Origin of the sequence: Mycobacterium sp. IS-1496 (assembly GCF_001499995.1) — a bacterium.
GTDB lineage: Bacteria > Actinomycetota > Actinomycetes > Mycobacteriales > Mycobacteriaceae > Mycobacterium.
Window position 1 is genome coordinate 169,929 of record NZ_LQIU01000012.1, and the last position, 55,593, is coordinate 225,521.

Consider the following 55,593-nt stretch of genomic DNA (forward strand, 5'->3'; position numbering starts at 1 on the left):
GGCTTCCGGTTCGCGTTGGTGATCAGCCATGAGAACCAGCACGACGAGACCATGCTGCAGGCGCTCAACCTGCGGACCGGGGCGCCGCTGCTCGGACCCGGCGCATCGCTGCCCACCGGGCGGACCGGCCTCGCCGGCACGTCGGTACCGGTGCCGGGCGGGCCGTTCGTGCTGGGCGTCGACGCCGCCGCCGAACCCCATTCGCTCGACAACGAACGCCCCGCACACGTCGTCGACATCCCCGGCTTCCGGATCGGGCGTGTACCGGTCACCAACGGCGAATGGCAGCAGTTCGTCGACGACGGCGGCTACCGGCAGCCGCGGTGGTGGTCGGCGCCCGGATGGGCGCACCGGCAGGACGCCGGGCTGACGGCGCCGCAGTTCTGGAACGAGGACGGCACCCGCACCCGCTTCGGGCACGTCGAGGAGATCCCCGCCGACGAACCGGTTCAGCACGTCACGTTCTTCGAGGCCGAGGCGTACGCGGCGTGGGCCGGGGCGAGGCTGCCCACCGAGATCGAGTGGGAGAAGGCCTGCGCGTGGGATCCCGTCACCGGGCGGCGCCGCCGCTATCCGTGGGGGTCGTCGGCGCCGACCACTCACCTGGCCAACCTGGGCGGAGACGCGTTGCGGCCCGCACCGGTCGGCGCCTACCCGGCCGGGGCCTCCGCCTACGGCGCCGAACAGATGCTCGGCGATGTGTGGGAGTGGACCACCTCCACGCTGCGGCCCTGGCCCGGTTTCACCCCGATGATCTACGACCGGTACTCGCAGCCGTTCTTCGACGGCACCGGCTCCGGCGACTACCGGGTGCTGCGCGGCGGGTCATGGGCGGTGGCGCCGGAGATCCTGCGGCCCAGCTTCCGCAACTGGGACCACCCGATCCGGCGGCAGATCTTCTCCGGGGTCCGGCTGGCCTGGTCGGACGCCGCCTGATGTGCCGCCACCTCGGCTGGCTGGGGGCGCCGCGCGCCGTCAGCGCGCTGATGCTGGACCCGCCCTACGGCCTGCTGGTGCAGTCCTACGCGCCGCGCCGCCAGAAGCACGGCCTGATGAACGCCGACGGGTGGGGTGTCGGCTTCTTCGACCACGGCACCGCCCGGCGGTGGCGCAGCGCGGCCCCACTGTGGGGCGACGCGTCGTTCGCGTCGGTCGCGCCCGCGCTGCGCAGCGAGTGCGTGGTCGGGGCGGTCCGCTCCGCCAGCATCGGCATGCCGATCGAGCCGACCGCCTCGGCGCCGTTCACCGACGGGTCGTGGCTGCTGTCGCACAACGGCCTCGTCGACCGGGCGGTGCTGCCGCTGTCCGCGCACGCCGAATCGACCGTCGACAGTGCGCTGCTGGCCGCGTTGATCTTCGACCGGGGCATGGACCGGCTGGGCGACACCGTCACCGAGGTCGCCGTCCGCGACCCCGGCGCGCGGCTGAACATCTTGGCCGCCAACGGATCCGAGATGGTCGCCACGACGTGGGGGGACACCCTGTCGGTGTTGCGCACCGGCGACGGCGTGGTGCTGGCCAGCGAACCCTACGACGACGACCCGCGCTGGGAGGAGATCCCGGACCGCCACCTGGTCCGCACCGACGGATCCGCCGTGGCGTTGACCGCGCTGAAAGGACCGGCATGACGTTCACCCTCGCCACCTACCTGGCCGCCGACTCCGCAGCACAGGCGCTGCGCCGCGATGTGCGCGACGGACTGACTGCGACCCCGAAGGCCTTGCCGCCCAAGTGGTTCTACGATTCCGTCGGCAGCGATCTGTTCGACCAGATCACCCGGCTGCCCGAGTACTACCCGACCCGCACCGAGGCGCAGATACTGCGGGACCACTCTGCGGAGATCGCCGCCGCCACCGGAGCCGACACCCTCGTCGAACTCGGCAGCGGCACGTCGGAGAAGACCAGGATGCTGCTGTCGGCGCTGCGCGAGCACGGATCGTTGCGCCGGTTCATCCCGTTCGACGTGGACGCGGGCGTTCTGCGTACTGCCGGCGCAGCGCTGGAGACCGAATACGCCGACCTCGAGATCGAAGCCGTCTGTGGTGATTTCGAGGAACACCTCGGCAAGATCCCGCAGGGCGGACGCCGCGTGATCGCCTTCCTCGGCTCGACGATCGGCAACCTCACCGCCGCACCCCGGGCATCGTTCCTGGCCACCCTGGCCGACACCATGGCCCCCGGTGACGCGCTGCTGCTGGGCACCGACCTGGTCAAGGACACCGACCGCCTGGTCCGCGCCTACGACGACAGCGCAGGCGTCACAGCGCGGTTCAACCGCAACGTGCTCGCCGTGGTCAACCGCGAACTCGACGCCGACTTCGACGTCGACGCCTTCGCCCATGTCGCCCGCTGGAACGCCGGCGAGCAGCGCATCGAGATGTGGTTGCGCGCAACCGGTCCCCAGCGCGTGCACGTCGGGGCGCTCGACCTCACCGCCGACTTCGCCGACGGGGAGGAGATGCTCACCGAGGTGTCGTGCAAATTCCGGCCCGACGACGTCGCCGCCGACCTGGCCGCCGCCGGCCTGCGCCGCACCCACTTCTGGACCGACCCGGCGGGGGACTTCGGCCTGTCGCTGGCGGTCAAGTGACCGACACCCTTGCCGAGCGCTGGCGCGCGGCGCGGCCGCAACCGGCCGGCGTGCACCTCGACAGCGGGGCGTGCTCACGGCAGGGTTTCGCCGCCATCGACGCCGCCGCGCAGCATGCCCGCCACGAAGCCGAAGTGGGCGGTTACGTCGCGCTGGAGGCGGCGGCGCCGGTGCTCGACGCGGGCCGCGCCGCCGTCGCGGCACTGACCGGTCTGACGGCCACCGACGTGGTGTTCACCACCGGGGCGAACCACGCCCTCGACCTGCTGCTGAGCAGTTGGACCGGGGACCGCTCGTTGGCGTGTCTGGTCGGGGAGTACGGGCCGAACCTCGCGCTCATGGCGGCCAACGGATTTCGGGTGTCGGCCCTGCCCGTCGACCCCCACGGCCGGTTGCGCGTCGACGCCGCCGCCGAGGTGTTGGCTCGGGAGCGGCCGGGTCTGGTGCACCTGACGCCACTGGGCAGCCACCGCGGCCTCGCGCAACCGCTGGGCCCCCTGGCCGCGGTGTGCCGGGACCTCGGGCTGCCGCTCGTGGTGGACGCCGCGCAGGCCCTGGGCCACCTCGACTGCACCGTCGCGCCCGATGCGATCTACTCGGCGTCCCGCAAATGGCTGGCCGGACCCCGCGGCGTCGGGGTTTTGGCGGTCCGGCCCGACCTCGCCGAGACTCTGCGCCCACGTTTCCCGCCGTCGGAACCCGGCGCACCACTGACCGTGTGGCAACAGTTCGAACACGGCGAGTCCAATGCCGCTGCGCGCGTGGGGTTCTCCGTTGCCGTCGGCGAACATCTCGCCGAGGGCGACCAGCATGTCAGGGCGCGGCTCGCCGAAGTCGGCCGGCTGACCCGGGAGGCGATGGGCGACGTGCCCGGCTGGCGCGTGGTCGAACCGGTCGACGAGCCGACCGCCATCACGACGCTGACGCCGACCGACGGCGCCGACCCGCACAAGGTCCGGGCCTGGCTCATCGCCGAACGGCGCATCGTGACCACTGCCTGCGACGCCCGCCGGGCACCGCGCGAATTGACGGCGCCGGTGCTGCGTCTCTCACCGCACGTCGACGTCACCGGCGACGAACTCGACCTGACGGCAGCGGCACTGGCCGAGGCGGCCCGCCTCTGATCCCTAACCGGGCTTGTGCGCGGTCAACAGGAACGCGGGAAACTTCAACCGGTCCTTCTCGTCGCGCTCGTGAGGCATGTCCACGGGCCCCCCGGGCATCTGCAGCGCATTGGCGTGGATGAATGCCGGCCGGATGTCGTCGACGGTCCAGTACTGCGACACCGCGTCGCGCAGTTCGGCTTCCTCCACCTCGTGCGGCTTGGTCTCCAGGTCCGGCGGGAACGCGCCCTTGGCGAACGCCAGGATGAACAGCGCCGCGCCGGGGGCCGCGGCCCGGTGGATCGAGCGCAGGTAGCCGTCGCGCCCCTCGACGGGCAGCGAGTGGAACAGCGTGCTGTCGAGGATCGTGCTGAAGCGCCCGTCGTAACCGGTGAACGCGGTGATGTCGGCCTGGGCAAAGCTCGCGGCGGCCAGGCCACGGAGTTGGGCGGCCTTGTTCGCCGCCGCGATCGCCGTCGGGCTGATGTCGAGGCCGACGACGGTGTAGCCGTCCTCGGCCAGCGCCAGTGACAACTCGGCGTGTCCGCACCCGGCATCGAGCACGTCGCTGCGGAACCGGCCCGCCCGGTGCAACGCGGCCAGTTCGGGTTGAGGCTCGCCGATGCTCCACGGCGGCGGGCCGCTGAAGACACCCTCGCCCCGGTATGCGCTGTCCCAATCCATCACATCCGACATGGGTCCAAACCTACGCGGGACCGTCCCAGGAGTGCACGGGCTCGTTGCTGTGCATGCGTTGGCAGTACAACCGCAGCATCTCGGCCAGCGCGGCGGGCCGGGCCAGCCCGCGTTCCTGCAGCGCATGCACGGTGGCGATCTGCCAGGCAGCTCCGTTGCGGCCGGTCTTGGCGCGGCCCTCGATCACCCCGAGGTAGCGGTCGCGCACCTCCGTCGCGACACCCCACCGGCGCAGACCCTCGTCGGCCATCGGAAGTAGCTGCCGCAGCACCAGTTCGTCGGGTGTCACCTCACCGAGACCCGGCCAGTACAGCCGAGCGTCCATTCCGTTCTGCGCGGCGTCGCGGAAGTTGTGCTCGGCCGCGGCGAAGCTCAACTTCGTCCACAGCGGCCGGTCCTCCTCGGACATCGTCCGCAGCACGCCGTAGTAGAACGCCGAGTTGGCGAGCATGTCGATCACGGTCGGTCCGGCGGGTAGCACGCGGTTCTCCACCCGCAGATGCGGTTTGCCGTTCACCACGTCGTAGACGGGGCGGTTCCACCGGTAGATCGTGCCGTTGTGCAGCCGCAGTTCCGAGAGTTTCGGGGTGCGGCCGGCGGCCAGTTCGGCGACCGGGTCCTCGTCGGACACCTCGGGCAACAGCGACGGGAAGTAGCGGACGTTCTCCTCGAACAGGTCGAAGATCGAGGTGATCCAGCGTTCACCGAACCAGACCCGCGGCCGGACGCCCTGGGTCTTGAGCTCGTCGGGCCGGGTGTCGGTGGCCTGGGTGAACAGTTCGATGCGCGTCTCGGCCCACAGCTGGTGGCCGAAGAAGTACGGCGAATTCGCGCCCAGCGCCAACTGCGGTCCCGCGATGACCTGGGCGGCGTTCCAGTTACGCGCGAAATCGGCGGGGGAGACCTGCAGGTGCAGCTGCATGCTGGTGCACGCCGACTCCGGGGCGATCGACGCCGCCTGCAGGCTCAGCCGTTCGGGACCGGCGATGTCGATGAGGATGTCCTCGCCGCGCGCGGTGAAGATCGAGTCGTTGAGCGCCTGGTAGCGCGTCGACTGGCTCATCCAGTTGCTCGCGAGGTGCTCGGGCATCAGCGTCGGCAGGATCCCGATCATCACGATGTGGGCGCCGTCGGAGTCGGCCTTGCCCTCGGCCGCATTGAGGCTCGCGCGCACCTCGGCCTCCAGCTCGAGGGCGGCCCGGCCGGGCAGCGGGCGGGGCGGCACGTTGAATTCGATGTTGTAAGCGCCCAATTCGGTCTGGTAGGCCGGATCGGCGATCGACGCGAGCACCTCGGAATTGCTCATCGCCGGCTGGTAGTCGGCGTCGACGAGGTTGCACTCGATCTCCATACCGGTCAGCGGACGCTCGAACTCGAAGCTCGACTGGGCCAGCATCGTCTCGAACACGTCGAGACACAGCTGCACCTTGCGGCGGTATTCGCGACGGTGCGCCCGGCTGAAGTCGGTCTGCTTCACTTCTTCGCCCACCCCGCCGATGCTAGTGACGCCCGGACGGGTATTCGCTCGATCGGTGGGCGCATATCCCCGGGAAACGGGGGTAGCACGGCGTCATGGACATCACGGTGACCTTCATCGGCAATGCCACCACGCTGCTGACCACCGACGGCATCACGCTTCTGACGGACCCGAACTTCCTGCACCGCGGCCAGCATGCGTATCTGGGTTACGGGCTGTTGTCGAAGAGGTTGCACGATCCGGCACTCGACATCGACCGGCTACCGCCGCTCGACGGGGTGCTGCTGTCCCACATGCACGGCGACCATTGGGACCGGGTGGCCCAGAACGGGCTCGACCGGACGTTGCCGGTGATCACCACACCGCATGCGGCCAAACGGTTGCGTAGGCGCGGGTTTCACCACTCCGTCGCGCTGGACACCTGGCAGCGGCACACGATCACCAAGGGCGCCACCACGGTCACCGTCACCGCGCTGCCGGGACGGCACGCGCCGACCCCGATCAACCGAGTGCTGCCGCCGGTGATGGGCTCGATGGTGGAGGTCTCGGGTGCCGACGGCGCGGCCAGGCGGCTCTACATCTCCGGCGACACGCTGCTCATCGAGGAACTCGACGAGATTCCCCGCCGCTTCCCCGACATCGACGCCGGCATCCTGCATCTGGGCGGCACCCGGCTGCCGTTCGGCAGGCACCTCCCGTTCGGGCTCACGGTGACGATGGACGGCAGGCAGGGGGCCGGCGCGGCCGAATTGCTCGACCTGCCGAAGGTCATCCCCGTGCATTTCAACGACTACGGGGTGTTCGCCTCGCCGCTGTCGGACTTCCTCGAGGAGATGAAGCGGCGCGGCCTGGCCGAACGGGTGATCGAGCTGGACCGCGGGGCGTCGGTGACGGTGTAGCCGGTCAGAGTTCGGCCAGCGGGCGTGGCCGCAGCAGCACCGTGGCGACCACGCTGATCACCGCGGTCACGACCAGATAGCCGCACGCCAGCCACGGGGTGTCGCCCGCGGCGGCGATCAGTGCGGTGAGGATCAGCGGTGTCAGACCCGAGGAGTACACCCCGGAGAGCTGGTAGACCGTCGACAGTCCCGTGTAGCGGATCCGGGTGGGGAACAGCGATGCGTACAGCGTGCCCTGGGCGCCGTAGAACCAGGCGTGGATGACGCCGAACACCACCACCATCCCGACCGTGTAGGCGACCATGCTGCCGGTGTTGAACAGCGCGAAGACTGGGAACACCGCGACCGCGTAGGCGGCGATGCCGGTGCCGTAGACCAGCTTGGCGCCGAACCGGTCGACGAGGAGCCCGGACACCGGGAGCAGCACGGCCATCAGCAACGCCGACACGGTCACCACGACCAGCACCGGCACCTTCTCGAAATGCAGGGTCGCCGTCGCATAGGAGATCGCGAACACGCCCCAGGTGTTGAACGCCGCGCCCTCACCCCAGCGCGACAGCATGCCCAGCACCGTGGTCTTGAGCACGGGCGGACGGAAGATCTCCTTGATCGGCACGGCCGACCGCTGGTCGTCGTCGCGGACCTTCTCGAAGGCCGGTGTCTCCTCGGCCTTGAGGCGAACCACCACACCGAAGATCACCAGAACCACGCTGACCAGGAACGCGATGCGCCAGCCGTAGGACAGGAACGCGTCCTCGGGCAGCACCACCTGCAGCAGCGCGAACACCCCGGTGCCCAGCGCCAACCCCAGTGCCAGCCCGATCTGCGGGACGCTGCCGGAGAATCCGCGGCGCTTGGCAGGGCTGTGCTCGACCGCCAACAGCACCGCGCCGGCCCATTCGCCACCCAGTGCGAAGCCCTGCGCGATCCGCAGCAGCAACAACAGGATCGGCGCCAGCACGCCGATCTGCGCGGCGGTCGGCAACACGCCCATCAGCGCGGTCGCGCCGCCCATCAGGAACATCGTCAGCGCCAGCGTGCGTTTGCGGCCGATGCGGTCACCGATGTGCCCGAAGACGAACCCGCCGATCGGGCGCACCACGAACCCGACGGCGAACGTCGCGAACGACAGCATCGTGCCGACGAACGAGCTTTGGTCGGGGAAGAACGCCTGGTTGAACACCAGGCTCGCCGCGGTGGCGTAGAGGAAGAAGTCGTACCACTCGATCGTCGTGCCGACCAGGCTGGACAGCAGGGCGGTGCGCACCCGGCGGTCGTCGGTGTCGGGTCCCGAGGCGATCGGCGGATCGGCGATGGTCATGTTGGGCCATTAGCCCCGAACGGCCGCGGTCGCACCACAGTTGTGCGCGTCGTGATTCTTACTCGCGCCGTCTGCTCGCCACGAGGACCTGCTCGCTGAACAGTCCGCCTCGCAGCTCGACCTCGATGTCGGGGCCGGCGTGGGCGGCGAGGGCGCGCAGCGCCGCCGGGCTGTAGGAGCGCAGCGAGCTGATCACCCCGTCGTGCACGAACGGCACGAACGGGGCGAGCGGCAGCATCGTCAGCAGGCGCACCACATGCAGCGGGGCGGGCGGGCGCGGCAGGTCGACGATCAGCAGCTTGTCGGCCACCCGGGTGCCCTCGGCGATCGCCTTCGCGGCCTGAGGAGGCGAGAGGTGGTGAAAAGACAGCGCGAACACCGCCAGGGCGAAGGCGCCGTCGGGCGCGTCGATGGCGGTGGCGTCCATGACCTGCACCCGCGCCCGCGGATGGCCGCCCAGGTCGCCTGCGGCGATCTTCGCCACCGACGTCTCGTCGAGGTCGGTGACGAGGACCTCCGCGGTGGGGTGCGCGTCGAGCAGGCGGCGCGACAGGCCGCCGTGCCCCGCCCCGAGTTCGAGGACCTTCGGATCGGGGACGTCGGCGATCTCCGCCAACGCGAGCTCGGCGAACCGGTCGTGGGCGCCGAACAGGTCACCGCTCCGGTCGAGGGCCCACACGACGCTGCGCTTGACGCGATCGTCGACGTCTTCGCGGTCGAGGTACTCCCTGCGGTCGGTCTCGAGCAGCCGGTCGAGACACGACGCGCGCGGGCCGCCGCGGGGCATCCGGCCGATGTCGGCGATCTGCGTTGCCATGTGGTCCATGATGGACGACTAACCCCGACACGATGGACACGAAGGAGAAGCGTGGCCCAGTTCGTCGCCGCCATCGACCAGGGCACCACCAGCACCCGGTGCATGATCTTCGACCACGACGGCGCCGAGGTCGGCCGCCACCAGCTCGAACACGAGCAGCTCTTGCCGCAGGCCGGATGGGTCGAGCACAACCCGGTCGAGATCTGGGAACGCACCGCATCGGTACTGATGTCGGCGCTCAACCGCACCAACCTGTCGGCCGAGGACCTGTGCGCGCTCGGCATCACCAACCAGCGGGAGACCGCGCTGGTGTGGAACCGCCGCACCGGCCGGCCGTACTACAACGCGATCGTCTGGCAGGACACCCGCACCGACCGCATCGCCACGGCACTCGACCGCGACGGACGCGGTGATGTGATCCGACGCAAGGCCGGTCTGCCGCCGGCGACGTACTTCTCCGCGGGCAAGGTGCAGTGGATCCTCGACAACGTCGACGGGGTGAGGGAGGCCGCCGAGAAGGGTGACGCGATCTTCGGCACCGCCGACAGCTGGGTGGTGTGGAACCTGACCGGCGGGCCGCGCGGCGGCGTGCACGTCACCGACGTCACCAACGCCAGCCGCACCATGCTGATGGATCTGGAGACGCTGGACTGGGACGATGAACTGTTGTCGTTCTTCGGGATTCCGCGCCAGATGCTGCCCGAGATCAAACCGTCGTCGTGCCTGGACTGCCACGGCGTCACCCGCGAGGACGGGCCGCTCGGCGGTGAGGTGCCGATCACCGGCATCCTCGGGGACCAGCAGGCGGCGATGGTCGGACAGGTGTGCCTGTCGGCGGGGGAGGCCAAGAACACCTACGGCACAGGCAATTTCCTGCTGCTCAACACGGGTGAGAAGATCGTCCGCTCCGGCAACGGCCTGCTCACCACGGTGTGCTACCAGTTCGGAGACGCGAAACCCGTTTACGCACTGGAGGGTTCGATCGCGGTGACCGGATCGGCCGTGCAGTGGCTGCGCGATCAGCTCGGCATCATCAGCGGCGCCGCGCAGAGCGAGGCGTTGGCGCGTCAGGTCGACGACAACGGCGGGGTGTACTTCGTGCCCGCGTTCTCCGGACTGTTCGCGCCGTACTGGCGCTCGGATGCCCGCGGCGCCATCGTCGGCCTGTCCCGGTTCAACACCAATGCCCACGTCGCGCGCGCGACGCTGGAGGCGATCTGTTACCAGAGCCGAGACGTGGTCGACGCGATGGAGGCCGACTCCGGTGTGCACCTCGAGGTGCTCAAGGTCGACGGCGGCATCACAGCCAACAATCTGTGCATGCAGATCCAGGCCGACGTGCTCGGCGTCGACGTCGTCAGACCGGTGGTGGCCGAAACCACCGCTCTCGGAGCCGGTTACGCGGCCGGGTTGGCGGTGGGCTTCTGGGACGGCGCCGACGATCTGCGGCGCAACTGGCAGGAGGACAAGCGCTGGACGCCGCAGTGGAGCGACGACCAGCGCGCCGAGGGGTACGCCGGTTGGCAGAAGGCCGTGGAGCGCACCCTCGACTGGGTGGACGTGGAGTGATTTCGGCGCGCTGACATACGGTCAGCGCACGGGAGCGCGCCGGAATCCCGGCTATTCCTCGCCGAGTACGCCGTAGATCTCGCGGCGGGCGTTGTTGACGATCTCGACGATGCGCGCCTGCTGCTCCTCGCCGGCGGCATAGGCCGACTGCGCGATGGCGCCCATGAGTTGGGCGACGGCGTGCTGCAGGGTGGCGTGGCCGGGTCCGGCGTCGTCGGTGATCTGTTCCCACGGCGGGGTCTCGACCTTCTCGGCGGCCGAGCGGCCTTCGTCGGTGAGCTCGAACAGCTTCTTGCTGCCCTCTGTCTCGGTCCCGACGATGAGCCCTTCGTCGACGAGCAGTTGCAGGGTGGGATACACCGAGCCGGGGCTGGGTTTCCACAGGCCGTTGCTGCGTTCGGCGATCTCCTGGATCATCTCGTAGCCGTGCATGGGCCGTTCGGTCAGCAGGGTGAGGATGGCGGCGCGGACGACGCCGCGCCGTCCGCGCCCGCGGCCGCCCCCGCGCCGCCCGCGGCCGGCCGCTGCGAAGCCGAAGCCGCCGCGCGGGTCGAACCCGAACTCGAAGCCGGGTCCGCGGCCAGGATGGCGCCCGAATGCGGGGCCGAAGCCCGGTCCGAAGCCGGCGTCGTGCTCGCTGACGCAGTCGGCGCGTCGCTGCTCGCGTAGGTGGTCGCGGAACTCGCGACGCGCCTGCCTGCGCTGGTCGTGCATGGCCCGTCGGTCGCCGGGACCGATGCCGAATCCGAATCCGGGGGTGAATGGGTTGCTCATGTTTGTGAATCCTTTGATGTCGAGGAAGCACGAAGCGCGCATCCGATACGTTAACGATATATCGGAAACTATCGCGATGCAACGTTCAGTTGTCGCGCTCGTCGATCCAGCCGGCGACCTCGCGCGCCCATCTCGCCTCCATCGCCCGTAGGCGGAGCCCGTACTCGAGTGCGGCGCGGCCGTAGAACGCAGCCGCGTCGTGGTTCCAGTGCACCGAATCACGCATCGCCTCAAGGCGTTCGAGCTCTGCCTGCGCGTAGTCGGCGACGGCGATGAAGTGCTTGCGAGCGGCCTCGGCCGGCAACTCGCCGAGGAGGAACACCCGTAACAGATCCGGGCGGCGCAGCGGCGGGTCGTCGGACGGATCGGTGATCCAGCGCCTCAGTTCGGCGCGCCCGGCCGCGGTGACGCGGTACTCCTTGCGGCCGCGCGGACCGATGTCGGTGACCTCGATCAGGCCGGCGTCGGCGAGTCGGTTCAGTTCGCTGTAGAGCTGGCTCTGGGTGGCGGGCCACACGTTGGCCATCGACTCCTCGAAGCGCCTGAGCAGGTCATACCCGCTCCCGGGGTGCTGTGCGAGGAGGCCGAGGGCGGCGAATCGGAGGCTCACCCCGAAAGCGTAAGGGCCTGACATTCCAAAAATGGAATGTCAGGCCCGTCGAATCGAGACGCATGCGTTCCCGACATTCCACTATTGACATGTCGCCTCAGGAGTGTCAGTGTCGTGGCAGGCTTTCCCTGCAGCCCGAGGAGTCCAGATGACCGAGACCTATTCAGCGAAAGAGGGCGTCGGCGCAGACAACCTGCCCTCGGACGGCGAGTTCTTCCACAAGGGCAACTACGCGCCCGTCGCCGACGAGCTCACCGCCTTCGACCTGCCCGTCGAGGGGCGGATCCCGTCCGATCTGCAGGGCTGGTACCTGCGAAACGGCCCGAATCCGCGGCAGCCCGCCGCCCACTGGTTCACCGGCGACGGAATGATCCACGGCGTCCGCATCGAGAACGGCCGCGCCGCCTGGTACCGCAATCGGTGGGTGCGCACCGAGAGCTTCGAGAACCACTTCGGGGTCTACAACGCCGACGGCACCCGCAACCTGCACTCCAGCGTCGCCAACACCCACGTCGTCAACCACGCCGGGAAGACCCTGGCGCTCGTCGAATCGTCGCTGCCCTACGAGATCACCAACGACCTGCGGACCGTCGGCGCCTACGACTTCGGGGGCAGGCTGGTCGACTCCATGACCGCGCACCCGAAGATCTGCCCGATCACCGGCGAGTTGCACTTCTTCGGCTACGGCAACCTCTTCGAGCCGTACGTGACCTACCACCGCGCCGACGCCGACGGCGAACTGACCGTCAACCGGCCGCTGGACGTCAAGGCGTTGACGATGATGCACGACTTCGCCATGACCAGCGGGCACGTGATCTTCATGGACCTGCCGATCGTGTTCAACATGGACATCGCGCTCGAGGGCAAGGGCGACATGCCCTACCGCTGGGACGACGACTACGGCGCCCGCCTCGGCGTACTGCGCCGCGACGATCCCTTCGGCGAGGTTCGGTGGTTCGACATCGACCCGTGCTACGTGTTCCATGTCGCCAACGCCTACGAGGACGGGAACACGCTGGTGCTGCAGGCCGTGCGGTACCCCGAACTCTGGCGCGGCACAGGCGGATTCGAAGCCAACGGCGTGCTGTGGAGCTGGACCATCGACCTGGTGACCGGCATGGTGCGCGAACGCCAGCTCGACGAGCGGGCAGTCGAGTTCCCCCGTATCGACGACCGGCTGGCGGGTCTGCCCGCGCGGTACGCGGTGTCGGTGGGCGATCAGCGGTTGGTGCGCTACGACCTGGCGACCGGCGCGGCGGTGGACCACGTCTTCGGCACCGCGGACGCGCCGGGCGGACCGGGGGAGGCGGTGTTCGTGCCCGCCGCGTCGGGGCCCGCCGACGAACAGAACGGGTGGTACCTGGCGTACGTCTACGACCCGCAGCGTGACGGCAGCGACCTGGTGATCCTCGACGCCGCCGACTTCAGCGCCCCGCCGGTGGCCAGAGTGCAACTGCCGCAACGTGTCCCGTACGGATTCCACGGCAACTGGATCGAGGGCTGACGCCCCGCGCTCAACTCGGCGGGGTGAAGCCCGGATCTCGCGGCGGTGCGGCGGCCGCGTACGACGGAGCGGGCGCCGACGGGTACGCCGACGGCACGGGCATCAGACGGGCGAGCGCCCGCCGGTGCCGTTCGGCCAGCACGGCCGCCAGCACGTACTGCGGCGGCGTCCCCGGCGGCGGTGGTGGGGAGATCCGTGAGACGACCTCGCCGGCGATGCGGTAGGCCATCTCGTCCCGCAGCCCGGGCTCCAGTTGGTGTGCCCGCGAGAGGAATTGGCGGGCGCGCTCGGCCTGCTCCCCAGCGAGGCCGGACAGCTCCAGCGTGGCGGCCCACCACGCCAGCGCGGGCGGCATGACCGGAGGTGGACTCATCCGCGGCGCCCGCTCGCTGATCACGACCGTGCCGGCGAAGATGTCACCGATGCGCTTGCCCTTGGGCGACAGCAGGCTGCACACGGCGGCGGGCCCGCCGGCCAGCATCCACAGTTCGATGAACCCGGCCAGTGCCCGGAACAGGGCCTGCCGGAACCGTTCCGGGCCGCCGTCCTCCGACACCACGCGCAACCCGAGCGCCATCTTCCCCAGCGTCCGCCCGCGCGTCGCGGTCTCGAACAACAGCGGGTAGCCGACGAGGGTGAGCACGGTGAAGATGATCAGCACCGCCGCCGACAGCGCGGTGTCGAAGTCGCTCAGGGTGATCGCCCACAGCACCAGGCCCAGCACGTACCCGACGAAGACGACCAGGATGTCGATCATCGCGGACAGCGCCCGGATCGGCAGCTGGGCGATCTGCACGTCGAGCACCACCGCGTCGCCGGTCACCACCGGTGCGGGCTGGGAGACCATACGGCCACGCTACTAGGCTGGCCGGCGTGGATGTCGACGCGTTCGTGCAGGCCCACCGTCCCACCTGGGACCGGCTCGACGAGCTCGTCAAGCGGCGCCGACGGCTGACCGGTGCCGAGGTCGACGAACTGGTCGACCTGTACCAGCGGGTGTCGACACACCTGTCGATGGTCCGCTCGGCGTCCACCGATTCCGTCCTGGTAGGCCGGTTGTCCGCGCTGGTGGCCCGGGCGCGCGCGGCGGTGACCGGTGCGCACGCCCCGCTGTGGCGGGAGTTAGCGCGGTTCTGGACCGTCTCGTTTCCGGTCGTCGCCTACCGGTCGTGGCGGTGGTGGCTCGGCTCGGCCGCCGCCTTCTTCGTCGTTGCCGCGCTGATCGGGTTCTGGGTGGCGGGCAGCCCCGAGGTGCAGTCGGCGGTCGGCACCCCCAGCGACATCGACCAGCTGGTCAACAACGACTTCGCCTCTTACTACAGCGAGAACCCGGCGGGCTCGTTCGCGCTGCGGGTCTGGGTGAACAACGCGTGGGTGGCCGCGCAGTGCATCGGCTTCGCGATCCTGCTCGGCCTGCCGATCCCGTACATCCTGTTCCAGAACGCCGCCAACCTCGGCCTCACCGGCGGGTTGATGTTCGACGCGGGCAAGGGCGACATCTTCTTTGGCCTGCTGACCCCGCACGGCCTGCTCGAGTTGACCGCCGTGTTCCTCGCGGCCGCGGCCGGCATGCGGCTGGGCTGGATGGTCATCGCCCCCGGGCACCGGCCGCGAGGACAGGTGCTCGCCGAACAGGGCCGGGCGGTGGTCGCGGTCGCCGCCGGGCTGGTGGTGGTGCTGCTGCTCTCCGGCCTGATCGAAGCGCTGGTCACCCCGTCGCCGCTGCCCACGTTCGCGCGGATCGCGATCGGCGTCGCGGCCGAGGTCGCATTTCTGGCCTACGTCGTGCATTTCGGTAGGAAGGCGGTTCGGGCGGGTGAATCCGGCGACATCGAGAACGCGCCGGACGTGGTGCCCACCGGCTGATCACATCCGGCCGGTGGCCTTCATCTGGAGATAACGGTCGGCCAGTGCCGGTGCGAGTTCCTCCGGTGGGGCGTCGACGACCTCCACTCCCGCCTGTCGCAGCGTGCCCGCGATGCGGTTGCGGTCGTTGCGCGACCGTTCGGCGGCCGCCGCGTCGTACACGGCGGCGGCGTCGTCACGGCCCGCGGCCAGCAGGTCCACCCGCGGATCGGCGACCGCCGCGATCAGCACGTGGTGGCGCGCGGCGAGTCGGGGCAGCACCTCCATCAGACCTTCTTCCAGTGCCGATGCGTTGAGGTCGGTGAGCAGCACCACCAGCGCGCGGCGGCGGACGCGGCGCTGGATCGCCGACGCCATCGCGGCAGGGTCGGATTCGACGAGCGCGGGTTGCAGCGGTGCCATCGCGGACACCAACTGGGCGAGCAACTCGGTGCGCGAGGCGTTGAACACCCCGGCGCGGGTGACCCGGTCGTGGGCCAGGAAGTCGACGTGGTCGCCGGCGCGTGCGGCGAGCGCCGCCAGCAGCAGTGCGGCGTCCATCGACCAGTCGAGCCGCGGCCAGCCGCCGGGGTCGGAGGCGGTCGGGTCGACCCCGACGCGCCCGGCCGAGGTGCGGCCCGTGTCGAGGACGATGACGATGCGCTGGTCGCGTTCCGGGCGCCACGTCCGCACGACGACGTCGGCGCGCCGGGCCGTCGCCCGCCAATCGATCGACCGGACGTCGTCGCCCACGACGTATTCGCGCAGCGAGTCGAACTCGGTGCCCTGTCCGCGGATCAACGCGGGCGTCGACCCGTCGAGTTCACGCAACCGCGCCAGCCGCGACGGTAGGTGCTTGCGGGACAGGAACGGTGGCAGCATCCGGATCTCGCCGGCCACCCGGTGCGACGCCTGCCTGCCGGCCAGCCCGAGGGGACCGATCGAGCGGACGGTGACGAGCGCGGACCGTAGATCGCCACGACGGGTCGGGCGCAGTGCGGTGCGCACCGTCATCCGTTGGCCCGCAGGAAGATTCACCTCGTGAGCGCGCGGGGCGCCGTGCGCACTCGGCGGCCAGGCGTCGCGCAACCGTCCGCGTAACCGCCGCCCGCCCGGGTTGTGCACGTCGAGCACCGACTCGACCGACTGGCCGAGCCGGGCGGCGGTGTCCCCGGACCGGGTCACCTCCAACCGGCGAGGACTCGCGGCCAGCGCGATGTCCACGACGAGCGCGAGCAGGAGCACACCCGCCAGCGCCGCGAACGCCATCGCCGGGGCGGGCGCCACGGCGATCGGCAGCACGCACAGCAGTGCGACCAGCGCCGCACGCCCGGTGAGGACCACTACCGCGGGACCGGCACGGCCGCGAGGATGCCGTCGAGCACAGCGTCCGGGCTGGCGCCTTCCAGTTCGGCCTCCGGGCGCAGCGCGATGCGGTGGCGCAGCGTGGGCCGGGCCATCGCCTTGACGTCGTCGGGGGTGACGTAGTTGCGTCCGGACAGCCACGCCCAGGACCGGGCCGTGGCCAGAAGTGCGGTGGCCCCGCGAGGGGAGACGCCCAACTGCAGCGACGGGGACTGCCGGGTGGCGCCGGCGATGACGACGATGTAGCCGAGCACCTCGTCGGCGACCAGCACCTGACGGACCGCCGCCCGGCCGGCGGCCAGGTCCGCGGGGCCCGCGACCGCGCGCACCGCCGACAGGTCGCGGGGATCGAATCCGCGGGCGTGGCGGTCGAGTATCGCGATCTCCTGGTCGCGGGGCGGCAGCGGCACGGTGAGCTTGAGCAGGAAGCGGTCCAGCTGGGCCTCGGGCAGCTGGTAGGTGCCCTCGTATTCGATCGGGTTCTGGGTGGCGGCCACGATGAACGGGTCGGGCAGCGGGCGCGCCTCACCCTCGACGCTGACCTGCCGCTCCTCCATCGCCTCGAGCAGCGCCGCCTGGGTCTTCGGCGGAGTGCGGTTGATCTCGTCGGCCAGCAGCAGGTTGGTGAACACCGGCCCCGCACGGAACTCGAATTCGGCGGTGCGTGCGTCGTAGACCAGAGACCCCGTCACGTCGCCCGGCATCAGGTCCGGGGTGAACTGCACGCGCTTGAACTCCAGCTGCAGGGTGGCGGCCAGTGTGCGGACGAGCAGTGTCTTCGCCACGCCCGGAACACCTTCGAGCAGCACGTGGCCGCGGCACAGCAGCGCGATGACCAGCCCGCTGACCACGGCGTCCTGGCCGACGACGGCCTTGCCGATCTCCTCCCGCAGGGTCAGCAGCGCCTGGCGCGCCGAATCGGCTGCCGTGCCGCCGGTCTGGGTGGTCTGCGCTGATGGCTGAGTCACGAGTGGGCGACCTGCCTTTCGATGTCGTCGAGGTGATGGGCGATGGTGACCAGATCGGCGTCGGTGTCCGGGGCCGGGCCGTACAGTGCGCGCGCGACACCCTGCGGGTCGGCGCCGGTCCGCTGGGCGACGGCCTGGACGACCGCCGGTGGCTGGGCGTGGGCGGGCAGGCCGAGCCGAGGCAGCAGACGGGCGCGGGTCGCGGTGCGCAGCGCGTCGGCGGCGCGGTCGCGGGCGCGCCGGGACCGGTACAGCCTGCCGCGGCCCTCGACGGTCTCGGACGCCCGGATGACGACCGGAAGTTGTTCGGCGACAAGCGGTCCCAGTCGTCTTCCCTGCCAGATCGCGAGCAGGACCACCGCCAGCGACAACTGCAGGACGATCCAGCTGACCTGGTCGGGGATGAGGTCGGACAGGCCCGCGGTTCCGGCGCCGCCCTCCCGCTCCTGTGGGGCGAACCAGATGACCCGTGACGCGCCGCCCACCAGGTTCATCGCGAGCGCGGCGTTGCCCTGTTCGAGCAGCCCGGCGTTCGTCATGAAACCGGACGTGCCCACCACGGTGGTCGTGCGATCCGCGTCGGTGTAGCGCACCAGCGCACCGTCATAGCACCGGGTCAGCGCCGGGCCCTGCTCGGTCGCCCGGTAGGTCTCGGCCAGTCCGAGTTGCGCGTCGCCCGCGCGATTCGCCTCGCGCAGATCGCAATCCGGCGCGGGGGCGAATGAACTGACCCCGTCCGAGCGCACCTCCGGCGCGAGTGCTTCGCGTGCCCGGGACACGGGTTGGACCAGCAGGCGGTCACCCGGCAGGTCGGCCAGCCGCCGCAACTGCTCGTCGTCGGTCAGGCGGTGCGTCTCGGCGAACACGATCAGCGTGCCGGCGCGGGCCGCCTTCTCGACGTCGGCGACGCTGCGGGCCTCCACCACCTCGACGCCGCGGTCACGCAGCAGCGTGACCAGAGCCCGGACCCCGTCGGGGGAGGTCGACTGCGGATCCATCGGCGCGCCGGGACGCGACGCGGTCAGCAAGGTGCCGACCGTCGCCACCGCGACGATGACGACGAGGGCGAGGACCACCCAGCGTGAGGCGCGCAGGCGCTGTCCGACAGTCGGCCCGACCGCCGTGGCAGGACGCGTCATCGCACCTCCGCCCAACCCGTTTCGGCCCGCCGCGCGTCGACGGTGTGGCCGGCCTGCGCACCGGACGAGCGGATGTGGTCGTCGAGGGCGGCCACCGAGCGGTACGCGGTCTCCGTTCCGGGCCGGTCACCGTAGGTGACGTCGTTGAATGCCGTTGCGGCGTCCCGCAATTCGCCCGACAGCCGGGGCAGCGCAAGGCCGGCTTCGGTGGCCAGCTCCGTGGCGGTGCGGCCGGGAACCGGTGGGAGCACGCCGGATTCCTCGAGTTGCCGGGCGATCGCCCGCAACCGGTGGCGGATCGCCAGCGACCACTGGCCGGCCGCGGCATGCTGTTCGGCGGTCACGCGGTGTTCGGCGGCACTCAGTTCGTGGCCCCCGTAGAGGGAGGGGCCGCCCCGGTCGGTGCGCATGGTCCTGCGGGCGACGCGCACGGCCACCACCACCGCGACGGCAAACAGCAGGAGGAGCACGGTGATGGTCAGCCATCCGCCGGGCACACCGGCCCCGCCCTGGGCGATGCGGTACACGAGGTCGTTGAGCAGTTCGGACAGCCGATCGGTCAGCGACGCCCTGGGATAGATCGGCTTGTCGAGCTCGCGCTGGGCGGCCTCGTGCGCGGCGTCGCGATCGATGTCTACGGTCGGCACGTCACGGGCGGCGGGTCAGCCACAGGTGGTCGGTGGAGTAGGCCGGAACATACGGGCCCGCCGCCGCACCGGTGTGCAGCACCAGATCGAAGGCCTCGGACCGGATCCTGCGGTCGGTGTAGAGCAGGACGACGACTCCCGCGCTGAAGGGGGCGGTGAGGATCTGGCCGATCGCCGCGCCGACCGCGACGAGGATCAGGCCCACCACCACGCCACCGTCGGACCCGGATCCCGCGAGCAGTTGTCCACCGAAGCTGAACGGCACCCCGACGGCGCCCGCGATGACGGCCGCCGCGAGCGCGGCCAGGACCCAGATGCCCAGCACCCGCCAGAAGTCCCTCTTCACCAGCGCGAACGAGCGTCGCGCCGCATCGACGATCCCGAGACGTTCCAGGACGATCAGCGCGGGGGTGAACACCAGCGAGGTGGCGACGTAGACGATCAGCAGGAACGCGGCGATGACCAGCGGAGCGCCGACCAGGAAGGCGGCGACACCGCCGCCGATGGTCTCGGCCGCGATGACCACCACCACGACGACCACGATCAGCAGCACGACCGCCAGGGCCTCGAGGGCGGTGAAGCCGAGCAGCGCGAGCAGTCTGCCCTTCATCCGCTGCCACGCTTCGCCGATGGTGATGTCGGCCCCGAACACCGCGCGTCCGACGATGACCGTCAGCATGCCGCTGAGCACGACCGATGCCAGGGCGGTGGTGATCGACCCGGCCAGCGAGGACCCCGACAGCACGGCGACGTCGCCCGCGGTGGGCTCGCCGCCGAGGGTGGGGTCGAGGTCACCGGTGGCGATCAGCGGGCCCAGGATCTGCAGGGCGAGTGAGATGAGCTGGGCGGCGACGACCACGATCGCGGTCAGCCCGAGTGTGGCCTTCGGATTGCGCCGGATGTAGTTGACCGCCCCGTTGAAGATGTCGGACAACCCGAGCGGACGTAACGGGATGACACCGGGTTTGAGCACCCCGGGCTGTGCGTACCCGTGCGGGGGCGGGTATCCCGGCGGTGGTGGGTAACCCTGTTGGTAGCCCGGCGGCGGATAGCCCTGTTGATGACCCGGTGCCGGGTAGCCCGGTTGGTAGCCGGGTGGGGGATGGCCCTGTTGGTGACCCGGCGGCGGATACCCCTGCTGGTAGCCGGGGGGCGGGTAGCCCTGCGGTGCATACGGCGGTGCATACGGCGGTGGAACGTGACCGGGTGGACCCTGTGCTGGCGGCGGCGGGTCGACCTGGCCGGGCCCGCCGGCGTCGTTGCTCATGGCCACCATCCTGTCGATCACCACGCCAATTGACAACGTGGCACGCGTCTTTGCGGCTACGACGGGTCGGGCCGCCGGGGGTACCGGCGTAGTTTCGTTGGCATGGCGGAACTCAAAGCTCGGCTACGCGCGGACCTCACGACCGCGATGAAGACACAGGACAAACTCCGCACGGCCACGCTGCGGATGCTGCTCGCCGCGATCCAGACCGAGGAGGTCTCCGGTAGGGAGGCGCGGGAGCTGACCGACGACGACGTGATCAAGGTGCTCGCGCGGGAGTCGCGCAAGCGCGGTGAGGCGGCCGAGGTCTACACCCAGAACGGGCGCGGTGAACTGGCTGCCAACGAACACGCCGAGGCCCGCATCATCGACGAGTACCTGCCGACCCCGCTGACGGAGGCCGAACTGGCCGACGTCGTCGACACCGCGATGGCGCAGGTCGCCGAACAACTCGGTGAGCGCCCCACGATGAAGCAGATGGGGCAGGTCATGAAGGCCGCGTCGGCGATCGCCGCGGGAAAGGCCGACGGATCCCGCTTGTCCGCGGCCGTCAAGGCGCGTCTGTAGTGCGCGCGTAAAGCGCAGTCGCGCAGGGTGTTCCGTGGCCGTCGTTTGCACCCCCACGCCACGGGCTATTCGGACGCCATGACGCGCTTTGGCTACACCCTGATGACCGAGCAGAGCGGACCCAAGGATCTCGTCCGCTACGCCGCCGCCGCGGAGAGCGCCGGATTCGACTTCGAAGTCTCCAGCGACCACTACTCACCGTGGCTCGCGGCCCAGGGCCATGCGCCGAACGCCTGGACCGTCCTGGGCGCCGTCGCGCACGTCACCGAACGCGTCGAACTGTTCACCTACGTGACCTGCCCGACGATGCGCTACCACCCCGCGATCGTCGCGCAGCAGGCCGCGACGCTGCAGATCCTCGCCGACGGCCGCTTCACCCTCGGCCTCGGCACCGGCGAGAACCTCAACGAACACGTCGTCGGCAAGGGCTGGCCCACGGTCGCCCGGCGCCAGGACATGCTGCGCGAGGCCATCCAGATCATCCGCGAACTGTTCACCGGCGAGGTGGTCGACTGGCGCGGGGAGTACTTCGAGATCGACTCGGCCCGCCTGTGGGACCTGCCCGAGACGCCGGTCGGCATCGCCGCGGCCGTCTCCGGCGAGCGTTCGGTCGAGGCGTTCGCCCAACTCGCCGACCACCTCATCGCCGTCGAGCCGAACAAAGACCTCGTCGACGCGTGGCATGACGCGCGGCGCGCGACGGGTCTGCCCGGACACGTGCGGGTGGTCGGTCAGATCCCGATCTGCTGGGACCCGGACCGGGAGGCGGCGGTCGCGCGGGCACACGAGCAGTTCCGGTGGTTCGCCGGCGGCTGGGCCGTCAACGCCGATCTACCGACCACGGCGGGGTTCGCCGGTGCGACGCAGTTCGTGCGCCCGGAGGACACCGCGGAGTCGATCCCGTGCGGCCCGGACCTCGATGCGATCGTCGAATCCGTCAGCGCGTACTGGAAGGCCGGGTTCACCGACATCGCCCTGGTGCAGGTGGGCGACGAGGGCCAGGACCGGTTCCTGGCCGAGGCCGCCGGCCCGCTGCTGGAGAAGTTGCGCTCCGCGGCGGCGTGACGCGTCAGCTGTAGGCGAGCTCGGACGAGCTGTCGAGCCGCAACTCGTCGCCGGCCCGGCGTTCCACGAGCAGTGGGATGAAATCGCGGATGAGGCTGTCGGCGAAGTCGGCGTAGGCGTCCTCGACGGCGATCGAGACGCGGCCCTCGGGCATCTCCGCGAACTTCGCGACGAGCCTGTCCTTGACTTCATCGATCAGTTCGCGCTCACTCTTCTTCGACACGGATCGATTGTCGAGTGAGCGGAACCTGCGGGCAACGTTCGATACGTCACAACACTTGACACTTGTCAATCGACTGTATGGCCGGGTTGAGCCCCGCGCCGGACGGGTAGTCCCGCCGTGACGAGAGGAGGGCGCCCGTGCCCCGTGGAGAAGGCATCTACGACGAGGAACACGCCGACGAGCCCAAGGGTGGCCGACCCGGCCCGACCGATCAGGGTGGTGAGGGCGGGATGGCCTCACGTGAGGTGGCCCCGGAGATCACCACGTCCGAGAACACCGAGGAGTCACCGGAGTAGCGGTCACTCGGCGTCGCGGCCTTCCCGGCTGCGGCGGTAGGCCGCGCGGCGGAAGTCGGTCAGCCACCCCGGTGCCAGCGACACCCCGGGTGCGGTGTTGAGGGTCGGGTCGAACGACAGGTCCTTGTCCGGCGGGATCACCTCGGACAGCGCCAACCGGGCCAGCGGGCCGAATTCGCCTGTGCCCGCGGCTTGATCGATGCTGAACTCGAGATCGCCGCGAGCGAGGCGGTCGGTGATGGTGTCGAGTGACAGCCCCGGCCGGTCGAGTTTGGTCGACAGGTGCGCCCGGACCCACCACACGCCGCCTTCGTACCGCAACGGCATCAGGCTCGAGTAGGTGGTGTTGTCCCAGGAAGCGGTGGGCAGCAACAGGAAACGGTTGAGCGCTGTGGTCGCCAGCAGGATGTCCCACGGACGGGAATCCTTCGTCATCCGCCAGGCCAGCCCGGCGATGTCCGGGACCGAACCCGGCAGGCCGACCGCCTTGGAGACCCGGCCGATCACGTCGCCCGATTCGATCGGCAGCCCCTGACCGGGCGGGGCGACCCGCTCGATGCGGCCACGGGCGAGCACCCCGGCGGGGTGGAACAACCTGCGCTGGCGCACCGCGGCGCCGACTTCAACGGGTAGCGCGAGGAGATCTGAGACGTTCACGCCTGTTCGGGTGCCCGCCCTAACAGCAGCGCAAACGGGGTGTGCTGGTTTAACAAGCGCGATACAGGGCATTAATCACCCCAGCTAATGACCCCTTGACGTCGAGAGGCCGATGTGACGACTGCATACACCGACGAGCGCGACACCGTGGTCGCCGCGGACGGCGTGTACGCCCCGCAGGAAGATTCGCAACTGCTGATCGACATCATGGAGAAGACCGGTCTCGCCGTCGGTCGTCGTGCCGTCGATTTGTGCACGGGCAGTGGAGTGGTCGCGGTCAACGCCGCCCTCCAGGGCGCCTCGTCGGTCACCGCCTTCGACATCTGCCCGCGCGCGGTGCGCTGCGCGCGCGGCAATGCGCTCAGCGCCGGGGTCGACGTGGACGTCCATCTCGGGTCCTGGGCGCGCGCAGTGGAGTTCACGCCGTTCGACCTCGTCACGTGCAACCCGCCGTACGTTCCGCACGCCCCCGAGGCCGACCGGGAGCCCGTGCCGTCGAGCGTCGGACCCGCCCGCGCGTGGGACGCCGGCTACGACGGCCGCATGGTCCTCGATCCGCTCTGCGAGGCGGTGCCCGATCTGCTGGCTCCCGGCGGCAGCCTGCTGCTCGTGCAATCCGAGTTCGCCGATCCGCGCAGCACGCTGGCCGCGCTGTCGAGTGCCGGGCTGGATGCGGAAGTGATTGCCTGGCAGTGGATTCCGTTCGGTCCCGTGCTGACTGCACGGGCGGAATGGCTCGAGGAGACCGGGCGTCTGGATCCGGGCCGACGCGAAGAAGAGCTGCTGGTCATCCGGGCGGACAAGCCATGACCGGACCGCGCACCGTGCGGGTGGTGCAGGGCGGCCCCATCATGGTGGAGGGGCCGGTGCGCATCGAGATGCCCGACGGCAGCGTGGTGGAATCCGACCGGTTCATGGTCGCGATCTGCGCCTGCAAACGCAGTAAGAACTATCCGTTGTGCGATACCAGCCACCGTCGGCGCCGCCGTGGCGACGCCGACGCCGCTGCGTCGTCAGCCCAGCGGCCGGCGTAGCGACGTCTCGCCGGCGGTCCAGCACGCCATCAGGTGATCGGCCAGCCGGTCCTCGACGAAGGCGTGCGCCCGGATGCCGAACACGACGTCGGTGTCGAGGTGCGGTTCCCGGGCCACCAGGTCGCCCACGACATCGGTGCGCACGACCTGCTCGTGGACGGCGTCGGCCTCGACGTGTTCACGGTAGAACGCGGCGCAGGTGTCCGGTGCGCCCATCCGCTCGAGCGCCTCGACCAGCCGGCGCGACCCGGGTGACGAGGTGATCTCGGTCGAGGCGAAGTGGCCGACCGCGGCTCCGCGCAGCGCGCGGTGCAGGCCGAACATCGACATCAGGTTGACCGCGGCCAGCGCTTCGGCCGGTACCTCGTTGATGTAGCCGAGGTAGGTGGCGTCCAGGTCCGCGGCGACCATCAGATCGGCGAAGAGTTGCTGGTGCAGCTGCGGCCCGCGGCCGCCGCCGAACTCGTCGAACTCGACGGCGACGAACGACGCCTTGGCCTGTCCGGTCAGCCGGGGGATCGCGAAGGCGTGGGGATCGCCCTCCTTGAGGTGGTAGAGCGAGCGGTGCACGAAGTACTCCCGCATCTGCTCCCAGGTGCCCTTGTCGCGCAGGTAGTACGACGGGCCCTCACCGTCGACGGGTTCGACGGCGAGTGCGGTCATCTCGGCGGCGGCCGTCTGGTCCTCGTCGATCTCCCCGACGTCGCGGCGCACCGCGCTCAGGAACGACTGTTCCATCTGCCCGCGCAGGTGCAGCAGCCCGGCGTTCCACTCCCAGTGCGGGTCGACGCCCGCGAAACCCCGGTAGTGCAGCTCGTAGCAGACGTAGAGCGCCAGTTGAAGATCGATGCCGTAGGGGTCTGAGTCGCCCAGCGACGCCTCGATGCGGGACAGGTGGTTGCGGGGGGCCCGCTCGGCGAGGGTGTTCACCACGGCCAGCGAGAGCGGGCCACGGGCGTCGGGCAACGTCGGTTCAACCATGATCGGCGCAAAGGTCACGCCTGGGAACTACCCGCTACTTGGTCTCTCCAATCGTTCCGGGCCGGGGCAATCGGTCCGTCAGAACCGCCAGAGCGCTTCCTGGGTGGTGCTCGCGATCAGCACGCCGTCGTCGTCGTACAGCGAACCGACGGCCAGGCCGCGGGCATCGCTGTTGTTCACCCCGCTGACCTCGTAGCGGTGCCAGCGGTGCGGATCGTACGGTCGGTGGAACCACACCGAGTGATCCAGCGAGGCCGCCATCCCGGCGCCGGGTTCGTCGGGGGCGCCTGCCGGGCGGGCGGCGGGCACCGGTCCGAGGTCGGACATGTAGGTCAGCAGGCAGGCGCGGATCAGCGGGTCGTCCTCGATGGGATCGAGTGAACGGATCCAGAACGGCGGGATGGCGAAGGGCGAGGTGTCGCCCGGGTCGGCGCGGACCTCGAAACGGTCCACGGCCTCCAGATCGGGGACCTTGGGCCGGGCATCGTCGAAGGGCAGGGACGCCTGCCGCGGCGGATGCCAGTCGGCGCTGTCCTCGGGGCGATGGAAGGACGCGATCATCTCGAGGATGACCTTGCCCTCCTGGATCGCGGTGACGCGGCGGGTGTCGAACGAGCGGCCGTCGCGGGTGCGCTCGACCTGCAGTTCGACGTCGATTCCGTACTTGCCGCCGCGGACGAAGTAGCAGTGCAGCGACTGCGCCCGTTTGTCGGGGTCGACCGTGACCCCGGCGGCGCCCAGTGCCTGCGCGGCGATCAGACCGCCGAACAGCCGGTGCGCCGGACCGCTGGTGACCAGCGGTGCGAGGAAGGTGTCGCCGTCGCGGTCGAACTCGAGCAGGCGCGCGATCCAACTCACGTCATGCGGCCAGGGGGTGTCTCGGAGGGCGGTCATCATGGGCAGCTTATCGACCAACTGGTTGGGCGCATCGTCAGGGGCCGGGGCGTCGGGCGCGAGCGACCTGCGCCGCGCCGTTGCCGGTGATCAGCCAGAGGGTGGTGAGTTGGGCGACGAACTCGTCGCGGGTGAGGCCGGTCCGGCCGTCGACGAACGCGAGGATGGCGTCGGCGGTGCCGCCGACGATGAACGCGGGCGCCACCCTGGCCAGGGGATCGGACTCCAACTCGACGCCGTGCACGCTGCGCCCGTTGTCGATCAGGACCTCGGTCAGGTGATGCATGACCGCGGCCCGGTGGGCGTGCAGTTCCGCCGATGCAGGGACCCCACCCAACAGGATCCGGGCCCGGCGAGGGTCGTCGACCAGCGCGTGCACGGCGGCGGTGACGGCGGCGAACGCCCGTGCCTCCAACGACTCCTCGGCGGCGGCGTCGGCCGCCTGCACCGTTGCGGCACGGACGTTCTCGGCGACGTCGTCGACGACGGCCGCCGACAGCGCGTCGAGATCGGCGAAGTTCTCGTAGAAGTACCGCTTGTTCAACCCGGCTGCGGTGCACAGTTTGCCGACCGTCGCGCTGCGCCACTGGTTGTGCGCCATCGCCTCCATCGCGGCGTCGACGAGGCGGGCTCTGCGCCGGCTGCGGCGGACGTCTGCCGAGTGCCCGCCGTAGGCGCGCCCGGGCACCGCTGGATCGTCGCGATCGGCCGTTGACACCATCATCTGATTCTGGCACGGTTCGGTACCAGATACACCCGAGGAGGGCATCGGCGGATGACGGCACTGACCACGCAGCTCACATCACCGACCAACACCCGCCGTCTGCATGCCGCCGGGGCGGCCGTCACCTCGCGTTTCCCGAGCCGGGAGGAACCTCTGGCCCCGCCACCGCGGGGTTCGAACCTCAAGCCGGTCATGGGCAACTACGGTTTCCCCTTCCTCGGTCACACGCTCAGCGCGCTGGCCGAACCGCTCGAGTTCGCCCGTCGGCGGTACGACATGTACGGGCCGGTCTCGTGGGCGGGCGGGGTCGGGTTCCGTGTCGTCTCGCTCATGGGCCCGGACGCTCTGGAGACCGCGTGGATCAACCGGGACAAGGTCTTCTCCAGCACCCGCGGGTGGGCGCCCGTCATCGGCCCGTTCTTCCATCGCGGCATCATGCTGCTGGACTTCGACGAGCACCGCGATCACCGCCGGATCATGCAGCAGGCGTTCACCCGCACCGCGCTCGACGGCTACCTCGAACTGATGCGACCCGGCATCGACCGGACACTGCGCAGTTGGGCCGCCACGGACAGCTTTCCGTTCTATCCGTCCATCAAGCACCTGCTGCTGGAGCAGGCCGCGGAGGTGTTCGTCGGCACCCACCTCGGGCCGGAATCCGATCAGCTGTCGGCCGATTTCCATGACACGGTGCGCGGTGGGCAGGCCCTGCTGCGGGCTGATGTGCCGGGCGGTGTCTGGGCCAGGGGCCTACGCGCGCGGCGGCGGCTCGAACGTTACTTCGGTGAGCAGATCGCCGACCGGCAGCGGGGCGACGGCACCGACCTGTTCTCGATGTTGTGCCGCAGCGAGGACGACGACGGCGCGCGGTTCACCCCCGCCGACATCGTCAACCACATGATCTTCCTGCTCATGGCCGCCCACGACACCACCGCGATCGCGTTGTCCATGCTCGTGTACGAGTTGGGCCGAAACACCCAGTGGCAGAAGGTGCTTCGCGACGAGGCGGTCGGCAGACCCAACGACGCGCCCGCCCTGCTGGACCTGGACGGCTATCCACTGCTCGACGCCGCGTTCAAGGAGATCCTGCGGATGTACGCGCCGGCGGGCACCCTGTTCCGGCAGACGACGCGCGACACCGAGATCCTCGGACACTTCGTCCCCGCCAAGGCGCAGGTGGCGATCAACGTCCACGCCTCGATGAGGCTGGCCGACTGGTGGCCCGACCCGGACACCTTCGACCCGGGTCGCTTCATCGACAAGCCCGAACCCCGGGCCGCGGTGAGCCGCTACGCATTCGCGCCGTTCGGCGGCGGGGCGCACAAGTGCATCGGCCAGCAGTTCGCCGACATGACGGTCAAGACCACCATGCACCAGATGCTCAGACGCTTCGAGTGGAGCGTCGCCGACGGCTACCGGATCCCGCTGACGTGGGGGACCGGTCCGACGCCGGCCGACGACCTGCCGATCGCCCTGCGCACCCGCGCATAGAAGGCATGGAAGAGGCCCTGACCGGACGAACCGGATCAGGGCCTCTGTACTCACACGAGTCGGGGTGGCGGGATTCGAACCCACGACCTCTTCGTCCCGAACGAAGCGCGCTACCAAGCTGCGCCACACCCCGCGTGAAGCGTTGAAAGGGTATCGCACCGGTGCCTCGGAAAGCCAAACGGCCTCGCGACACGAGTTCCGCACGAGCCGGAATGCCCGGGGTTGTCGGTGGCGTTGTCCACAATGACGGCAGAGCGCCGCACAACTGGTGAAACGAGGCAGATATGACCGGGTTAGGAGCTTCCCTCTACCTGGGGTTCTTCGCTCTGGCGGCGATCTGGCTCTTCCTGACCGCCGACGGGCCGCTCTCGGGCGGGTCCGACGATCAGCGCCAGACGCAGGACCGCTCGAAGTCGACCAGCGCCTCGGCCGATTCGGACGGGTCGATGCCCTGGCTGCTCAGCCACTCGTCGCAGAAGTAGGTGTCGGCGTAGCGGTCGCCGCTGTCGGCGATCAACGTCACCACCGAACCGCTCCGCCCCTGCGCCTTCATCTCCGCGAGCAGTCCGAACGCCCCCCACAGATTCGTCCCGGTCGACGGGCCGACCCGACGGCCGAGCACCCGGCTCGCGTGTCTGGCTGCGGCCACCGAGGCCCCGTCGGGTACGGCGACCATGCGGTCCACCACCTCGGGCAGGAACGACGGTTCGACCCGCGGACGGCCGATCCCCTCGATCCTCGACGACGCGCCGGTGACGACGGTCGGATCCTGCTGTGCGTAGGCGGGGAAGAACGCCGAGTTCTCCGGATCGACCACGCACAGCTTCGTCGCGTATCGGCGGTAACGGATGTAGCGACCGATGGTCGCGCTCGTCCCGCCCGTGCCCGCGCCCACCACGATCCACTCCGGGATCGGGTGCTGCTCGGCGGCCATCTGGTGATAGATCGACTCGGCGATGTTGTTGTTGCCGCGCCAGTCGGTGGCCCGCTCCGCGTTGGTGAACTGGTCGAGGTAATGCCCGCCGGTCTCCTCGGCGAGTCGTTCGGCCTCGGCGTACACCTGCGACGATTCCTCGACGAAATGGCAACGGCCGCCCTGTGATTCGATCAGGGCGACCTTGCTGGCGCTGGTCGACGACGTCATCACCGCGATGAACGGCAGGCCGAGCAGCGCCGCGAAGTACGCCTCCGACACCGCGGTCGAGCCGCTGGACGCCTCGATGACCGTCGTGCCCTCGCAGATCCACCCGTTGCACAGCCCGTAGAGGAACAGCGAGCGCGCCAACCGGTGTTTGAGGCTGCCGGTGATGTGCGTGGACTCGTCCTTGAGATACAGCGCGACACCGCAGCCCTCACCCCAGGCCGACGGGAGCGGGTACCGCAGCAGGTGGGTGTCGGCGCTGCGCCGGGCATCGGCCTCGATCAACCGGACGGCGTTGTCGACCCACGCGCGGGGCTGACTGTGAACGGCGATCGAGGACCGCCCCGTCACCGCCCCGTCACCGCGCCGAAACGGTCGACGGCGACTGGCCGGCCCGCACGTCGGCGTCCCGGCCGCCGGTCGGCGCGGCGACCAGCGTCAGCAGCGTGGCCTCCGGCCGGCAGCAGAACCGCACGGGTGCGAACGGCGACGTGCCGATTCCCGCCGACACGTGCAGCGCCATGTCGGCGCCCCACTTCGACGCGCCCTTGGCCCGCGACCGGTCGAGCTCACAATTGGTCACCAGTGCGCCGTAGAACGGCAGGCACAGCTGTCCGCCATGGGTGTGACCGGCCATCACCAACTGGTAGCCGTCGGCGGCGAACCGGTCGAGCACCCGCGGCTCCGGCGAGTGGGTGAGGCCCAGCGACAGGTTGGCGGTCGGTGTCGCCGCGCCGGCGATCGTGTCGTACCGGTCGCGTTTGAGGTGCGGGTCGTCGACACCGGCCAGCGCGATGCGCAGCCCCGCGACGTCGAGTTCGCGCCGCGTGTGGGTCATGTCCATCCAGCCGCGCTCGGTGAACGCCGCACGCAGGTCCTGCCACGGCAGCGGCTGTCCGTGCACCCGATGTCCGGGGTTGGTGACGTAGTTCAACGGGTTCTTGAGCCGCGGCGCGAAGTAGTCGTTGCTGCCGAAGACGAACACACCGGGCACCGACAACAGCTCTGAGAGCGCCTGCACGACCGCGGGCACCGCCCGGGGATGCGCCAGGTTGTCGCCGGTGTTCACGACGAGATCGGGTTCCAGGCGGGCCAGATCCCGCAGCCACGCCTGCTTACGCCGCTGGCCGGGCCGCATGTGGAGATCGCTGAGGTGCAGCACGCGCAGCGGTGTCGAGCCGGGCGTGAGCACCGGCATCGTCACCTCGCGCAGCGCGAAGGCGTTGCGCTCGATGAGCGACGCGTAACCGATCCCCGCGACCAGGGTTCCGGCGGTCACCGCAGCGGTGTTCTTCAGGAGCGTGATCGACGTCGACGCCGTCGGTCGTGGCGAAGCAGCAGCCATGGCAGCAGCCTACTGCCAGATGGCCGCGCTCACCGCCTTCCACCCGGTCACCGTGGGAAAAGGCACAGCCGACCGCGGGTCAGCCGGCGATCACGGCGGCGGCGGGGGTGGCGGAGGTCCGAGCACCGGCACGGTGATCGGGGGCAGGCCGGGGATCTCCACGACCGTCTGCCCGATCGGCGGCGGCGGTCCACCCGGCAGGCTGGGCAGGTCGGGAACGCTGTACGTCGGAGGCGGCGGCGCGGGCGCGATGCCGTTGCTCACCTGGATGGTGATGATCGACCCCGGGATGGTCTGGCCGCTCGGGTTGGTGCCGACGACGGTGCCGGACCGGGAGCCGCTGTTCACCGAGGCGGTGCCGTCGGCGACCTGGAAGCCCGCGTCGCGGAGGCGTTGGCGGGCGGCGTCCACGGTCAGACCCGACACACTCGGCACGTTCGAGCCGGGACCGCCGTCGACCCAGCGCGGGTCGGTGGGCGGCAGACGCACCTCGCCGAAGTTGGTGGCGATCGGCTTCATCGCCGTGAACCAGGTGCGGGCCGGCTCGTTGCCGCCGAACAGGTCGCCCGAGCCGCACTGACGCAGCGGGAACGAGCACAGCTCACCGGGGCTCGGCGAATCGTCGTAGACGTAGTTGGCCGCGGCCAGCTGGTTGGTGAAGCCGAGGAACGCCGACGAGCGGTTCGACTCCGTCGTCCCCGTCTTACCCGACATGGGCAGGTCCCAGCCCACCGAACCGGCCGCACCCGCCGCGGTGCCCGCCCCGGTGTCGTCCTTGCTCATCGCGTTGGCCAGCGTGTTGGCCAGCCCCTCCGGCACCGCCTGCTCGCAGGTCTCGGTGGTCACCGAAACCTCCTCGCCCTTGCGGTCGAGGACCTGGGCAATGGGATTCGGGGGGCACCACATTCCGCCCGAAGCGAGGGTGGCCGCGACGTTCGACAGTTCCAGCCCGTTGACCTCGAACGGGCCGAGGGTGAACGAGCCGATGTTCTGGCGCTTGATGAAGTCGGCCAGGCTCTCGTTGCTCTCCGGGTCGTAGTCGCGGGCGGTGCCGGGCAGCGCGTAGGACCGCAGCCCCAGCCGGACCGCCATGTCGACCGCGCGGGGCACGCCCACCTGGGAGATGAGCTTCGCGAAGGCGGTGTTCGGGGAGGTGGCCAGGGCGTCGGTGACACTCATCGAACCGCGGTAGCCGGCGCCGGCGTTGCGGACGCACCAGGTGGCCGCCGGGCAGCCCGGGGTGTCGCTGCTGCCGAGCCCCTTGGCCTGGAACGAGCCGGGCACCTGCAGCTGGGTGTTGATGCCCATGCCCATCTCCATCGCCGCGGCGGTGGTGAAGACCTTGAACACCGATCCGGCGCCGTTGCCGACCAGCGAGAACGGCTGCGGATGCATGGTCTCGTTCGCGTCGACGTTGAGCCCGTAGGTGCGGTTCGACGCCATCGCCAGCACCGGATGGGTTTCCTTGCCGGGCCGGATCACGCTCATCACGCTCGCGACCCCCGGGGTGTCCGGGCTGGCGAACTGGTTGACGGCCGACTTCACGGTGGCCTGCACATCGGGGTCGAGCGTCGTCTTGATCAGGTAGCCACCCTTGGCGACCTGCTCCTTGCTGATGCCCGCCCGGGCCAGGTAGTCCAGCGCGTAGTCGCAGAAGAACGCCCGGTCGCCGGCGGCGATGCAGCCCCGCGGCAGTTCGTTGGGGACCGGAAGGACGCCCAACGGCTCGTTCTTCGCGGCGCGCAGCGCCTCCGCCTCGTTCGGCAGGTTCTCGATCATCGTGTCGAGCACCAGGTTGCGGCGGGCCAGGGCGCCGTCCGGGTTGGTGTAGGGGTTCAGCGAGCTCGTCGACTGGACCAGGCCGGCCAGCAGTGCCGACTGTTGCCAGTTCAGTTCCGAGGCGTTGACGCCGAAGTACGTCTGGGCAGCGTCCTGGATGCCGAACGCGCCGTTGCCGAACGAGACCAGGTTGAGGTAGCGGGTCAGGATCTCGGGTTTGGTGAACGTCTTGTCCAGCGTGAGCGCCATCCGGATCTCACGCAGCTTGCGCGCCGGGGTGGTCTCGATCGCGGCCCGCTTCTCCGAGTCGGTCTGCGCCACGACCAGCAACTGATAGTTCTTGACGTACTGCTGCTCCAGCGTCGACCCGCCGCGGGTGTCGGTGTCACCGCGCAGGTAGCCGGCCAGACCGGTGAGCGTGCCCTGCCAGTCCACGCCGTTGTGTTCGGCAAACCGCTTGTCCTCGATGGAGACGATCGCCAGTTTCATCGTGTTGGCGATCTGCTCGCTGGGCACCTCGAAACGTCGCTGGGAGTACAGCCACGCGATCGTGTTGCCCTTGGCGTCGACCATCGTCGACACCTGCGGGATCTCACCCTCGACGAGTGCGGCCGAACCGTTGGCGACGACGTCGGACGCACGGTTGGACATCAGACCGATGCCGCCGACCACGGGGAACATCAGGGCGGCAGCCAGCACGCTGGCCAGCAAGCAGCACCAGGCGAGCTTGACGACCGTGACTGCTGTTGGCGGACGTTCCGGCATGTGTACAGAGTAACGACGCCGTCCGGCGGGATCGCCGGAGCAGCGAGATTGTCGCCCTTCGCGGGCGTCGTCACGTCGTGCCGGGATTCACCGATCTTTAAGAAGTCGATCAGACGGCACGGTCGTCCCAAAAAAGTCGGACACAAAGTGTTGCGTAAATGTGCCCTGACCACCTAGCTTGGACACACAGTGCGATCCAGGACACACTAGCTGGCGCAATGTGGCGTAGATCGCATCAGCGGTTTACTCCGGAGGATCACCGTCGGGTGCGACGGCAGGAACGAAGGGATCGCCGGTGTCAAGTATTCGGCCCGCGGTGCGCAAGACCACGACAACCGTCCCCTCCTCGCCCCCCGCACACGGTGCAGAGGCCGAAGCGCGGATCGCCTGGGTCTCTCAGGCCCGCTGTCGCCAAGCCGACCCGGACGAACTGTTCGTCCGCGGCGCCGCGCAGCGCAAGGCCGCGGTGATCTGTCGTCACTGCCCGGTCATCCTCGAGTGTGGCGCCGACGCCCTCGACAACCGGGTGGAGTTCGGCGTGTGGGGTGGGATGACCGAACGTCAGCGTCGTGCGTTGCTCAAGCAGCATCCCGAGGTGGTTTCCTGGGCTGAGTTCTTCTCCGCGCAGCGCAAACACCGCAGCGCGGTCTGAGCTCCTTCTTCTTCCGATCGCCGGTCAGGCGGCGCCGGCCGCCCCGGTGATCTGATCGGCGATCGCCCGCAGCGCGTCGAGGTCCGAGACGTCGAACGGCAGCGAAGGAACGCCGACGATCGCCACGTGCGGGTTGGCGCCGGTGAACCGGGACAGCAGTCGCACCTCACGCTTGGCCGTCTGCGTGCGGTCCGCGTGGATGCGCAGGGCCGCGGCCGTCAGTGACTCCGGGTCCTTGGCCGCCAGCTCCTCGGCCACCTCACTCGCCTTGTCCGCATGCAGCGAGCACAGGGTCGGGTGGGTGCGGTTGAGGATCAATCCCGCCAACGGCATCCGCTCGGTGGACAGCCGGTCGACGAAGAACGCCGCCTCACGCAGCGCGTCCGGTTCGGCCGCCGACACCACCACGAACTGCGTACCGCGCCGCTTGAGCAGATCGTAGGTCCGATCCGCCTTCTCGCGGAAGCCGCCGAACGTCGCGTCCAGTGACTGCACGAAACCCGCTGCGTCCGAGAGCATTTGAGACCCCAGGATGGTGGACATGGCCTTCATGGCTAGGCCCATCGCCCCAGTCACCAGCTTGCCGATGCCGCGGCCGGGCGCCAGCAGCATGCGCCACAACCGGCTGTCCATGAAACTGCCGAGGCGTTTGGGAGCGTCGAGGAAGTCCAGGGCATTGCGCGACGGTGGGGTGTCCACCACGATCAGGTCCCACTTATCTTGCGCGAGAAGCTGTCCCAGCTTCTCCATCGCCATGTACTCCTGCGTGCCTGCCAGCGACGTGGCCACTGTTTGGTAGAACTGGTTGTCCAGGATGGCGTCGGCCCGGTCGGGGCCCGAGTACTGGACCACCATCTCGTCGAACGTGCGACGCATGTCGAGCATCATCGCGTGCAGTTCGCCGGGGACCTCGGGCGCCAACGGCACGCGCTGCGGGGTGTTCCCCAGGGTCTTGATACCCAGGGCCTGCGCGAGCCGTTTGGCCGGATCGATGGTCAGCACCACCACCGTGCGTCCGTATTCGGCGGCGCGCAGGGCCATCGCCGCCGCGGTGGTCGTCTTGCCGACACCGCCGGCCCCGCAGCAGACCACCACCCGGTTGGAGGTGTCCTCGAGGATCGAGGCCATGTCGAGGGCGGGCGGTGTGGTGCTCATCTGACTCCTTGTTGGGCAAGCACTTCGGCGAGTTCGTAGAGGCTGCCGAGGTCGACACCGTCAGGCAGGGCGGGCAGTTCCAGGCGCGGCACGTCCAGGCGCTCGAGTTGTTCGGCGGTCTCCGCCCGCGCCGTGATGCGGGTGGCGTGCTGAATCGTCTCGGTCAGCAGGCCGGCGAAATCGTTGTCGGACAACTGGATACCGGCCGCCGCCAGATCGGCTCGCACGGCGTCGGCGTCGATGTCGCCCTCGGCGGCCTTGGCCAGATCGTCCGGTGACAGGTAGGCCGGGATGTTGCGGTTGACGATGACGCTGCCGATCGGCAGGCCGAGTTCACGCAGTTCGTCGATGGCTTCCAGCGTCTCCTGCATGGGCAGTGCCTCGAGCAGGGTCACCAGGTGGATGGCGGTGATGTCGGAGTGCAGCACCTTCACCACGCTCTCGGCCTGCGAGTGCACGGGGCCGCCCTTGGCGAGGTCCGACACGGCCTTGGTGACGTCGAGGAACCGGGCGATCCGGCCGGTGGGCGGGGAGTCCACGACGACCGCGTCGTAGACGGGTTGCTTGCCCTTCTCGGCGCGGGTGACGATCTCGCGGATCTTGCCGGTGAGCAGGACGTCACGCAGGCCCGGTGCGATCGTCGTCGCGAACTCCACCGCGCCGATGCGGCGCATCGCCCGCCCGGCCAGCCCGAGGTTGTAGAACATGTCGAGGTACTCGAGGAACGCGGCCTCGGTGTCGACGGCCAGCGCGTTGACCTGCCCGCCGCCGTCGGCGGTCGCGATCTTCACCTCTTTGTAGGGCAGCGGTGGCACGTCGAAGAGTTGGGCGATGCCCTGTCGGCCTTCGACCTCGACCAGCAGAACCCTGCGGCCGCCCGCGGCGAGCGCCAGGGCCAGCGCCGCCGCGATCGTCGACTTGCCGGTACCGCCCTTGCCGGTGACGAAGTGCAGTTTCGCCTTGGTCAGGCGCGACGGCCAGCCGACGGCTCTACCGCCATTGGTAGTTGTTGCCACCTCTGCATGCTAGCCGTGGGTTTCCGGCGGCCCGATAAGCTCGGGCCATGAGCGAACCGACCCAGTGGGAATACGCCACCGTGCCGTTGCTGACGCACGCCACCAAGCAGATCCTCGACCAGTGGGGTGCCGACGGCTGGGAGCTGGTCGCGGTGCTGCCCGGTCCGACCGGAGAGCAGCACGTCGCGTACCTGAAGCGGCCGAAGTGAGCACCTGGTCGGAGCGGCTCGCGGAGTTGGGCATCGACCTGCCCGAGGTCGTGGCGCCGCTCGCGGCCTACGTGCCCGCCGTTCGGACCGGCAACCTGGTCTACACCTCCGGTCAGCTGCCGATCGTCGCCGGTGAGCTGACCGGGACCGGCAAGGTCGGCGCCGACGTCACCCCCGAGGACGCGAAGGCCCTGGCGCGGGTGTGCGGTCTCAACGCGCTGGCCGCCGTGCACGGGCTCGTGGGCATCGACGCGGTCACCCGGGTGGTCAAGGTGGTCGGGTTCGTGGCATCGGCGCCCGGCTTCGACGGTCAGCCCGGCGTCATCAACGGCGCCTCCGAACTGTTCGGCGACATCTTCGGCGACGCCGGCGCCCACGCCCGCTCTGCGGTGGGCGTCTCGGAGCTGCCGCGCAACACGCCGGTGGAAGTGGAAATCGTCGTCGAGGTCGCGTGATCCCGTGAGCGCACCCCAGCATCCGGCCTACGGGCTGCTGCGGCCGGTCACCGAGACCGCCTCGGTGCTGCTGTGCAACAACCCAGGGCTGATGACGCTCGACGGGACCAACACCTGGGTGCTGCGCGGACCGGGCAGCGACGAACTGGTGATCGTCGACCCCGGACCCGATGACGACGAGCACATTGCCAAGGTCGCCGGACTCGGCCGCATCGCACTGGTGCTGATCAGCCACAAACACGAGGACCACACCGGCGGAATCGACAAGATCGTCGAACGCACCGGCGCGGTCGTCCGATCGGTGGGCAGCGGATTCCTGCGGGGTCTGGGCGGCCCGCTCACCGACGGCGAGGTCATCAACGCCGCGGGTCTGCGCATCGCCGTGATGGCCACGCCCGGCCACACCGTCGACTCCCTGTCGTTCGTCCTCGACGACGCGGTGCTGACCGCCGACACCGTACTGGGCCGCGGCACCACCGTCATCGACACCGAGGACGGCAGCCTGCGGGACTACCTCGACTCCCTGCACCGGCTGCAGGGCCTCGGTGGCCGGACGGTGCTACCCGGTCACGGCCCGGACCTGCCCGACCTCGAGGCCGTCACGGCGATGTACCTCGCGCACCGCGAGGACCGCCTGAACCAGGTGCGGGGGGCGTTGCGGGAGCTCGGGGAGGACGCGTCGGCTCGCCAGGTCGTCGAGCACGTCTACACCGACGTCGACGAGAAGCTGTGGGACGCGGCCGAGAAATCCGTGCAGGCGCAGTTGGACTACCTGCGCACTTAGCGATTTCGGCGCGCTCACATACGCCGGGCGTACGCGAGCGCGCCGAAATCGCCGAAAATCTAGCGGGCGCGGCGGGCCAGGCGCTCGGAGTCGCTGATCAGCACGCTCTTGCCCTCGAGGCGGATCCAGCCGCGGTGGGCGAAGTCGGCGAGCGCCTTGTTGACGGTCTCGCGGGAGGCGCCGACGAGCTGGGCGATCTCCTCCTGCGTCAGGTCGTGGGTGACACGCAGCGCGCCGCCCTCCTGGGTGCCGAACCGCTGCGCGAGCTGCAGCAGCTGCTTGGCCACGCGTCCCGGCACGTCGGTGAAGATCAGGTCCGCGAGGTTGTTGTTGGTCCGGCGCAGGCGGCGGGCCAACACCCGCAGGAGCTGCTCGGCGATCTCGGGGCGGTCGGCGATCCACGCGCGCAGCGCTTCCCGGTCCATCGAGACGGCGCGCACCTCGGTGATCGTGGTGGCGCTCGACGTCCGTGGCCCGGGGTCGAAGATCGAGAGCTCACCGAACATGTCGCTCGGGCCCATGATCGTCAGGAGGTTCTCGCGGCCGTCGGGGGAGCGGCGGCCGATCTTCACCTTGCCGTTGATGATGATGTAGAGCCGGTCACCGGGCTCGCCCTCGGCGAACACGGTGTGCCCGCGCGGGAAGTCCACGGGCTGCAACTGCTTGGTGAGCGCGGAAACGGCGCTGGGTTCGACTCCCTGGAAGATTCCGGCCCTGGCCAGGATCTCGTCCACGTTGCCCCTCTTAAACTGTTGGGTTGGATGACATACGAAGCCGACCTCTTACTGGTTAGCGTGCCCAGTGTAGAGGTATTCCGTTTCGCAACGTGCCAACGCTACACACGATTGGCATGGCGGGTCGGCTGAAACTGCGGATTCGGCCGGTGCGGGATCAACACCCGTGGCGGCACGTCCGCGGCCGTCGTCCGCGTCGGAAGTATCTCGGCCGGTTGCAGGCGATTCTGGTGACGGCGGTGCATCCCGTCCAGCGCCGGGCCCATCCCGTCGCGGGCGAGCCGGCCGACGTCGTCGGAATCGGCCTGCTGGAGGAAGTCGTCGACGTCCGCTGCCGACACCGTGTTGCGGGCGAGACCGGACTCCAGGCGTTCGAGCCCGAAGGTCGCCACCATCAGCAACCAGGGGATGAAGGACACGAACAACCAGGACACAACGCAGAAGTAAACCGGGCGAAGGTCTCAGCGTGGTCACGAATCGTCACCGGTATCGAGCACCTTCACCACGGTCGGTGTCGGAGCTCTCGCCTAGTCTGGTTGCCGTGACCGCAGGTGCGTCCTCCGCCGGGAAATCGGCCCTGTCCCCGGTAGATCCGAAGCCGGCGCGCCGTGCTGCCGCCAAGAAGTGGGACAACGAGACGCGGCTGGGTCTGGTGCGCCGGGCACGGCGGATGAATCGCGCTCTGGCCGAAGCGTTCCCACATGTCTACTGCGAGCTCGACTTCACCGATCCGCTCGAACTCGCGGTGGCCACCATCCTGTCCGCGCAGAGCACCGACAAGCGGGTCAACCTGACCACCCCCGCGCTGTTCAAGAAGTACCGCACCGCGCTCGACTACGCCCAGGCCGACCGCACCGAACTCGAGGAGCTCATCCGGCCCACCGGTTTCTACCGGAACAAGGCCAACTCGCTGATCCGGCTCGGCCAGGAACTCGTCGAACGCTTCGACGGCCGGGTGCCCGGCAACATCGACGACCTCGTGACGCTGCCCGGGGTGGGCCGCAAGACGGCCAACGTCATCCTCGGCAACGCCTTCGACGTCCCCGGCATCACCGTCGACACCCACTTCGGCCGGCTGGTGCGCCGGTGGCGGTGGACCGCCGAGGAGGATCCGGTGAAGGTCGAGCACGCGATCGGCGAACTCATCGAGCGCAGCGAGTGGACCCTGCTGAGCCACCGGGTCATCTTCCACGGCCGCCGGGTCTGCCACGCCCGCAAACCGGCCTGCGGGGTGTGCGTGCTGGCGAAGGACTGCCCGTCGTTCGGCGCCGGACCGACCGACCGCGAAGCCGCGGCCGCCCTGGTCAAGGGTCCGGAGACCGAGCACCTACTCGCCCTCGCGGGCCTCTAGCCCACCCCCCCGCACACCCCATGAGCACCTCGACCCGCTGGACTGTCGCCGTGCTCGCCGTGGCGCTCGCCCTGGTGGTCGCGCTGTCGATGCAGCTGGGAGACGGTCCCGCGCCCACCCGTCGCGACGGGCCCGCACCCGCCCGCGACCACCGCGAGGCGGACACCCCCGAGGCGCTGGCCGGGCCCCGCGCCGAGGCGGATCTGCCGCCGTGTCCGCCGCCGGGCGTCGGCGCCGGGCCGGAGTCGCTGCGCGGGATCAGGCTGGAGTGCGCGGGCGACGGGCAGATGGTCGACGTCGCGCGGGCGCTCGCTGGCCGGACCGTGGTGCTCAATTTGTGGGCCTACTGGTGTGGTCCGTGCGCGGACGAACTGCCCGCCATGGCCGAGTACCAGCGCCGGGTCGGCGACGCGGTGACGGTGGTGACCGTCCACCAGGACGAGAACGAGACAGCGGGGCTGTTGCGGCTGGCCGAGCTGGGGGTGCGGCTGCCGACACTGCAGGACGGGCGCCGCCTGATCGCCGCCGCGGTCAAGGCGCCCAACGTCATGCCTGCGACGGTCGTGCTGCGCCCGGACGGTAGCGTTGCCGGAATTGTGCCGCGGTCGTTCGCCACCGCTGACGAGATCGAGGAAGCGGTGGACCAGACGATGGGAGAGCCGGGGTGAGCGCGACGCGTGACGGGCACCGGTTGATGCCCGACGCCGCGCCCGGCTGGCTCAGACCGCTGGTCGACAACACCGACAGCGTGCCCCGCGCCTACCGGCGCCGGGTGCCCCCGGACGTGCTGGCCGCGATCACCGCGGCGAACGCCACCGCGACGGTCACCCGCGCGAAGCGCGACGCCGCCGTGCTGGTCCTGTTCTCCGGACCCCAGGACGCCGGCGGCGGCCTGCCCCCCGACGCCGATCTCCTCGTCACCGTGCGGGCGTCGACGCTGCGCCACCACGCCGGTCAGGCCGCCTTCCCCGGCGGTGCCACCGACCCCGACGACGAGGGTCCCGTGCACACCGCGCTGCGCGAGGCCACCGAGGAGACCGGCCTCGACACCAGCCGCCTGCAACCGCTGGCGACGCTGCAGCGGATGTTCATCCCACCGTCGGGTTTCCACGTGGTGCCCGTGCTGGCCTACTCACCCGACCCGGGTCCGGTGGCCGTCGTCGACGAGAGCGAGACCGCGATCGTGGCGCGGGTGCCGGTGCGCGCGTTCGTCAACCCGGAGAACCGGCTGATGGTCTACCGCGACGCCAACTCGCGCAGGTGGGCCGGGCCGGCATTCCTGCTCAACGAGATGCTGGTGTGGGGTTTCACCGGTCAGGTCATCTCCGCGATCCTCGACGTCGCCGGGTGGGCGGTGCCCTGGAACACCGACGACGTTCGGGAACTCGACGAGGCAATGGCGCTCGTCGGCCACGATGACCGTTACGGTGAGTCTCAACAATGACACCGTCTCAGTGGCTCGACCTCCTCGTCCTCGCCGTTGCCTTCGTCGCCGCCGTCTCGGGCTGGCGTTCGGGCGCGCTGGGGTCCCTCATGTCGTTCATCGGCGTGGTGCTCGGCGCCGTCGCCGGCGTGCTGCTCGCACCGCACGTGGTCACCCACATCAGCGGGCCGCGCACCAAACTGTTCGCGGCGCTGTTCCTGATCCTCGCGCTGGTGGTGATCGGCGAGATCGCCGGTGTGGTCCTCGGGCGGGCCGTGCGTGGCGCGATCCGCAACCGCACGCTGCGCCTGTTCGACTCCGTGATCGGCGTGGGCCTGCAGATCGTGGCGGTGCTGCTCGCGTCATGGCTGCTGGCGACCCCGCTGACGGCGTCCGACCAGCCGAACCTCGCGGCCGCCGTCAAGGGGTCGCGGGTGCTGGCCGAGGTGGACGACGTCGCACCGCCGTGGCTGAAGTCGGTACCCACCAGGCTGTCCGGTCTGCTCGACACCTCGGGCCTGCCCGAGGTCCTCGAACCGTTCGGCCGGACCCCGATCGCGAACGTCGACGCACCGGATGCGGCACTGGCCACCGATGCGGTCGTCGGCGCCACCCGCAACAGCGTGGTGAAGATCCGCGGTGTCGCGCCGGGCTGTCAGAAGGTGCTCGAGGGCACCGGCTTCGTGGTCTCGGCGAACCGGGTGATGTCCAACGCGCACGTCGTCGCCGGGTCGGAGAGCGTCACCGTCGAGGTCGACGGTCAGACCTACGACGCCTTCGTGGTGTCCTACGACCCGAACGCCGACATCTCGATCCTCGACGTTCCCGATCTGCCCGCCGCGCCACTGCCGTTCGTCGACGAACTGGCGCCTCCGGGTACGGACGCCATCGTGATGGGCTACCCCGGCGGCGGGGACTTCACCGCCACCCCGGCGCGGGTCCGCGAGACCATCGAGCTCAACGGGCCGGACATCTACCGCAAGACCACCGTCACCCGCGAGGTCTACACCATCAGAGGCACTGTCCGTCAGGGCAATTCGGGTGGTCCGATGATCAACCGCGGCGGCAAGGTGCTCGGCGTGGTGTTCGGCGCCGCCGTCGACGACGCCGACACCGGGTTCGTGCTGACCTCCGACGAGGTGGGCCACCAGCTGGCCAAGGTGGGCAACACCGCTCGGGTGCCCACCGGCGTCTGCGTGAGCTGATTCAGCGCCGGTAGACCTGGTCGAGGAACCGGCCGAGTTGTCGGTTGACCTCGTCCGGCGCTTCCTCGTGACCGTAATGGCCTGCGCCGTCGAGTGATACGTAACGCCCGTGTGGTGTGAGGCGCTGGGTGCGGTACACCGGATCGTCGAGGACGTAGGGGTCGGAGTCGCCGCGCAGGTGCAGCATCGGGACCACCAGCGGCCGCTTCATCAACCGCATGAATCGACGGCCCTCGCCGCGCAGTTGGCTGCGCACCGCCCAGCGTTGGTACTCCAGTGCCGAATGTGCGGCCGACGGGATCTGGATGGCCTTGCGCAGGTGTCCGACGGTCTCCGAGAAGTCGTCCGACGCTTGCCATTTGACGCTGGATCGGGCCCGGACGAGGTGCTCAACCTCCGCGCCGTCGTTGCGGGTCAGCGCCCGTTCCGGCCACATCGGCGTCTGGTACCGCAGGAGCGACGGCAGCAGCGCCCGGCCCTGATCGCGCCGCCTCGTCACCGACGCGCGCAGTGCCACGGGATGCGGCGAACTGACCACCGCGATCGCGCGGACGACGCGGGGATGCAGCACCGACGTCGCCCAACACACCAGCCCCCCGTCGGCATGGCCGACGAGCGTCGCGGTCTGGTGGCCCAGGGCGCGCACCAGGCCGGCCGTGTCACCGGCCAACGTCCACCCGTCGTAGCCGCGCGGCGGTTTGTCACTGCCGCCGTATCCGCGAAGGTCGACGGCCACGACGCGCGCACCGCCCAGACCTCGCAGTTGGTGGCGCCACGACCACCAGAACGAGGCGAATCCGTGCAGCAGGATGACAAGCGGCCGCTCGGTCATCGGGACGGTGGCCGCGTCCGGCGACTCGGCCTCCACGACGTGGAAGCGGATGCCGTTGGCGTGGACCTCGAGATGACGCCAGGGACCGTCGATCCGGACGACCGAGGGGTCGGGTGGCGGCATTACCAGCCGGACGGGTCGCCGGTCTTCTGACCGTCCGCGGCCGCGACCGCCTTCGGTGTCTTGTCGTGGCCCGGGGTCAGCGCTTCGCGCGTCTCCTTCACCGACTCGATCGTCTTCTGCGGGCCCCGGATCCGGCGTACCTTCAGATATCCGAGCAGCGCCAGCAGCGCGGTCACCACCACCATGACGCCGAAGACGATGAGGAACGACGCCCACCGCCACAGCCACGTGTCGAGCAGTTCGGCGGCGAAGAAGAAGAAGAAGAACGTCGAGTAGAACAGCACGACCAGCGCGGCGATGAAGAAGACGCTGCCGGTCAGCCCCTTCTTGACGTCACGGGTGATCTCGGCCTTGGCCAGTTCGACCTCGGCCCGCACCAGCGTCGACACCTGCGAGGTGGCGTCTTTGACCAGGTCGCCGATCGAGGGATCCGGCTTGGGCGCATGTGGATCCACCAGCGGGATCGATGTGACGGTGGTGGGCACGCCGTTCTTGCGATCGCCTCGGCTCACGGACACTTCCTCCCGCTGTGATGTCAGTCGCGCTTCATGTTGCCATGTGGGGATCGGCTAAACGATTCCGCCCGACGATAGACTGACTTGATCATGAGGCGGGTCGGGCACGTCGATGGGGGAGACACATTGGGTACCGGACACCGCCGACTGGCGCAGATCGTCGCGGGCTTCGCCGTCTGCACGGCCGTCAGCATCGCCGCTGCGCTCGCCACGGCCCCCATCGCGGCCGCCGCCGGCCCCGTCGTCCTCGGCGGTGGCTCGGGCATCATCGTCAACGGTGAGTCCTTCTGCACGCTGACCGCCATCGGCAACGACAACCGCGGCAACCTGATCGGATTCACCTCGGCGCACTGCGGAGGACCCGGTGCGACGGTGTCGGCCGAGGGGGCGCAGGACGCGGGGATCCTCGGCACCATGGTCGCCGGCAACGAGGCGCTCGACTACGCGGTGATCCAGTTCGACCCGCAGAAGGTCACCCCGACCAACAACGTCAACGGTTTTCAGATCAACGGTCTCGGACCCGATCCCGCGTTCGGTCAGGTCGCCTGCAAGCTGGGCCGCACCACCGGCTACTCGTGCGGCGTGACATGGGGCCCGGGTGAGGATCCGGGCACGATCGTCAACCAGGTGTGCGGTCAGCCCGGCGACTCGGGTGCGCCGGTCACGGTCGACAACCGCCTCGTCGGCATGATCCACGGCGCCTACACCGAAGGTCTGCCCACGTGTGTCGTGAAGTACATCCCGCTGCACACCCCGGCGGTGACGATGTCGTTCAACACCCAGCTGGCCGACATCGCCGCCAAGGGCCGGCCGGGTTCGGGATTCGTCCCGGTCGGCGCGGTGGCCTAGCTTTCCCGCGGCCGACTGCGGACTAGACCTCGGCCTTGCTGGCGCGGATCGCCTCGAACACGCCCGGGTCGACCAGTGTCGAGGTGTCGCCGAGTTCGCGGCCCTCGGCGACGTCGCGCAGCAGACGGCGCATGATCTTGCCGCTGCGGGTCTTCGGGAGTTCGGGCACCACGTGGATCTCCCGCGGGCGGGCGATCGGTGAGATCTCCTTGGACACCTCGGCGCGCAGTTCCTCGACCATGTGCTCGTGCGGCTTGTCCGCGGCCGAGGATTCGAGGATCACGAACGCGCAGATCGCCTGTCCGGTGTGGTCGTCGGTGGCGCCGACAACGGCGGCTTCGGCCACGTGCGAGTGCCCCACGAGCGCCGACTCCACCTCCGCGGTCGAGATCCGGTGTCCGGACACGTTCATCACGTCGTCGATGCGGCCCAACACCCAGATGTTGCCGTCCGCGTCGTACCGCGCGCCGTCACCGGCGAAATACCAACCCTGCTCGGCGAATCGGGACCAGTAGGTGTCCTTGAAGCGCTGGGGGTCGTTCCAGATGCCGCGCAGCATCGCCGGCCAGGGCTGGTCGAGGACCAGATATCCGTTCGCCTGCTCACCGTGGTCGCTGCCGGGCGGGAGCTGATTACCGTCGTCGTCGACGATCTTGGCCGAGATGCCGGGCAGCGGCGTCATCGCCGAACCCGGTTTGGCCGCCGTGACACCCGGGAGCGGAGAGATCATGATCGCACCGGTCTCGGTCTGCCACCAGGTGTCCACGATCGGGGTCTTGTTGTCGCCGAACGCGTTTCGATACCACCGCCACGCCTCCGGGTTGATCGGCTCACCGACCGAACCGAGCAGCCGCAGACTCGACAGATCGTGGGCGTCGGGGATCGCGCGGCCGAGCTTCATGAACGTGCGGATCAGCGTCGGCGCGGTGTAGTAGATGGTGACGCCGTACTTCTCGATGACCTCGAAGTGCCGGTGCTCGGTCGGTGACGTCGGGGTGCCCTCGTAGACCACCTGGGTCACGCCGTTCGACAGTGGCCCGTAGACGATGTAGGTGTGGCCGGTGACCCAGCCGATGTCGGCGGTGCACCAGTAGACGTCGCTGTCGGGTTTCACGTCGAACACGTTGTAGTGCGTGTACGACGACTGCACGAGGAAGCCGCCGGTGGTGTGCATGATGCCCTTGGGCTTGCCCGTGGTGCCCGAGGTGTAGAGCAGGAACAGCGGGTGCTCGGAGTCGAAGGCCTCGGGGGTGTGCTCGGCGGACGCGCCGTCGACGGTCTCGTGCCACCACAGGTCGCGCCCGTCGGTCCACGAGATGTCGATCCCGGTGCGCCGCACCACCAGGACGTGTTCGATCGAGGGCTGACCGTCGACGGCCTCGTCGACCGCTTCCTTCAGAGAGGCGGCCTTGCCGCGACGGTACTGGCCGTCGGTGGTGATGACGAGTTTGGCTTCGGCGTCCTCGATACGTGCCTTGAGCGCGGAGGCCGAGAACCCGGCGAACACCACGGAGTGCATGACACCCAACCGTGCGCAGGCCAGCATCGCCACGATCGCCTCGGGCACCATCGGCATGTAGATGGCCACCCGGTCGCCGGCCGCCAGGCCCAGGTCGGTCAGCGCGTTGGCCGCCTTGCACACCTCGTCCTTGAGTTCGGCGTAGGTCAGGGTGCGCGAGTCGCCGACGGGCTCACCCTCCCAGTGGATCGCCACGCGATTGCCGTTGCCGGCCTCGACGTGCCGGTCGACGCAGTTGTAGGCGACGTTGATCTTGCCGCCGACGAACCACTTCGCGAACGGTGCGTCCGACCAGTCCAGCACCTCGGTGAACGGGGTGTCCCACGACAACCGCTCGGCCTGCTTGCCCCAGAAGGCGAGTCGGTCCTCCTCGGCTTCGCGGTACATCTCCGCTCCGGCGTTCGCCTGCTCGGCGAACTCGGCGGGCGGCGGGTAGCTGGACGGGACTTCGGTGTGCACCTCGGACATGGGTGTGAGCGTAGTCACCCGACGTGAACTACACATCGAGACCTCACATCACCACCTGCGGACGGCCGATTGCGTGCGACGAGCGTCGGGAATCCGCGGCCCAGCGGTCGACTACGGTGGGCAGCCATGACCGATCCGCTGGCCCCCCTCGTCGAGCTACCCGGAGTGGCCGAGGCCAGCGACGAGGCCCGCACCGCGCTGGGGCAGGCACATCGACACAAGACCAACCTGCGCGGCTGGCCGGCCACGGCCGCCGAGGCGGCGCTGCGGGCGGCGCGGGCGTCGTCGGTGCTCGACGGTGGATCACTGCAACTGGCCGAGACCGGTGAGCCCGATCCGGTGCTGGCCGGTGCGCTGCGGGTCTCGCAGGCGCTGGAGGGGGGTGCGACCGCGCTGGTCGACGTGTGGCAGCGCGCCCCGCTGCAGGCACTCGCCCGGCTGCATTCGTTGGCGGCCGCCGACCTCACCGACGACGAACACCTCGGTCGGCCCCGCGCGGACGCCGGCGTCGGCAGGCGTCTGGAGCTGCTTGTCGGGATCCTCACCGGAGGCTCCCGGGCACCGGCCCCCGTGCTCGCCGCCGTCGCACACGGCGAACTGCTGACGTTGGCGCCGTTCGGCACTGCCGACGGCGTCGTGGCCAGGGGAGTGTCGCGCTTGGTGACGATCACCAGCGGGCTGGATCCGCACGGTCTCGGAGTGCCCGAGGTGTACTGGATGCGCCAGTCCGGGGACTATCAGGCCGCCGCACGCGGGTTCGCATCCGGGACACCCGACGGGCTCACCGCGTGGTTGCTGCTGAGTTGCCGGGCGCTGCACGAGGGGGCTCGCGAGGCCCTGCAGATCGCTTCGGGATGACCTCCCAGCAACGCGAAGCGGGCGACGATCCGATCCGAGTTCGGCTCGCCGCCCGCTAGCACGGACTCCGGTTACCAAGCGTGCTGTGGGGGTTGCGTGGGCTGGCCTCGGCGTCAGTGCGATGCGCTTCGATGGACTTCTCCACCCAAAGAGTCGTCGTCATCGTCCGCTTTTCGCAATTACGCAGGCCCGCAACACTTTTGCCTATTCCGCGGCATGTGCTCCGCGTGGGTGCCGGGTTCCGTGCTGGGTTGCCTGGCTTGGGAGGTGTCGCCTTCTCTTCCGGTGACATCTTGGCCTCGTCAGGCTTCCGTGCCTCCTTTGTACTCCGTGACGGCCGCCACATCAAGGCCGACACCGGCCCGATTCCCGATCGTTACGGCCTACGCCTCAGCAACCCGTCAGAGCGCGAAGCGGCGGAGCAGCGAATACGTCAGCGCGCCGGCGGCCAGCGCGCTCATCCCGACCGCCGCGGTGGTGGCGACCGCGGCACCCGACGGGGCGGGGATCCGGTCGCGCAGCGACACCGGCCGGGTGAAGGTCTGCACCGGCCAGCCCCTGGCGGCGGCCTCCTTGCGCAGCGCGCGGTCGGGGTTGACCACCGTCGGATGGCCGACCGCCGACAGCATCGGCAGATCGGTGATCGAATCGGAGTAGGCGTAGCAGTGCTCGAGCGCGTATCCCTCGCGCGCCGCCAGCGCGCGGATGGCCTCGACCTTGCCCTCGCCGTAGCAGTAGAAGGCGATCTCCCCGGTGTAGCGCCCGTCTTCGACGACCATCCGGGTCGCCATCGCATGGGTGGCGCCCAGTGCGCGGGCGATCGGCGCCACGATCTCCTCACCGGACGCCGACACGACGACCACGTCGCGGCCGCAGAGTTTGTGGTCGGCGATCAGGTCGGCCGCCTCGGCGAAGACCAGAGGATCGACGATGTCGTGCAGCGTCTCGCCGACGATGGACTTGATCTGCTCGACGTCCCAGCCGGTGCACATGTTCGTCACGTAGGACCGCATGCGGTCCATCTGGTCGTGGTCGGCGCCCGACATCAGAAAGAAGAACTGCGCGTAGGTCGACTTGAGCACGGCTCGCCGGTTCAGCAGGCCCTGATCGAAGAAAGGTTTGCTGAAAGCCAATGTGCTCGACTTCGCAATGACCGTCTTGTCAAGATCGAAAAACGCGGCGGTGCGCACCGGGTGATCGGGCGACGAGACCGCTCGTCGGTCGCTCGGCGACTCGGCGTCCTGCTCAGATGCGCTCACGTGGCCAGCATAAACACGAAGGCCGTGACATCCGGGGGGCCAGGCGTACAAAATGGCAGATCACGACACGTGTCTGAACGCGCAGTTTTCTCACGAATCACTCATGACAAACGCCTCTGGGACTTGCATTCCGTGGCCGTACCGTGTGTATAGTGGGCGTTACCCGGGTTATGCCGGGTGTGCATCAGCCCGACCCCCCGGGGCTGATACACGACGACCTCCGCCTCCTCCCCCCCCCTGGCGGGGGTCGTCCCTTTTTCGGGGGTTGCATTCGCATTCGGGATAACTCATTTCGAGACCGAAACGTTGCCGAACTGACATCCAGAGCCCCGTCGGCCAGTTGTCCACAGTTGCTGGTTCATCCACAGGTGGTAGCGGAACAGGCGTCGGCCGGCGTTCCGTTGCCGGCCCGCGCGGCACAGTTGGGCCATGACCACCCCAGGTGTGCTCGTGATGCTGAGCGGTCCGGCCCTGCGCGACGACGTCGACCGCATCGCCGCGGCGGCGTCGGTCGCGGTGGTCCACACCGCCCAACCGTCGAGCCGGAAGGGCTGGTGCGCCGCGGCGGCCGTCCTCCTCGACGAGCAGACGGCCCGGCGGTGCGCCGAACAGGCACTCCCCAGGCGCGACCGGGTCATCCTCATCGCGCACGCCCCGCTCGACGAGGACCACTGGCACGCCGCGATCACCGTGGGCGCGCAGCGGGTGCTGACGCTGCCCGAGCAGGAGGGTGAGCTGGTCGTGCTGCTCGCCGACGCCGTCGACGCGGTGCGCGAGGACGCCCAGCAGGGGCCCGTCGCCGCTGTCGTGGCCGGTCGGGGCGGTGCGGGAGCATCCGTACTCGCCGCGGCGCTCGCGCTGTCCGCTCCCGACGCGCTGCTCGTCGACGTCGATCCGTGGAGTGGCGGGCTTGACCTGCTCCTGGGTGCCGAGACGACGGCAGGCCTGCGCTGGCCGGACCTGTCCCTGCGGGGCGGCCGGCTCGCCTACCCGTCACTGCGCGACGCTCTGCCCCGGCACGGCGGCGTGACCCTGCTGGCCAATGGGCGCGGCGCAGCGGAGATCGAGCCGACCGCGCTGGCCTCGGTGGTCGAGGCGGGCAGCCGTGGCGGTGCGACGGTGGTGTGCGACGTGCCTCGTCGCTCGACCTCGGCCGCGGAGGTCGCGCTCGACGCCGCCGACCTGGTGATCGTGATCGTCACGGCCGAGGTCCGCGCCTGTGCGGCGGCAGGCGCGATGGTGCCGTGGCTGTCGGCGATCAACCCGAACGTCGGCCTGGTGGTTCGCGGGCCGGCGCCGGGCGGTTTGCGCGCGTCGGAGGTGGCGCGGTCGGTCGGGCTGCCGCTGCTGGCCGCGATGCGACCACAACCCGGTGTGGCCGAGGCGCTCGAACGCGGCGGCCTGCGCATCTCCGGACGGTCCCCACTGGCGGCCGCCGCGCGCCGGGTGCTGACCGTGCTGCACCGTCATCCCGCGGAGGCGGCGGCGTGACGGCATCGCTGATCGACCGGGTGCGCGAGCGGCTCGCCGCCGAAGCGTCCCCACTGAACCCTGCGGTCGTCGCGGCCGCCATCCGGGCCGAATCGGGCGGCGTGCTCGGTGACACCGAGGTGCTCACCAATCTGCGTGCGTTGCAGACGGAACTGACCGGCGCCGGCCCTCTCGAACCCCTGCTCTGCGCCGACGGCACCACCGATGTCCTGGTCACCGCGCCGGACGCCGTGTGGGTCGACGACGGGCAGGGGCTGCGCCGCACGGCGGTCCGGTTCACCGACGAAGGCGCCGTGCGTCGCCTCGCGCAGCGGCTGGCGCTGGCCGCCGGTCGGCGCCTCGACGAGGCCCAGCCGTGGGTCGACGGTCAACTGCAGGGGCTGGGCACCGGCGAGTTCACCGTGCGCCTGCATGCCGTCCTCCCGCCGGTCGCGGCCGCCGGTACGTGCCTGTCCCTGCGGGTGCTGCGTCCGGCTTCCCAGGATCTCGCCGCCCTCGTCGGCGCGGGGACTATCGCCGACGCGGCGTTCCCGCTGCTCCGTGACGTCATCGACGCCCGGCTGGCGTTTTTGATCAGCGGTGGTACCGGGGCGGGAAAGACGACACTGCTCGCGGCCGCTCTCGGCGCCGTCGCGCCCCACGAGCGGATCGTCTGCGTCGAGGACGCCGCAGAACTGGCACCCCGGCATCCACACGTGGTGAAACTCGTCGCCCGCGGCGCCAACGTCGAGGGGGTCGGTGAGGTGACGGTGCGGGAACTCGTGCGCCAGGCACTGCGGATGCGGCCCGACCGGATCGTCGTCGGCGAGGTCCGCGGCGCGGAGGTGGTCGACCTGCTCGCCGCGCTCAACACCGGTCACGACGGCGGTGCGGGCACCGTGCACGCCAACAATCCCGCCGAGGTCCCGGCCCGGATGGAGGCGCTCGGCGCAGTGGGCGGGCTCAGCAGCCCGGTGTTGCACAGCCAGTTGGCGGCCGCGGTGCAGGTGCTGCTGCACGTTTCTCGCGACGGCACCGGGATCCGCCGGCTCACGGAGATCGCGGTACTGCGGCCGCACGACGACGGCCGCGTCCGGGTGGTCCCGGCATGGCGGACCGGTCGTGGACTCGACGCCGGTGCGGAGGAGCTTCGCGGCCTGGTGTCGTCGAGGAGGACTGCATGAGTGTCGCCGCGGTCGCGCTCGCGGTGGCGCTGCTGCTCAACCCCGTCGACGTGAGCCGGCGGCTGCACCCACCGGTGGCCCGGTCGGTGCGGCGCCGGCGCCTTCGCGCGCTCACTGTGCCGATGGCGCTGTCGGCGGTCGTGTTGTGGTCGGTGGCGTCCGCCGGCGTCGTGCTGGCGGCAGGCGTGGCCGGTGCCACCGCCGCAGTGCGGATGCGCCGCCGGCGCGCCCGGGGGCGGCGGGACCGGGAGTCGGAGTCGTTGCAGGCTGCGCTCGAGGTTCTGGTGGGCGAACTCCGAGTGGGCGCACACCCGGTGGCCGCCTTCGAGGCTGCCGCGGGGGAGACCGACGGGCAGGTGGCGGACTCCCTGCGGGCGGTCGCGGCGCGCGCCCGACTCGGCGCGGACGTGGCGGCGGGCCTTCACGACACCGCCGGAAAGTCCGCGCTCGCGTCCCAGTGGGGTCGCATCGCGGTGTGCTGGGACCTGGCCCAGACCCACGGACTCTCCATCGCCGCGCTGATGCAGACCGCACAGCGCGATATCGCCGAGCGACAACGCTTTTCGTCCCGGGTGAGCGCCGGTATGGCGGGGGCCCGGGCGACCGCGGCGGTGCTGGCGGGTCTGCCCGTGCTCGGGATCGGCCTCGGCCAGCTGATCGGCGCCGATCCGGTGCGTTTCCTGCTCGCCGGTGGGGCAGGCGGTTGGCTGCTGCTCATCGGTGTGACGCTGTCGTGCGTCGGGCTGTTGTGGTCGGACCGCATCACCGCGGGGGTGACGGGGTGAGCGTGGCGGCCACGCTGCTGGCCCTGGCCCTGCTGCTGACCGGCCGGGACGGCGGCGTCCGGATGGCCCGGCTGCGCGCGGCCGGTCGGCCGGCCACCCGGCAGGCCGAGCAGCGCGGCACCGATGATCCACTCGCCGCGGCGTCGACCTTCGACCTACTGGCGGCCTGCCTGTCGTCGGGGATGGCGGTGTCGGCCGCCGCGTCCGCCACGGCGACATCGGCGCCGCCCGGCCTGGCCCGCATCCTCGTTCGGGCGGCCGACATGCTGGCCCTCGGCGCCGACGCGGCGACCGCCTGGTCGGATCCCGGGCCGCCGCTCGACGACCACGCCCGCGCCCTGATGCGGCTGGCCCGCCGGTCCGCGGAGTCCGGTACCGCCCTTGCGCGCGGTGTCGCCGATCTGGCCGCCGAATCACGAGGCGACGCAGCCGATATGGCGCGGGCCGCCGCCGAGCGGGCGGGTGTGCTGATCGCCGCGCCGCTCGGCGTGTGCTACCTGCCGGCCTTCCTGTGCCTGGGCATTGTGCCCGTGGTGGTCGGCCTGGCCGGTGACGTCCTGCAGTCGGGGCTGTGGTGAGGACCGGGATTCGCGGACCCTCCGCGGACGGGAGCAAGGGAGGGCACGATGTCGTTGAGGGCGATGCTCGAGGAGTTCCAGGCGCGGTTGACCGTGCTGGCGGTCGACGACGCCGGCATGTCCACCGTCGAATACGCCATCGGGACGGTCGCCGCGGCGGCGTTCGGTGCGATTCTCTACACGGTGGTGACCGGCGACTCGATCGTGAGCGCACTGACCAACATCATCAGCCGCGCACTGAAAACCGATGTCTGAGTGGCGAATCCGGTGGCGCCACGGTCGAGGCGGCGTTCGCCGTCGCCGCGCTGGTGGTCGTGCTGGGCATGTGCGTCGCCGGCCTGTCCGCCGTCGGTGCACAGGTGCGCTGCGTCGACGCCGCGCGTGAGGCGGCACGGCTCGCGGCCCGCGGTGACGAGCGGTCGGCCACCGAGGTGGCGGGCAGGATCGCCCCGGACGGGGCGGCGGTCGATCTCCGGCGGGACGGACACGTGGTCGTCGCGCGCGTCAGCAGCCGACCTCCGATCCTGTTGGGAGTCACCATCGCCGCGCAGGCGGTCGCGGCGACCGAACCCGGCGTCCGATGAGCGCGGCGCGGCGAGCCTCATCGCGGTCGCCGCCGTGGCGGCTCTGGTGGTCGTCACCGGTGGTCTGGCCCAGGTCGGGTCGGCGGTCATCGCACGCCACCGGGCGCAGGCCGCCGCGGACCTCGCCGCGTTGGCAGCGGCCGGTCAGATCGCCTCGGGAGCCGGGTCAGCCTGCGCACAGGCGACATTCGTCGCCAGGTCGATGAACACGACGGCCGCCGACTGCACCGTCGACGGTCTGCAGGTGGTCGTCCACGTCGAGGCCGCGACGGGCCTGGGGGCGTGGCGCCTCGGTCCTGCGCGCGCGGCGGCGCGGGCGGGCCCGGCGTTACTCCGGTGACGACGGCGGCGCGGTGGCGGCCGGCAACCGTGCCTCGCGCAGTTCCTCGTCGGTCGGCAGCCGCACCGAGGCGAGGCCCGCGATGGTCCCCGGTTCGAGTTCGATCCGGTTGATCGTGACGTGCACCGGCGCCCACCCCCCATCGGCGGTCCGCAACCGCAGAACCGCCGTCGTGGCCCGGTCGGCGAGTTCGGTGATCATGCGTGCCAGGTGGACGTCGTCATCCGGGTGCACCTCGTTGGCCCGCCAGTCATAGAACGGGGCCGGCGGGTCGAGCCACTTCAAGAGCTTCCAGTTGTCCAGATCCACCAGGGCCCGGTGCAGCCCGGCCTGGGCCAACCCGTCGAGGATCCGCTGGGCCAGGTGGTCCGGCGCCGGCTGCTCGGGACCCTCTCGCTCCGCGCGCCAGTTCATCGCCCGGCAGACCAGTCTCTCCGCGCCGCCGTCCTCTGCCTCGAGCAGGGCACGGGCGCTGAATCCGACCGCGATGGGCGTCCCCTGATGATCGGTGACATCCCAGGTGCTGCAGAAGGTCTGGCCGGGCTCGGGCCGGATCGCCATCGACAGAACCTTGGTTTCGCTCGGGTTGAGGTCGCGCATCGGCAGGTCCTCGGCCAACGCCCGGCCGTGGGTGTCCTCCACGCCGGGGTCGCGACCGCTGTTGGCCAGCGACTGCGTGGTGGCGGTCGCGATACCGGTCGCCAGATCCCACTTCAGCGGACCGGGTAGCGGACGCTCGGGCGGGTCCAGCTTCGGTGGGCCGATCCAGACGTGGACGCCGTGAATGCGGCCGTCGGACATCTGCACCACCTCAGTGCGAATCACACGGTCGTTTTTCGGGGTGATGCTGGACAGCCCCTGACCTGCGTGAACGGTCTCGGCGATGGCGGTTTGCACCGCCATCAGATGGGGACTGCGCCGCAGGAACGCACTGATCGGAACCATCTTCTCGGTTCGCCGACCCTGTGCGACGACGACGGGCTCACTCCCCAGTGTCTCCACCAGCAGCCAGTCGTGGCTCATGCCCGCGATTTTAACGTGGCACGAACAGCCACCGAATCCGTCGCGCAGCCGCCGCGATCACGGTGCGTCCGCCCTGGAAACGACGCCGATTCTGTGGCGAACAATGCCCTAACGAGGTATTTTGCTTCCAGCCCGCTTCCGGGTGCACGAAACGAATCGCGTGTGAGGAGTCGACCGTCGAGGGGTCGGTCGGTTCCCCCTGTCAACGCCGACGATCGCCCAGCGCGCGCAGCACCAACCGCAGCACCCTCACCGCACCCGCCTTGTCGAGCGGATCATTGCCGTTCCCGCATTTGGGTGACTGCACACAGGACGGGCAGCCCCCCGGACACTCACACGCCTCGATGGCGTCCGCGGTGGCCGTCCACCAGGTGCGGATCTGACGAAACCCGCGCGCGGCGAACCCGGCCCCGCCCGGATGACCGTCGTAGACGAAGATCGTCGGCAGCCCTTCCTCCGGGCCCACCGCGGTCGACACCCCGCCGATGTCGCCGCGGTCGCAACTGGCCACCAGCGGTAGCAGCCCGATCGCGGCGTGCTCGGCGGCGTGCAGCGAGCCGGGGAACCGCAACGGGTCGATCCCGTTGTCCAGCAGTGCATCCGGGGTGATCGTGCACATTGCCGCCATGGTGTCCAGCGTCCGGGTCGGCATGTCCAGTTCGACGAAAT

61 protein-coding genes and 1 tRNA gene (2 of these 62 running past the window's edge) are annotated in these 55,593 nt (G+C 70.0%); 31 read left to right on the plus strand and 31 right to left on the minus strand.

The annotated features are described in order from the left end of the window. The 4 genes in view from egtB to egtE are tightly spaced (each overlapping or abutting the next) and all read left to right on the plus strand, a layout consistent with a single transcriptional unit that may run on beyond the window. Positions 1–936 carry the 3' portion of an ergothioneine biosynthesis protein EgtB gene (gene egtB, locus AU195_RS08310; protein WP_059158577.1) on the plus strand. The gene continues 360 nt to the left of window position 1, outside the view, so the window shows 936 of its 1,296 coding nt (coding positions 361–1,296); its start codon lies off the left edge, out of view; it ends in the stop codon at positions 934–936. Further along, the gene (gene egtC / locus AU195_RS08315; RefSeq protein WP_059158578.1) at positions 936–1,628 is read left to right on the plus strand and encodes an ergothioneine biosynthesis protein EgtC; all 693 of its coding nucleotides are present in this window, start codon (positions 936–938) and stop codon (positions 1,626–1,628) included. Before egtB ends, egtC begins: the two co-directional genes overlap by 1 nt. Next, positions 1,625–2,590: an L-histidine N(alpha)-methyltransferase gene (gene egtD / locus AU195_RS08320; protein ID WP_059158579.1), complete on the plus strand. Its 966-nt coding sequence runs from the start codon at positions 1,625–1,627 to the stop codon at positions 2,588–2,590. The genes egtC and egtD overlap by 4 nt, the downstream gene beginning before the upstream one ends. After that, complete coding sequence (gene egtE / locus AU195_RS08325) at positions 2,587–3,714, plus strand: ergothioneine biosynthesis PLP-dependent enzyme EgtE (protein ID WP_059158580.1); 1,128 nt, start codon at positions 2,587–2,589, stop codon at positions 3,712–3,714. The genes egtD and egtE overlap by 4 nt, the downstream gene beginning before the upstream one ends. 3 nt (positions 3,715–3,717) lie before the next feature. Here egtE and AU195_RS08330 read toward each other — a convergent pair whose 3' ends face one another. Continuing rightward, entirely contained in the window at positions 3,718–4,389 is a 672-nt protein-coding gene (locus AU195_RS08330; protein ID WP_059158581.1) for a class I SAM-dependent methyltransferase, read from the minus strand. 10 nt (positions 4,390–4,399) lie between these two features. Further along, the gene (locus AU195_RS08335; RefSeq protein WP_059158582.1) at positions 4,400–5,878 is read right to left on the minus strand and encodes a glutamate-cysteine ligase family protein; all 1,479 of its coding nucleotides are present in this window, start codon (positions 5,876–5,878) and stop codon (positions 4,400–4,402) included. A gap of 83 nt (positions 5,879–5,961) precedes the next feature. On the opposite strand from AU195_RS08335, the gene AU195_RS08340 reads away from it, so the two are divergent. Next, positions 5,962–6,765, plus strand: a complete 804-nt coding sequence (locus AU195_RS08340; protein ID WP_059158583.1) for an MBL fold metallo-hydrolase — start codon at positions 5,962–5,964, stop codon at positions 6,763–6,765. Positions 6,766–6,769: 4 nt separating this feature from the next. Here the strand turns inward: AU195_RS08340 and AU195_RS08345 are convergent, their stop codons facing one another. After that, on the minus strand, positions 6,770–8,086 hold the full coding sequence (locus AU195_RS08345) for an MFS transporter (protein ID WP_059158584.1): 1,317 nt from the start codon (positions 8,084–8,086) through the stop codon (positions 6,770–6,772). Positions 8,087–8,144: 58 nt separating this feature from the next. Then, complete coding sequence (locus AU195_RS08350) at positions 8,145–8,912, minus strand: class I SAM-dependent methyltransferase (protein ID WP_059158585.1); 768 nt, start codon at positions 8,910–8,912, stop codon at positions 8,145–8,147. 42 nt (positions 8,913–8,954) lie between these two features. Here AU195_RS08350 and glpK point away from each other — a divergent pair, with 42 nt between their 5' ends. Beyond that, a complete protein-coding gene (gene glpK / locus AU195_RS08355; RefSeq protein ID WP_059158586.1) occupies positions 8,955–10,472 on the plus strand; it encodes a glycerol kinase GlpK in 1,518 nt (505 codons plus the stop codon). Positions 10,473–10,523: 51 nt separating this feature from the next. On the opposite strand, the gene AU195_RS08360 is transcribed toward glpK, so the two are convergent. Then, positions 10,524–11,246: a PadR family transcriptional regulator gene (locus AU195_RS08360; protein ID WP_059158781.1), complete on the minus strand. Its 723-nt coding sequence runs from the start codon at positions 11,244–11,246 to the stop codon at positions 10,524–10,526. An 85-nt stretch (positions 11,247–11,331) separates the two neighbouring features. After that, positions 11,332–11,856 carry a PadR family transcriptional regulator gene (locus tag AU195_RS08365; protein ID WP_286149159.1) on the minus strand — a complete coding sequence of 175 codons (525 nt, stop codon included), beginning with the start codon at positions 11,854–11,856 and terminating at the stop codon, positions 11,332–11,334. A 148-nt stretch (positions 11,857–12,004) separates the two neighbouring features. On the opposite strand from AU195_RS08365, the gene AU195_RS08370 reads away from it, so the two are divergent. Further along, positions 12,005–13,360 carry a carotenoid oxygenase family protein gene (locus tag AU195_RS08370; protein ID WP_059158588.1) on the plus strand — a complete coding sequence of 452 codons (1,356 nt, stop codon included), beginning with the start codon at positions 12,005–12,007 and terminating at the stop codon, positions 13,358–13,360. A 10-nt stretch (positions 13,361–13,370) separates the two neighbouring features. On the opposite strand, the gene AU195_RS08375 is transcribed toward AU195_RS08370, so the two are convergent. Next, the gene (locus AU195_RS08375; RefSeq protein WP_059158589.1) at positions 13,371–14,207 is read right to left on the minus strand and encodes an RDD family protein; all 837 of its coding nucleotides are present in this window, start codon (positions 14,205–14,207) and stop codon (positions 13,371–13,373) included. A 26-nt stretch (positions 14,208–14,233) separates the two neighbouring features. Between AU195_RS08375 and AU195_RS08380 the strand changes: the two genes are divergently transcribed. Continuing rightward, positions 14,234–15,226, plus strand: coding sequence for a stage II sporulation protein M (locus tag AU195_RS08380; RefSeq protein WP_059158590.1), 993 nt, complete (start codon positions 14,234–14,236; stop codon positions 15,224–15,226). Here AU195_RS08380 and AU195_RS08385 read toward each other — a convergent pair whose 3' ends face one another. Genes AU195_RS08385 through AU195_RS08405 form a run of 5 tightly spaced genes read right to left on the minus strand, consistent with a single transcriptional unit; the run spans position 15,227 to position 20,600 of the window. Continuing rightward, positions 15,227–16,549, minus strand: coding sequence for a DUF58 domain-containing protein (locus AU195_RS08385; protein WP_059158591.1), 1,323 nt, complete (start codon positions 16,547–16,549; stop codon positions 15,227–15,229). Beyond that, a complete protein-coding gene (locus tag AU195_RS08390; RefSeq protein ID WP_059158592.1) occupies positions 16,549–17,538 on the minus strand; it encodes an AAA family ATPase in 990 nt (329 codons plus the stop codon). The genes AU195_RS08385 and AU195_RS08390 overlap by 1 nt, the downstream gene beginning before the upstream one ends. Continuing rightward, positions 17,535–18,677, minus strand: a complete 1,143-nt coding sequence (locus tag AU195_RS08395) for a DUF4350 domain-containing protein (RefSeq protein ID WP_172800505.1) — start codon at positions 18,675–18,677, stop codon at positions 17,535–17,537. Before AU195_RS08395 ends, AU195_RS08390 begins: the two co-directional genes overlap by 4 nt. Then, positions 18,674–19,324 carry a DUF4129 domain-containing protein gene (locus AU195_RS08400; RefSeq protein ID WP_059158594.1) on the minus strand — a complete coding sequence of 217 codons (651 nt, stop codon included), beginning with the start codon at positions 19,322–19,324 and terminating at the stop codon, positions 18,674–18,676. The genes AU195_RS08395 and AU195_RS08400 overlap by 4 nt, the downstream gene beginning before the upstream one ends. Before the next feature lies 1 nt (position 19,325). Continuing rightward, positions 19,326–20,600, minus strand: coding sequence for a DUF7847 domain-containing protein (locus AU195_RS08405; RefSeq protein WP_502687326.1), 1,275 nt, complete (start codon positions 20,598–20,600; stop codon positions 19,326–19,328). 93 nt (positions 20,601–20,693) lie between these two features. On the opposite strand from AU195_RS08405, the gene AU195_RS08410 reads away from it, so the two are divergent. Beyond that, complete coding sequence (locus tag AU195_RS08410; RefSeq protein ID WP_059158595.1) at positions 20,694–21,158, plus strand: GatB/YqeY domain-containing protein; 465 nt, start codon at positions 20,694–20,696, stop codon at positions 21,156–21,158. 78 nt (positions 21,159–21,236) lie between these two features. Further along, complete coding sequence (locus AU195_RS08415; protein ID WP_059158596.1) at positions 21,237–22,223, plus strand: LLM class F420-dependent oxidoreductase; 987 nt, start codon at positions 21,237–21,239, stop codon at positions 22,221–22,223. Between the two features lie 4 nt (positions 22,224–22,227). Here AU195_RS08415 and AU195_RS08420 read toward each other — a convergent pair whose 3' ends face one another. Beyond that, positions 22,228–22,446 (minus strand): three-helix bundle dimerization domain-containing protein, encoded by a 219-nt coding sequence (locus AU195_RS08420; RefSeq protein WP_059158597.1) that lies wholly within the window; start codon positions 22,444–22,446, stop codon positions 22,228–22,230. 137 nt (positions 22,447–22,583) lie between these two features. Here AU195_RS08420 and AU195_RS25920 point away from each other — a divergent pair, with 137 nt between their 5' ends. Next, complete coding sequence (locus AU195_RS25920; RefSeq protein WP_172800506.1) at positions 22,584–22,742, plus strand: hypothetical protein; 159 nt, start codon at positions 22,584–22,586, stop codon at positions 22,740–22,742. Between the two features lie 3 nt (positions 22,743–22,745). On the opposite strand, the gene AU195_RS08425 is transcribed toward AU195_RS25920, so the two are convergent. Then, complete coding sequence (locus AU195_RS08425; RefSeq protein WP_059158598.1) at positions 22,746–23,471, minus strand: hypothetical protein; 726 nt, start codon at positions 23,469–23,471, stop codon at positions 22,746–22,748. A 42-nt stretch (positions 23,472–23,513) separates the two neighbouring features. Between AU195_RS08425 and AU195_RS08430 the strand changes: the two genes are divergently transcribed. Next, the gene (locus AU195_RS08430; protein ID WP_059158599.1) at positions 23,514–24,209 is read left to right on the plus strand and encodes a HemK2/MTQ2 family protein methyltransferase; all 696 of its coding nucleotides are present in this window, start codon (positions 23,514–23,516) and stop codon (positions 24,207–24,209) included. Further along, entirely contained in the window at positions 24,206–24,433 is a 228-nt protein-coding gene (locus AU195_RS08435; protein ID WP_059158600.1) for a CDGSH iron-sulfur domain-containing protein, read from the plus strand. Before AU195_RS08430 ends, AU195_RS08435 begins: the two co-directional genes overlap by 4 nt. Here AU195_RS08435 and AU195_RS08440 read toward each other — a convergent pair. From AU195_RS08440 to AU195_RS08450, 3 genes are all read right to left on the minus strand, one after another. Beyond that, complete coding sequence (locus AU195_RS08440) at positions 24,413–25,414, minus strand: iron-containing redox enzyme family protein (RefSeq protein WP_286149160.1); 1,002 nt, start codon at positions 25,412–25,414, stop codon at positions 24,413–24,415. The genes AU195_RS08435 and AU195_RS08440 overlap by 21 nt on opposite strands. A gap of 78 nt (positions 25,415–25,492) precedes the next feature. Continuing rightward, on the minus strand, positions 25,493–26,311 hold the full coding sequence (locus AU195_RS08445; protein WP_059158602.1) for an acyl-CoA thioesterase: 819 nt from the start codon (positions 26,309–26,311) through the stop codon (positions 25,493–25,495). 34 nt (positions 26,312–26,345) lie between these two features. Further along, positions 26,346–27,029 (minus strand): TetR/AcrR family transcriptional regulator, encoded by a 684-nt coding sequence (locus tag AU195_RS08450; RefSeq protein WP_172800507.1) that lies wholly within the window; start codon positions 27,027–27,029, stop codon positions 26,346–26,348. A 54-nt stretch (positions 27,030–27,083) separates the two neighbouring features. Here AU195_RS08450 and AU195_RS08455 point away from each other — a divergent pair, with 54 nt between their 5' ends. Then, positions 27,084–28,523 (plus strand): cytochrome P450, encoded by a 1,440-nt coding sequence (locus tag AU195_RS08455; protein ID WP_059158604.1) that lies wholly within the window; start codon positions 27,084–27,086, stop codon positions 28,521–28,523. A gap of 59 nt (positions 28,524–28,582) precedes the next feature. Here AU195_RS08455 and AU195_RS08460 read toward each other — a convergent pair. The 4 genes from AU195_RS08460 to ponA2 form a co-directional block, all read right to left on the minus strand. Beyond that, positions 28,583–28,656, minus strand: a tRNA-Pro gene (locus AU195_RS08460). Between the two features lie 252 nt (positions 28,657–28,908). After that, complete coding sequence (gene cds1 / locus AU195_RS08465) at positions 28,909–30,015, minus strand: L-cysteine desulfhydrase Cds1 (protein ID WP_059158605.1); 1,107 nt, start codon at positions 30,013–30,015, stop codon at positions 28,909–28,911. A gap of 7 nt (positions 30,016–30,022) precedes the next feature. Further along, positions 30,023–31,009 carry a metallophosphoesterase gene (locus AU195_RS08470; protein WP_059158606.1) on the minus strand — a complete coding sequence of 329 codons (987 nt, stop codon included), beginning with the start codon at positions 31,007–31,009 and terminating at the stop codon, positions 30,023–30,025. 90 nt (positions 31,010–31,099) lie between these two features. Then, on the minus strand, positions 31,100–33,553 hold the full coding sequence (gene ponA2, locus AU195_RS08475) for a transglycosylase/D,D-transpeptidase PonA2 (RefSeq protein WP_059158607.1): 2,454 nt from the start codon (positions 33,551–33,553) through the stop codon (positions 31,100–31,102). 295 nt (positions 33,554–33,848) lie between these two features. Between ponA2 and AU195_RS08480 the strand changes: the two genes are divergently transcribed. Next, entirely contained in the window at positions 33,849–34,205 is a 357-nt protein-coding gene (locus tag AU195_RS08480) for a WhiB family transcriptional regulator (RefSeq protein WP_059158608.1), read from the plus strand. A 24-nt stretch (positions 34,206–34,229) separates the two neighbouring features. Here AU195_RS08480 and bagB read toward each other — a convergent pair whose 3' ends face one another. Next, positions 34,230–35,360, minus strand: coding sequence for an ATPase BagB (bagB, locus tag AU195_RS08485; RefSeq protein WP_059158609.1), 1,131 nt, complete (start codon positions 35,358–35,360; stop codon positions 34,230–34,232). Then, positions 35,357–36,376: an ATPase BagA gene (bagA, locus tag AU195_RS08490; RefSeq protein WP_059158610.1), complete on the minus strand. Its 1,020-nt coding sequence runs from the start codon at positions 36,374–36,376 to the stop codon at positions 35,357–35,359. The genes bagB and bagA overlap by 4 nt, the downstream gene beginning before the upstream one ends. Positions 36,377–36,423: 47 nt before the next feature. On the opposite strand from bagA, the gene sp36 reads away from it, so the two are divergent. From sp36 to AU195_RS08500, 3 genes are read left to right on the plus strand one after another with little or no spacing between them, the layout of a single operon-like run. Continuing rightward, the gene (gene sp36 / locus AU195_RS25640) at positions 36,424–36,585 is read left to right on the plus strand and encodes a Sp36 family protein (protein WP_157531067.1); all 162 of its coding nucleotides are present in this window, start codon (positions 36,424–36,426) and stop codon (positions 36,583–36,585) included. Beyond that, positions 36,582–37,040, plus strand: a complete 459-nt coding sequence (locus AU195_RS08495) for a RidA family protein (RefSeq protein ID WP_059158611.1) — start codon at positions 36,582–36,584, stop codon at positions 37,038–37,040. Before sp36 ends, AU195_RS08495 begins: the two co-directional genes overlap by 4 nt. Before the next feature lie 4 nt (positions 37,041–37,044). Beyond that, positions 37,045–37,824, plus strand: a complete 780-nt coding sequence (locus AU195_RS08500; RefSeq protein ID WP_059158612.1) for an MBL fold metallo-hydrolase — start codon at positions 37,045–37,047, stop codon at positions 37,822–37,824. 59 nt (positions 37,825–37,883) lie between these two features. Here AU195_RS08500 and crp read toward each other — a convergent pair whose 3' ends face one another. Together crp and AU195_RS08510 are read right to left on the minus strand one after the other, a co-directional pair. Then, the gene (gene crp, locus AU195_RS08505; RefSeq protein ID WP_011562195.1) at positions 37,884–38,558 is read right to left on the minus strand and encodes a cAMP-activated global transcriptional regulator CRP; all 675 of its coding nucleotides are present in this window, start codon (positions 38,556–38,558) and stop codon (positions 37,884–37,886) included. Positions 38,559–38,659: 101 nt separating this feature from the next. Beyond that, a complete protein-coding gene (locus AU195_RS08510; protein WP_059158613.1) occupies positions 38,660–38,992 on the minus strand; it encodes a hypothetical protein in 333 nt (110 codons plus the stop codon). A 236-nt stretch (positions 38,993–39,228) separates the two neighbouring features. Between AU195_RS08510 and nth the strand changes: the two genes are divergently transcribed. Genes nth through marP form a run of 4 tightly spaced genes read left to right on the plus strand, consistent with a single transcriptional unit; the run spans position 39,229 to position 42,537 of the window. Further along, positions 39,229–39,909: an endonuclease III gene (nth, locus tag AU195_RS08515; protein WP_172800520.1), complete on the plus strand. Its 681-nt coding sequence runs from the start codon at positions 39,229–39,231 to the stop codon at positions 39,907–39,909. Positions 39,910–39,929: 20 nt separating this feature from the next. Further along, positions 39,930–40,577, plus strand: coding sequence for a TlpA family protein disulfide reductase (locus AU195_RS08520; RefSeq protein WP_059158615.1), 648 nt, complete (start codon positions 39,930–39,932; stop codon positions 40,575–40,577). Then, a complete protein-coding gene (locus AU195_RS08525; RefSeq protein ID WP_059158616.1) occupies positions 40,574–41,353 on the plus strand; it encodes an NUDIX hydrolase in 780 nt (259 codons plus the stop codon). Before AU195_RS08520 ends, AU195_RS08525 begins: the two co-directional genes overlap by 4 nt. Further along, the gene (gene marP, locus AU195_RS08530; RefSeq protein WP_059158617.1) at positions 41,350–42,537 is read left to right on the plus strand and encodes an acid resistance serine protease MarP; all 1,188 of its coding nucleotides are present in this window, start codon (positions 41,350–41,352) and stop codon (positions 42,535–42,537) included. Before AU195_RS08525 ends, marP begins: the two co-directional genes overlap by 4 nt. A gap of 1 nt (position 42,538) precedes the next feature. Here marP and AU195_RS08535 read toward each other — a convergent pair whose 3' ends face one another. Together AU195_RS08535 and AU195_RS08540 are read right to left on the minus strand one after the other, a co-directional pair. Then, positions 42,539–43,492: an alpha/beta fold hydrolase gene (locus tag AU195_RS08535; protein ID WP_059158618.1), complete on the minus strand. Its 954-nt coding sequence runs from the start codon at positions 43,490–43,492 to the stop codon at positions 42,539–42,541. Continuing rightward, positions 43,492–44,004: a phage holin family protein gene (locus tag AU195_RS08540; RefSeq protein WP_059158783.1), complete on the minus strand. Its 513-nt coding sequence runs from the start codon at positions 44,002–44,004 to the stop codon at positions 43,492–43,494. Before AU195_RS08540 ends, AU195_RS08535 begins: the two co-directional genes overlap by 1 nt. 129 nt (positions 44,005–44,133) lie before the next feature. Here AU195_RS08540 and AU195_RS08545 point away from each other — a divergent pair, with 129 nt between their 5' ends. Beyond that, positions 44,134–44,856: a S1 family peptidase gene (locus tag AU195_RS08545; protein WP_059158619.1), complete on the plus strand. Its 723-nt coding sequence runs from the start codon at positions 44,134–44,136 to the stop codon at positions 44,854–44,856. A gap of 22 nt (positions 44,857–44,878) precedes the next feature. On the opposite strand, the gene acs is transcribed toward AU195_RS08545, so the two are convergent. Beyond that, complete coding sequence (gene acs, locus AU195_RS08550; protein ID WP_059158620.1) at positions 44,879–46,843, minus strand: acetate--CoA ligase; 1,965 nt, start codon at positions 46,841–46,843, stop codon at positions 44,879–44,881. A 126-nt stretch (positions 46,844–46,969) separates the two neighbouring features. Between acs and AU195_RS08555 the strand changes: the two genes are divergently transcribed. Then, complete coding sequence (locus AU195_RS08555) at positions 46,970–47,701, plus strand: hypothetical protein (protein WP_059158621.1); 732 nt, start codon at positions 46,970–46,972, stop codon at positions 47,699–47,701. Between the two features lie 401 nt (positions 47,702–48,102). Here the strand turns inward: AU195_RS08555 and AU195_RS08560 are convergent, their stop codons facing one another. Next, positions 48,103–48,891, minus strand: a complete 789-nt coding sequence (locus tag AU195_RS08560; RefSeq protein WP_286149170.1) for an HAD-IB family hydrolase — start codon at positions 48,889–48,891, stop codon at positions 48,103–48,105. A gap of 498 nt (positions 48,892–49,389) precedes the next feature. Here AU195_RS08560 and ssd point away from each other — a divergent pair, with 498 nt between their 5' ends. From ssd to AU195_RS08595, 7 genes are all read left to right on the plus strand, one after another. Continuing rightward, positions 49,390–50,451 (plus strand): septum site-determining protein Ssd, encoded by a 1,062-nt coding sequence (gene ssd, locus AU195_RS08565; protein WP_059158623.1) that lies wholly within the window; start codon positions 49,390–49,392, stop codon positions 50,449–50,451. After that, on the plus strand, positions 50,448–51,614 hold the full coding sequence (locus tag AU195_RS08570; RefSeq protein ID WP_059158624.1) for a TadA family conjugal transfer-associated ATPase: 1,167 nt from the start codon (positions 50,448–50,450) through the stop codon (positions 51,612–51,614). The genes ssd and AU195_RS08570 overlap by 4 nt, the downstream gene beginning before the upstream one ends. Further along, positions 51,611–52,399 carry a type II secretion system F family protein gene (locus AU195_RS08575; RefSeq protein ID WP_059158625.1) on the plus strand — a complete coding sequence of 263 codons (789 nt, stop codon included), beginning with the start codon at positions 51,611–51,613 and terminating at the stop codon, positions 52,397–52,399. The genes AU195_RS08570 and AU195_RS08575 overlap by 4 nt, the downstream gene beginning before the upstream one ends. After that, positions 52,396–52,977: a type II secretion system F family protein gene (locus AU195_RS08580; protein WP_059158784.1), complete on the plus strand. Its 582-nt coding sequence runs from the start codon at positions 52,396–52,398 to the stop codon at positions 52,975–52,977. The genes AU195_RS08575 and AU195_RS08580 overlap by 4 nt, the downstream gene beginning before the upstream one ends. 48 nt (positions 52,978–53,025) lie before the next feature. Then, complete coding sequence (locus tag AU195_RS08585; RefSeq protein WP_059158626.1) at positions 53,026–53,232, plus strand: DUF4244 domain-containing protein; 207 nt, start codon at positions 53,026–53,028, stop codon at positions 53,230–53,232. 68 nt (positions 53,233–53,300) lie between these two features. Further along, complete coding sequence (locus AU195_RS08590; protein ID WP_286149172.1) at positions 53,301–53,561, plus strand: TadE family type IV pilus minor pilin; 261 nt, start codon at positions 53,301–53,303, stop codon at positions 53,559–53,561. Next, a complete protein-coding gene (locus AU195_RS08595; protein WP_082703003.1) occupies positions 53,446–53,901 on the plus strand; it encodes an Rv3654c family TadE-like protein in 456 nt (151 codons plus the stop codon). Before AU195_RS08590 ends, AU195_RS08595 begins: the two co-directional genes overlap by 116 nt. On the opposite strand, the gene AU195_RS08600 is transcribed toward AU195_RS08595, so the two are convergent. Together AU195_RS08600 and AU195_RS08605 are read right to left on the minus strand one after the other, a co-directional pair. Further along, positions 53,890–54,924 carry a PAS domain-containing protein gene (locus tag AU195_RS08600; protein WP_172800508.1) on the minus strand — a complete coding sequence of 345 codons (1,035 nt, stop codon included), beginning with the start codon at positions 54,922–54,924 and terminating at the stop codon, positions 53,890–53,892. The two genes, AU195_RS08595 and AU195_RS08600, sit on opposite strands and share 12 nt — an antisense overlap. A gap of 202 nt (positions 54,925–55,126) precedes the next feature. Further along, positions 55,127–55,593: the end of a DEAD/DEAH box helicase gene (locus AU195_RS08605; RefSeq protein WP_059158630.1), read on the minus strand. The gene runs 1,861 nt beyond the window's last position; only the last 467 of its 2,328 coding nucleotides appear in the window; its start codon lies beyond the right edge, outside the window — the gene reads right to left on this strand; the stop codon is at positions 55,127–55,129.

Excerpts from the sequence above, each read along its gene's own strand:
- egtC (WP_059158578.1), top strand. The coding sequence starts at position 936 with ATGTGCCGCCACCTCGGCTGGCTGGGGGCGCCGCGCGCCGTCAGCGCG.
- egtD (WP_059158579.1), top strand. The coding sequence starts at position 1,625 with ATGACGTTCACCCTCGCCACCTACCTGGCCGCCGACTCCGCAGCACAG.
- AU195_RS08330 (WP_059158581.1), bottom strand. The coding sequence starts at position 4,389 with ATGTCGGATGTGATGGATTGGGACAGCGCATACCGGGGCGAGGGTGTC.
- AU195_RS08340 (WP_059158583.1), top strand. The coding sequence starts at position 5,962 with ATGGACATCACGGTGACCTTCATCGGCAATGCCACCACGCTGCTGACC.
- AU195_RS08345 (WP_059158584.1), bottom strand. The coding sequence starts at position 8,086 with ATGACCATCGCCGATCCGCCGATCGCCTCGGGACCCGACACCGACGAC.
- AU195_RS08350 (WP_059158585.1), bottom strand. The coding sequence starts at position 8,912 with ATGGACCACATGGCAACGCAGATCGCCGACATCGGCCGGATGCCCCGC.
- AU195_RS08360 (WP_059158781.1), bottom strand. The coding sequence starts at position 11,246 with ATGAGCAACCCATTCACCCCCGGATTCGGATTCGGCATCGGTCCCGGC.
- AU195_RS08370 (WP_059158588.1), top strand. The coding sequence starts at position 12,005 with ATGACCGAGACCTATTCAGCGAAAGAGGGCGTCGGCGCAGACAACCTG.
- AU195_RS08375 (WP_059158589.1), bottom strand. The coding sequence starts at position 14,207 with ATGGTCTCCCAGCCCGCACCGGTGGTGACCGGCGACGCGGTGGTGCTC.
- AU195_RS08395 (WP_172800505.1), bottom strand. The coding sequence starts at position 18,677 with ATGACGCGTCCTGCCACGGCGGTCGGGCCGACTGTCGGACAGCGCCTG.
- AU195_RS08405 (WP_502687326.1), bottom strand. The coding sequence starts at position 20,600 with ATGGTGGCCATGAGCAACGACGCCGGCGGGCCCGGCCAGGTCGACCCG.
- AU195_RS08410 (WP_059158595.1), top strand. The coding sequence starts at position 20,694 with ATGGCGGAACTCAAAGCTCGGCTACGCGCGGACCTCACGACCGCGATG.
- AU195_RS08415 (WP_059158596.1), top strand. The coding sequence starts at position 21,237 with ATGACGCGCTTTGGCTACACCCTGATGACCGAGCAGAGCGGACCCAAG.
- AU195_RS08425 (WP_059158598.1), bottom strand. The coding sequence starts at position 23,471 with ATGCCCTGTATCGCGCTTGTTAAACCAGCACACCCCGTTTGCGCTGCT.
- AU195_RS08435 (WP_059158600.1), top strand. The coding sequence starts at position 24,206 with ATGACCGGACCGCGCACCGTGCGGGTGGTGCAGGGCGGCCCCATCATG.
- AU195_RS08440 (WP_286149160.1), bottom strand. The coding sequence starts at position 25,414 with ATGGTTGAACCGACGTTGCCCGACGCCCGTGGCCCGCTCTCGCTGGCC.
- AU195_RS08445 (WP_059158602.1), bottom strand. The coding sequence starts at position 26,311 with ATGATGACCGCCCTCCGAGACACCCCCTGGCCGCATGACGTGAGTTGG.
- AU195_RS08450 (WP_172800507.1), bottom strand. The coding sequence starts at position 27,029 with ATGGTGTCAACGGCCGATCGCGACGATCCAGCGGTGCCCGGGCGCGCC.
- AU195_RS08455 (WP_059158604.1), top strand. The coding sequence starts at position 27,084 with ATGACGGCACTGACCACGCAGCTCACATCACCGACCAACACCCGCCGT.
- AU195_RS08470 (WP_059158606.1), bottom strand. The coding sequence starts at position 31,009 with ATGGCTGCTGCTTCGCCACGACCGACGGCGTCGACGTCGATCACGCTC.
- ponA2 (WP_059158607.1), bottom strand. The coding sequence starts at position 33,553 with ATGCCGGAACGTCCGCCAACAGCAGTCACGGTCGTCAAGCTCGCCTGG.
- bagB (WP_059158609.1), bottom strand. The coding sequence starts at position 35,360 with ATGAGCACCACACCGCCCGCCCTCGACATGGCCTCGATCCTCGAGGAC.
- sp36 (WP_157531067.1), top strand. The coding sequence starts at position 36,424 with ATGAGCGAACCGACCCAGTGGGAATACGCCACCGTGCCGTTGCTGACG.
- nth (WP_172800520.1), top strand. The coding sequence starts at position 39,229 with ATGAATCGCGCTCTGGCCGAAGCGTTCCCACATGTCTACTGCGAGCTC.
- AU195_RS08520 (WP_059158615.1), top strand. The coding sequence starts at position 39,930 with ATGAGCACCTCGACCCGCTGGACTGTCGCCGTGCTCGCCGTGGCGCTC.
- marP (WP_059158617.1), top strand. The coding sequence starts at position 41,350 with ATGACACCGTCTCAGTGGCTCGACCTCCTCGTCCTCGCCGTTGCCTTC.
- AU195_RS08535 (WP_059158618.1), bottom strand. The coding sequence starts at position 43,492 with ATGCCGCCACCCGACCCCTCGGTCGTCCGGATCGACGGTCCCTGGCGT.
- acs (WP_059158620.1), bottom strand. The coding sequence starts at position 46,843 with ATGTCCGAGGTGCACACCGAAGTCCCGTCCAGCTACCCGCCGCCCGCC.
- AU195_RS08555 (WP_059158621.1), top strand. The coding sequence starts at position 46,970 with ATGACCGATCCGCTGGCCCCCCTCGTCGAGCTACCCGGAGTGGCCGAG.
- ssd (WP_059158623.1), top strand. The coding sequence starts at position 49,390 with ATGACCACCCCAGGTGTGCTCGTGATGCTGAGCGGTCCGGCCCTGCGC.
- AU195_RS08575 (WP_059158625.1), top strand. The coding sequence starts at position 51,611 with ATGAGTGTCGCCGCGGTCGCGCTCGCGGTGGCGCTGCTGCTCAACCCC.
- AU195_RS08585 (WP_059158626.1), top strand. The coding sequence starts at position 53,026 with ATGTCGTTGAGGGCGATGCTCGAGGAGTTCCAGGCGCGGTTGACCGTG.
- AU195_RS08590 (WP_286149172.1), top strand. The coding sequence starts at position 53,301 with ATGTGCGTCGCCGGCCTGTCCGCCGTCGGTGCACAGGTGCGCTGCGTC.
- AU195_RS08600 (WP_172800508.1), bottom strand. The coding sequence starts at position 54,924 with ATGAGCCACGACTGGCTGCTGGTGGAGACACTGGGGAGTGAGCCCGTC.